This is a genomic window from Catellatospora methionotrophica (genome assembly GCF_011297335.1).
GTDB lineage: Bacteria > Actinomycetota > Actinomycetes > Mycobacteriales > Micromonosporaceae > Catellatospora > Catellatospora methionotrophica.
This window is the reverse complement of sequence record NZ_JAAOTJ010000008.1, coordinates 230,687-288,357: the sequence shown is the minus strand read 5'-3', so window position 1 is coordinate 288,357 and position 57,671 is coordinate 230,687. Positions and strand designations below refer to the sequence as shown.

The window sequence follows — 57,671 nt, the reverse complement described above, 5'->3', positions numbered from 1 at the left end:
CCCCGGTGCTCGACGTGTCCCGCGACGCCCGCTGGGGACGCACCGAGGAGACCATCGGCGAAGACCCGTACCTGGTCGCGACCGTCGGCACCGCGTACGTGCGGGGGCTGGAGTCGGCCGGGATCGTGGCCACGCTCAAGCACTTCGCGGGCTACTCCGCCTCGCGCGCCGGGCGCAACTTCGGCCCCGTCGCGATGGGACCCCGTGAACTGTCCGACGTCATGCTGCCGCCGTTCGAGATGGCGCTGCGCGACGGCGGGGCACGCTCGGTCATGCACTCGTACGCCGAGATCGACGGCGTGCCCGCCGCCGCCGACCACCGGCTGCTCACCGACCTGCTGCGCGACGCGTGGGGCTTCGACGGCACCGTGGTCGCCGACTACTTCGGCATCACGTTCCTGCACTCGCTGCACGGCGTCGCGGGCGACCTGGCCGGCGCCGCCCGGCTCGCGCTGGCCGCCGGCGTCGACGTCGAGCTGCCGATCGTGCGCTGCTACGGGCGGCCGCTGGCCGACGCCGTACAGGACGGCAGCGTCCCGGCGTCGCTCGTGGACCGGGCCGTACGCCGCGTGCTGCGGCAGAAGTGCGAACTGGGCCTGCTCGACCCCGGCTGGGCCCCGCCCCGCCCCGGCACCGTCGACCTCGACCCGCCCGCCGCCCGCGACCTGGCCCGGCAGCTCGCCGAGCAGTCCGTGACGCTACTGGCCAACGACGGCGTGCTGCCGCTGCCGCCGACCGCCTCGATCGCCCTGGTCGGCCCGCTGGCCGACGACGCCGACGGCATGCTCGGCTGCTACACCTTCCCGCGCCACGTCGGCCTGCACCACCCGGGCCTGCCGCTCGGCGTGACCATCCCCACCGTGCTCGACGCGCTGCGGACCGAACTGCCCAAGGCCGCACTGGAACACGCGGCGGGCTGCACGGTCGACGGCACGGACACCACGGACGTGGCGGCCGCCGCCGCGCTCGCCGCGCGGGCCGACGTCTGCGTCGTGGTGCTCGGCGACCGCGCCGGGCTGTTCGGCAAGGGCACCTCCGGCGAGGGCTGCGACGTCACCGAACTGCGGCTGCCCGGAGTCCAGGAACGGCTGCTCGACGCCCTGCTGGACACCGGCCGGCCGGTGGTGGCCGTGCTGCTGTCGGGGCGCCCGTACGCCCTGGGCCGGTGGGTGGACCGGCTCGCCGCGGTCGTGCAGGCGTTCTTCCCCGGCCAGGAGGGCGGGCAGGCGGTCGCCGGGGTGCTGGCCGGGCGGGTCAACCCGTCCGGGCGGCTGCCGATCGGTGTGCCCCGGCACCCGGGCGGGCAGCCCGCGAACTACCTCGCGCCGCCGCTCGGCCACGCCACCGAGGTCAGCACCGTCGACCCGACGCCGCTGTACCCGTTCGGCCACGGGCTGTCGTACACGAGCTTCAGCTGGGAGCCGCCCGCCGAGCAGGAGATCACCTGCTTGACCGACGGGGAGGTGCGGGTCGCGCTGACGGTGCGCAACGACGGCGCGCGGGCCGGGGTCGAGGTGGTGCAGCTCTACCTGCACGATCCGGTCGCGCAGGTCACCAGGCCGGTGCAGCGGCTGATCGGGTACGCCCGCGTGGCGCTGGAGCCCGGCGCGGCCTGCCGCGCGGAGTTCACGGTGCCCGCCGACCTGTCCGCGTACACCGGGCCCGACGGGCGGCGCATCGTCGAGCCGGGCGACCTGGAGCTGCGGTTCGGCGCGTCCAGTGGCGACATCCGGCACACCGTGCGGGTCCGCCTGCACGGCCCGGAACGCGCCGTCGGCCACGACCGCAAGCTGACCTCCACCGTATCGCTCACCGACGTGCCCTGAGCAGGCATTCAGCGCGCACTGACCCCGTACGACGGCAGAAGCGGCTGAACCGTTCGGGGCGAGTACCCCGGCGGGTTCAGCCGCTCCGTGTCTGGCGGCAGACGTCAGGCGTCGGACTTGGCGACGCCGATCGGGCAGCTCATGCCGTTGGGGCCGATGCCGCAGTACCCGTCGGGGTTCTTCGCCAGGTACTGCTGGTGGTAGTCCTCGGCGTAGAAGTAGTCGCCGAGCATCGCGATCTCGGTGGTGATCTGGCCGTAGCCTTCGGCGGTCACGACCGGCTGGAAGGCGTCACGGGAGGCTTCGGCCTCCTTGAGCTGTTCCGGCGTGGTCGCGTAGATCGCTGAGCGGTACTGGGTGCCGACGTCGTTGCCCTGGCGCATGCCCTGGGTCGGGTCGTGGTTCTCCCAGAACACCCGCAGGATCTCGGCGTACGAGATGATCTCCGGGTTGAAAACGATCTCCACGGCCTCGGTGTGCCCGGTGTAGCCGGAGCAGACCTCCTGGTAGGTGGGGTTGGGCGTGATGCCTCCGGCATACCCGACCGAGGTCGAGTAGACGCCGTCCAGCTTCCAGAACAGGCGCTCGGCGCCCCAGAAGCAGCCCATGGCCACGACGGCGACCTGCATGCCCTGGGGCCAGGGGCCGGTCAGCGGGGTGCCCAGCACGTAGTGCTCGGCCGGCGGCGTGATCGCGGTGTCCCGGCCGGGCAGGGCCTCGGCGGCGTTGACGACATCGAGCTTCTTGTGGCGAAGGAACATGTCTCCAGTCTGCTCCTCTACGCTGGTGGAATGTCTTACGGGTTTGAAACGCTCGCCATCCATGCGGGCCAGGAGCCGGACGAGCGCACGGGCGCAGTGATCCCGCCGATCTTCCAGACGTCCACCTACAAGCAGGACGCGGTCGGCTCGCCGCGGCTGGGCTACGAGTACTCCCGGTCCGGCAATCCGACCCGCGACTCCCTCCAGGAGTGCCTGGCGGCGCTGGAGGGCGGCTCGCGCGGGCTCACGTTCGCCAGCGGCCTGGCCGCCGAGGACACGCTCATCCGCACCGTGTGCAAGCCCGGCGACCACGTGATCATTCCCGACGACGCGTACGGCGGCACGTTCCGGCTGTTCGCGAAGGTGGCCGAGCGCTGGGGACTGACCTGGAGCGCGGCCCGGATCTCCGACGTCGACGACGTACGTGCCAAGATCACGCCGAACACGAAGATGATCTGGGTGGAGACGCCGACGAACCCGCTGCTCGGCATCGCCGACATCGCCGGGCTCGCCGCCGTGTCGCGCGACGCGCACGCGCTGCTCGTCGTCGACAACACGTTCGCCAGCCCGTACCTGCAGCAGCCGCTGGCGCTGGGCGCGGACGTGGTGGTCCACTCGACGACGAAGTACATCGGCGGGCACTCCGACGTCGTCGGCGGGGCGCTGGTGCTCAACGACCTGGCGCTGGCCGACTCGCTGCAGTTCCACCAGAACGCGATGGGCGCGGTCAACGGCCCGTTCGACGCCTGGCTGACCCTGCGCGGCGTGAAGACCCTGGCCGTACGCATGGAGCGGCACTGCGACAACGCCGAGAAGGTGGCCGAGTTCCTGGCCCGGCACTCGAAGGTCAAGCAGGTCATCTACCCGGGGCTGCCCGAGCACCCCGGCCACGAGCTGGCCACCAAGCAGATGCGCCGGTACGGCGGCATGATCAGCTTCCGGATGGGCGACCCGGCGGCCGCCGAGCGCGTGTGCAACACGACCAAGGTGTTCACCCTGGCCGAGTCCCTGGGCGGCATCGAGTCCCTGATCGAGCACCCCGGCAAGATGACCCACGCCAGCGTCGCCGGCTCCGAGCTCGAAGTCCCCGCCGACCTCATCCGCCTCTCCGTCGGCATCGAGACCATCGACGACCTCCTCGCCGACCTGGCCACCGCCCTCGGCTGACACCGCCCCGCGGGGCGCTGCCGCCGCCATCGCGCCGGGCGCTGCCGCCGCGCCGGACATGATCGCCGTTTCGGGTCACAACCTCGGGTCCAACCGCAGGTTTTGACCCGAAACGGCGATCTTCGCCTTCCACGCCTACCCCGGACGGCATCGTCCAATAACGAGGGCGCATCAGCCCAGTACCGCCAATGAATTCCGTCGCGGCAAGGCTCCTGTTGCTCACGTCGCGTCACCGCACTCCATACTGGAGCACCGGTTCTGGGCTACGACGTGGTGGAGGATTGAGATGGCGGACACCTGGGTCGGCGCCACCGCCAAGCAGATCGCGCGGGCCGTGCGACGCGGCGACACGTCGGCGACGCAGGTCGTGGCCGACCACCTCGACTACCTGACGCACGCCGACCCGGTGGTCGCGGCGTTCCGTACGGTGCGGGCCGCGGAGGCCGTCGCCGAGGCGGAGAAGGTCGACGACCAGACCGAGATGGCCAACCTGCCGCTGGCCGGGGTGCCGATCGCGGTCAAGGAGAACACCCCGGTCGCCGGGCTGCCGACGTGGCACGGCTCGGCGGGCGCGCGCCAGGCCGTGGCCGAGGGAGACCATGAGCTGGTACGCAGGCTGCGCGGCGCGGGCGCGGTGGTCATCGGCACGACCCGGATGCCCGAGCTCGGGCTGTGGGGCGTGACCGACGACGACAGCGCGGTGACCCGCAACCCGTGGGCGCTGGAACGTACGCCCGGCGGCTCCTCCGGCGGCTCCGCCGCCGCGGTCAGCGCGGGCCTGGTGCCGATCGCGCACGCCAACGACGGGCTGGGCTCGATCCGCATCCCGGCGGCCTGCTGCGGCCTGATCGGGCTCAAGCCGGGCCGGGGCGTGCTGCCGGTGAACCTGGGCGCGGACGACTGGTTCGGCCTGGTCGAGCACGGCATGCTGGCCACCACGGTCGCCGACGCGGCGCTGGGCTTCGCGGTGCTGGCCGGGCGCACGCCGCAGCCGCTGAGCCAGCCGGGGCGGCTGCGCATCGCGGTGTCACTGAAGTCGCCGGTGGCCGGGGCGGGTGCCGACGAGGCGAACCGGGCCGCGGTGAGCACCGCCACCCGGCTGCTCGGCGAGTGCGGCCACGACACGCTGACCGCCGACCCGGCGTACTCGACCTCGCTGGGCCTGCGCGGCATCGCGACCTGGTTCGCCGCTGCCTACCGCGACGTCGAGGCGGCCGGGATCGAGCGGTGGAAGCTGCAGAAGCGCACCCGGCGGCACGTCGCGATGGGCGGCTGGGCGTGGCGGCGCGGGTACGTGCGCGAGGAGGACCGGCAGCGGTTCCGGGACGCCTGCCTGGAGTTCTTCGTCGCCAACGGGGTGGACCTGCTGCTCACGCCGGTGCTGGCCGGGCCGCCGCTGAAGGCCGGGGCGTGGCATCGCCGCGGCTGGCTGACCAACGTGGTGGCCAACGTGCGCAACGCCCCGTTCGCCGCGCCGTGGAACATCACCGGCTTCCCCGCGATGACCCTGCCGGTGGGCGTACGCCCGGACGGCCTCCCGGCGGCGGTGCAGCTGGTCGGCCCGCCCGGCACGGAGCTGCTGCTGCTCGCGGTGGCCGGCCAGATCGAGCTGGCCGCACCCTGGCGCCGCCACGCCCCCGGCTTCCCCCGCCCGAACTGACCCGCCCCGGCCAGCCCCGGCTCTGTCCGGCCGGCCACGCCACGAAGATCACTGTTTCGGGTCGGGAAGTCGGGTTGAACCGCAGCTTTTGACCCGAAACAGTGATCTTCGCGTGGGGTCGTCGAGGCGTCCCCGTTTTCGCTGGGGCGGGGTGGGTGGGACGATCGGGCTGTGACACCTGAGCTGGTCAGTTTGGCCGACATCGAGGCGGCGCGCGAGCGCCTGCGGTCCGTCGTACGCACCACGCCGATCGAGCCGTGCCGGCCGCTGTCGGCGAAGCTCGGCGGGCCGACCTGGCTGAAGTGCGAGAACCTGCAGCGTGCGGGCTCCTACAAGGTGCGCGGGGCGTACGTGCGGATCTCCCGGCTCAGCGAGGAGGAGCGGGCCCGTGGCGTGGTCGCGGCCAGCGCGGGCAACCACGCGCAGGGCGTCGCGCTCGCGGCCGGGCTGTGCAAGACACGGGCCACCGTGTTCATGCCGATGGGCGCGCCACTGCCGAAGGTCGCGGCGACCAAGGGGTACGGCGCCCGCGTCGAGTTCGCCGGCAACACCGTCGACGAGGCGCTGGTCGCCGCGCAGGAGTTCGCCGAGCGCACCGGCGCGGTCTTCATCCACCCGTTCGACCACCCGGACGTGATCGCCGGACAGGGCACGGTCGGGCTGGAGATCCTCGAACAGCGTCCCGACGTGCAGACGATCATCACGGGTATCGGCGGCGGCGGCCTGATCTCGGGCCTGGCGGTGGCCGCGAAGGCGCTGCGCCCCGACATCACCGTTATCGGCGTACAGGCCGCCGGGGCGGCCGCGGTGCCGCCCGCGCTGCGGGCCGGGCGGCCGGTGCGCATCCCGAGCGTGGCCACGATCGCCGACGGCATCGCGGTCGGCCGCTGCGGCGACCTGACCTTCGCGCACATCAGCAAGCTCGTCGACGAGGTCGTCACGGTCACCGACGAGGAGATCTCCCGCGCCCTGCTCATGCTGCTGGAACGCGGCAAGATGGTCGCCGAACCGGCCGGTTCGGTCGGCGTGGCGGCCCTGCTCGCGGGCCACATCCAGGTGAAGACGCCGGTGGTGGCGGTGGTGTCCGGGGGCAACATCGACCCGCTGCTGATGCTGCGGGTGATCGAGCACGGTCTCAGCGCCGCGGGCCGCTACCTGCACGTCAACGTCCGCTGCGCGGACCGCCCCGGCCAGCTCGCCGCCCTGCTCTCGCTGATCGCCGAGAAGCGCGCCAACGTCCTCGACGTGGCCCACCAGCGCCACGACCCGCGGCTCCACCTCGGTGAGGTCGAGGTCGAGCTGTCTGTCGAGACCCGTGGCGCCGAACACTCCGACCAGCTCGTCAGCGCCCTGCGCGCCGCCGGGTACGAGGTCGACGTCGACACGACCTTCAGCTGACCTCGCCGGGTACGGCACAGAAAGGGACGGGCCTGCACCGCGTGAGCGGTGCCGGCCCGGATGTGCATGCTGGGCGGGTCAGCCGCCGAAGGCCTCGAAGGACACGACGGTCACCTTGATGTCCACGCCGCTGGGGGCGGTGTAGGTGACGGTCTGACCCTTGCGGGCGCCCATGATGGCCTGCCCGAGCGCCGACTCCGGCGAGTACACGGTCAGGTCCGTGGTCGCCGCGATCTCGCGCGAGCCGAGCAGGAAGGTCTCGGTGTCGGAGGTGTCGTCGTCGAAGTAGATGACGACGACGTTGCCGATGGAGACACCGTCACCGCGCGGGGCCTCGCCGACGTGGGCGACCCGCAGCAGCTCCTGGAGCTGGCGGATGCGTCCCTCAGCCTTGCCCTGCTCCTCGCGGGCGGCGTGGTAGCCGCCGTTCTCCTTGAGATCGCCCTCCTCGCGGCGGGCGTTGATCTCGGCGGCCATCGCGGGCCGAGCGGCGATGAGCTCGTTCAGCTCGGCCTGGAGCCTGTCGTACGCGTCCTGGGACAGCCAGGTGGCATCAGTCGTGGACACGGGCGTTCTCCTCAGGTCTTACGGGTTCTGGGTATCGGTGCGGCGGTGCGGACCGGCCATGCGCGGTGAGGTACCTGCCCCCTTGAGCGCGATGGGCGAAGTTACCAACCTACCAGCGACTCACGCCGGGTGGCAGCCCTTAACCTCGCCGGTCACCGGGCGTCCGGTCGTCACCAGGCGATGCGTCACCATGGTGCGCTCCGGGTCGGGACCCGGCCGCACGGTCACCTCTTCGAGGCCGACCTCGGTGCCGGTCTTGTCCCGGGCGCGGACGAGGCAGACCGCGGTGCCGTCGGCGGGCATCCGGATCATGAACGTCACCGCGACCTGCGTGTCGGTCACGTCGTCGAACGCCGTCACCGACGCTGTGTAGTCTCCGTCACCGTAGGCCCGGTAGAGGCGGGCGCCGATGAGCGTCATGGCCAGCACGGTCAGCACGCCCAGCACCGCTACCGTCGAGCGGGAGGCGCGGCGCTGCTCACGGCGGCGGCCGTAACGCCCGGCCGGCCACGGCGCGCGCTCGGCCACCGGGCCGGCGGCGGTGTCGGTGGAGGTCTCGGTCACCGGTGGGGGTCCTTCGTACGGCGCGTCAGACGCGTGAGGAACACTGTCAGGGTCGATTCTCGCACGTGGGGAGAGCACGGTGACGCAGCGGCTGCGACTGATGGCGGTGCACGCGCATCCGGACGACGAGTCGTCCAAGGGTGCCGCGACGATGGCGCGGTATGTCCGCGAGGGTGCGGAGGTGCTGGTCGTCACGTGTACCGGTGGTGAGCGGGGTGACGTGCTCAACCCGAAACTGGACCGCCCGGACGTCTGGGAGAACATCGGCGAGATCCGCCGCGCGGAGATGGCCGCGGCCCGCGACATCCTCGGCGTGGACCAGGCCTGGCTGGGGTTCGTCGACTCGGGCTGGGTCGAGGGCTACACCCACGACGACCCGTCCGGGCTGCCCGAGGGCTGCTTCGCCCGGGTGTCGGTGGAGGAGGCGGCCGCGCCGCTGGTGAAGCTGATCCGCGAGTTCCAGCCGCAGGTCCTGCTGACCTACGACGAGGACGGCGGCTACCCGCACCCCGACCACATCCAGACCCACCTGGTCAGCATGGCCGCGATCGAGGCCGCCGCCGACCCGGAGCGCTACCCGGACTTCGGCCCCGCCTTCGAGGTGCCGAAGGTCTACTACCACATCAGCTTCACCAAGCTGAAGTTCACCGCCCTGCACGAGGCCATGCTGGCCGCGGGGCTGGAGTCGCCGTACGGCGAGCGGCTCAACGACGACTGGGTGGGCGACAAGTCCCCCCGGATCACCACCCGGATCCCCTGCGGCGAGTACTTCGAACTGCGCGACGACGCGCTGCGCGCGCACGCGACCCAGATCGACCCGGACGGGCCCTGGTTCCGCGCGCCGCTGACCGTGCAGCGCGCCGCCTGGCCGACCGAGGACTACCAGCTGGTCAGGTCGACGGTGGCGACCGCTATTCCCGAGGACGACCTGTTCGCCGGCGTACGCGCGCCGGCGGTAGCGGATAGGTGAGGCACATGCTGGAGTTCCTGGCCGACAACAACTTCGGCGACACCCGGTCCGGCGACGGTCTCGCCGGGCCGATGGCGCTGCTGTTGATCCTGCTCCTGGCCGCCGCGACGGTTTTCCTGATTCGCAACATGAATCAGCGGCTGAAGCGGTTGCCCGAGGCGTTCGATTCGGCGAGCATGAGTGGCGGTGCGCGGACGGACTCGCCCGTCACGCCGGACCCTCGCTGAGGCGGACCGAGGGAATCGGACACGGCCTGTCGCGTCAGGCGGAGAGCACGTCGTCCCCAGACGGGGACGGGGTGCCTCCGCTTTAGGTGCGCTCGGACAGGGGGCACGGATGGGCAGGTGGCTCACGCGCGCGGCGGACGGACTCTATCGCTGGTCCGGTGCTGCCGCGTTGACGTCACGTGTCCGCATTGTCATAACCTGTCTCGTCGTCACCGCGGTCCTGGTCGCCGGCGTCGGCGCGATCTTCGGGGTACGCGACGGTGACCTCGGCCAGTTCGGACTGCTCATCTGCCTGATCACGCTGGCCCACCTGTTCGGCCTGCGGATGCGGGTCGGCTCCACGACCATCGACGTCGACTGGGGCGAGGCCGCGCTGATCGTCGGCTTCATCCTGGTGCCGGTGTCCTGGATCCCCGCCGCCGCCGGGATCGGCGTGCTGCTGGCCAAACCCGTGGTGTCGCTGATCTCCGGCAACCGCACCAGTCCGATGGAGACGGTGCGGGCCGCGGCGTCGCTGACCCTGTCCGCGGCGCTCGCCGCCCTGGTGGTGTGGGCCGGTGGCGTGGCGGTGGTGCCGATGTCGGCGCAGGCCGCCGCCGTGGTCGTGCTGGCCGCCCTGATCTACCTGCTCAGCAGTGCCGTGCTGCTCGCGGTGCACCTGGCGGTGCGCGACGGGCAGAACATGATCGGCGTCGTCTGGCAGGCCCTGCGCGGCACCCCCGTGATGATCGTCGGCAACGTCGCGCTCGGCCTGGTCGCCGTCCGGCTGTGGGGCAGCAGCTGGCTGTGGGTCCTGCCGCCGCTGCTGTGGCTGCTGCACCAGCTCTACGTGCACCGGGTCCACGAGGACGAGGAGCGCCGCACCTGGCGGGCGTTCGCGCTGGCCAGCCGCTCGCTGCACCGGCTGGACGAGCTGGCCGTGGCCCAGGAGGGCCTGCAGGCGGCCCGGTCCCTGTTCCCGGTGCGGGCGGTGGAGCTCACCGTGCTCGGCTCGCAGACCCGGTACCGCAGCGGACTGCGTACCGGGGAAGAGGTCCTGGTCGAGTCGGTGTCGGAGACGCCGCCCGCCGACGCCGGCCGCGCCGCCCCGGCGGTGACCCGGGTGCTGGAGGTGGCCGGTGGCCGGGTGGGCGTGCTCACCCTGCGGCTGCTGCGCCAGCGCGCCTGGGGCCCCAACGACCAGCACCGGCTCGCCGTGTTCGGCGACGCCCTGGCCGCCGCCCTGCACGACGCCGCCACCCACAGCGCCCTGCGCGAGCTGCGCGAACGCACCATGTACGAGTCCCATCACGACCCGCTGACCCGGCTGCTCAACCGTGACGCGCTGATGGACCGCGGCGACGCGGTGCTGCGCGGCCTCGACGCCCGCATCCCGGTCGCCCTGCTGCTGCTCGACATGGACCACTTCAAAGAGGTCAACGACACCCTGGGCCACCTCGCCGGGGACGAGCTGCTGCAGACGGCCGCGTCCCGGCTGTCGGCCGACGTCGGCCACGGCGAGCTGCTGGCCCGGCTCGGCGGCGACGAGTTCGCGCTGCTGGTCACCGACCTGCCCGGCCTGTCCGCCGAGCACGACGAGGCCGACCGGCTCAGTGCGGCGAACCTGGTCGCCCAGCGCCGGGCGCGGATGCTGACCGCGGCGCTGGCCAGCCCCACCGAGGTCGCCGGGGTGACGCTGTCGGCCGAGGTCTCGGTCGGGGTGGCTGTGGCGACCGCGGGCGAGTTCGACCTCACCGAGCTGCTGCGCCGCGCCGACGTGGCGCTCTACCAGGCGAAGGAGTCGGGGTCGCGGGTCGCCGCGTACGACCCGCACCGCGACCGGACCAGCACCGACCGCCTCGCGCTGGTCGCCGAGCTGCGTGCCGCGCTGGCCGCCGACGACCAGCTCCACCTGGTCATGCAGCCCGCGGTCGAGCTGGACACGGGCGCGCCGTCCGGGGTCGAGGCGCTGATCCGCTGGCACCACCCGCGCCGCGGCCTGCTGCTGCCCAAGCACTTCGTCCGCGCCGTCGAGGCCAGCGACCTGCTCGGCCGGTTCACCCGGCACGTGCTCGACCAGGCCCTGACGCTGGCCGCGCAGTGGCAGCGCGAGGGCCTGGACGTGCCCGTCGCGGTGAACCTGTCCCCGCGCAGCCTGCTCGACCCGCAACTGCCCAACGACGTCGACGAGCTGCTGCGCAGGCACGGCATACCGGCTGCCAAGCTGGTCCTGGAGATCACCGAGACGGTGGTGCTCAGCCCGCTGCCGATCACCGACCAGGTGCTGCGGGAACTGCGCGGCCTCGGCGTGCGGTTCGCCGTCGACGACTTCGGCACCGGCTTCTCGTCCCTGACCTTCCTCACCCGGATCGCGGTCGACGAGCTGAAGGTGGACCGCACCTTCGTCGGCCGGATGGCAGAGTCGCGGCAGGCGGCCGCGATCGTGCAGGCGGTCGTCGACCTGGGCCGCCAGCTCGGCCTGCGGGTGGTCGCCGAGGGCGTCGAAACCGCCGACCAGCGCATCGCCCTGCGCCGCCTCGGCTGCGACGCGGGCCAGGGCTTCTACTTCTCCCATCCGCTCCCCGCCGACGAGATCACCGAAGCCCTCCACACCCTCTCCCGCGCCGCCCGCCCCGTCCGCCCCCTCCGCGCCCGCCCCCACCCCGCCTGACCCCCGCCCCTCGGGCCCTCCGGCCTCGCCCCTGCCGGGCCGCCGTCTCCTCCGCCGCAACTCTTAAAGAGTCGCGCCATCCGCGCGCCCCTAGGCCGCGACTCTTTAAAAGTTGCGGCGGGGGATCGGGTGTGGTCGTGGGTCGTCGAGAGTGGGGGGCGATTGAGGGTGGGCTATTTGGGGGGATGGGGCAGGGTGTGGGCGATATCGTGATCACGTGTCGGTGCAGACCAGTGAGGTCGATCCTTTCTCGGTCCTGTGCTGCCTCGCGATCATCGTGCTGGGCGTGATCCTGGCGCTGACGGTGGCCAGGCGGCGCGGGAAGCGCGACCAGGGGCGGGCGCAGGCGACCGCGCAGCAGGCCGGTCCGGTCGACCCGTTCGCCGCGTACGACACCACCCAGCTGAACACGTACGCCAACGGGCAGCTGGTGGCCGTGGACAACGCGGTGCGCACCAGTGAGCAGGAACTCGGCTTCGCCACCGCCCAGTACGGTGCGCCGGCGGTGACCTCGTTCGCCGCCGCGGTGGCCGCCGCGAAGGAGGACCTGGGCGCGGCGTTCCGGATCCGGCACCAGCTCGACGACGAGATCCCGGAGGACGACGAGACCAAGCGGCGGCTGCTGCGTGAGATCGTCGACAGGTGCGCCGCCGTGGACCGCAGGCTGGACGCCGAGGCGGGCGCGTTCGAGAAACTGCGCGCGATGAGCGCCAACGCCGAGGAACTCGGCCAGTCCCTGCTGGCCCGCGCCCGCGAGCTGCGCGACCGGCTTCCCGGCGCGCAGGCCACGCTGACCCGGCTCACCGACCGGTACACCGACGGCGCGCTCATCCCGGTGGCGGGCAACGTCTCCGAGACCGTCGCGCGGCTCGACTTCGCCGACGAGCAGCTCCGGCAGTCCGCTGCCGACGTGGCCGCGGGCGACCGGGGCAAGGCGGCGCTCGCGCTGCGCGGGGCGGAGCAGGCCGTCGGCCAGGCGGGCAGTCTGCTGGACGCGCTCGCCAAGAACGCTGCCGACCTCGACACGGCCGGGCAGAACGTGACCGGCCTGCTGGACGAGATGCTGGGCGAGGTCGCCGCGGGTAAAGCCGCCATGCAGGCGTCGGGCGGCGCGGGCGGCGCCGACCAGATGAACCTCGCGGCCGCGGTCGCCCGCGCCGACCAGGTCGCCGGGGACGTACGCACCCAGCTCGCCAACCCCCGAACCGACCCCCTGGGCATGATGCGCCGTCTGGAGGCCGCGGCGTCCGGCCTGGCCGAAGCCATGGGTGGCGTACGCGACGCCGCCAACCGCACCGAACAGGCCCGCCGCCAGCTCGACCAGGCCCTGCACGCGGCCCGCGCCGCCGTGGACTCCGCGACCGGCTACATCACCACCCGGCGCGGCGCGGTCGGCTCGACCGCGCGGACCCGGCTCTCCGAGGCGCACACGCTGCTGGACCGCGCCGAGAGCGGCGGTGACCCGGTCGCCGCGCTCGCCGCCGCCGAACGCGCCCACGACCTCGCCGCGCAGGCCATGGACTCGGCCCGCGACGACATCGAGCGCTGGCAGTTCCCGTCCGGCTACGGCGGCCAGATGGGCGGCGGCCGCGTGATCATCGGCGGTCCGGGCGGCTTCGGCACGGCGGCCGCGGGCGGCATGGGCGGGGCCGTGCTCGGCGGCATCCTGCTCGACAGCATGCTCGGCGGAGGCGGCATGGGCGGCTTCCGCCTCGGCCTGACCAGCGACGCGAACCAGTCCGACGGCGGCGCGACCACCCCCGGCGCACCGCCCGTCCAGGGCCGTTTCGGCGGCCCCAGCACGTGGATGAGACCGGAGAAATCATGACAGGGGGAAATTGATCATGGCGGCACAGTCGATCCTCGGGCGGATCACCCAGATGGCCCGCGCCAACATCCACGCCATCCTCGACGACGTCGAGGACCCGCAGCAGATGCTCGACCAGATGGTGCGCGACTACACCGCGAACATCAGCGAGGCCGAGAACGCCGTGGCGCAGACCATCGGCAACCTGCGCCTGCTGGAGGCCGACTCGGCGGAGGCGACGAAGAACGCCGCCGAATGGCAGGTCAAGGCCCAGGCGGCCAGCGCGAAGGCCGACCAGGTGCGGGCGAGCAACCCCGCCGACGGCGACAAGTTCGACAACCTGGCCCGGATCGCGATCGGCAAACAGATCGCGTACGAGAACGACGTCAAGAGCTTCGGCCCGATGATCGCCGAGCAGACGCAGGTCACCGAGCAGCTCAAGCAGGGGGTCACCCAGATGCGCGGCAAGCTCGACGAGCTGCGCCGCAAGCGCGACGAGCTGGTCGGCCGCGCCAAGGTCACCGAGGCGCGGGGCCGGGTGCAGGCCTCGGCCCAGAGCATCGACGCGCTCGACCCGAGCAGCGAGATCAGCCGGTTCGAGGAGATGGTGCGCCGCGAGGAGGCCCGCCTCAAGGGCCACGATGAACTCCAGGCCTCCAGCGTGGACGCCCAGTTCGAGGAGCTCAACGCCTCCGCCCGCGACAAGGAGATCGAGTCCCGCCTGGCCGCCATGAAGTCCGGCCGCTGACCGTTCACCCGTCAGGTGGCTGCCGGGACGTCAGCGGCCGCTGAACGGTCTGCCGGTGTGGACGAGGGTGTGCCAGAGCTGTTTGACGTACTGGAGGAGGTCGTCGGGGGTGCCGTGCTGGGCCCAGGAGTGCGGGTTGTGGAGCATGTCGGCGGCGGCGCGGCCGATGAGTTCGGCGTCGAAGGTGCCGCGCGGGGCTGCGTACCGTCGGCAGAGGTCTGTGGCCAGGGGTGGGATCGCCGGGCCGCGGAAGTCGGGGCCGACCTCGGCGGCCGTCAGTTCGAAGCCCGCGTGCCACTCCAGGCCGATGCCGAGCCGGGCGGCCAGCTCCGCGAGCAGGTCGCCGTCGGGGGTGCCACGGAAGCTCGGGTCGAGCACCAGCGCCTCGGCGTCGGCGGCCAGGTCGACCGGGCCGTGGACCTGTACTTCGAGGTAGTCGTCCAGGGCGCGGCCGTGCTCGGCGGAGGCCGCCGAGGCGAGTCCGCGCAGCACCGCGAGCGGGTCGGCGCCGGGGCGGCCCAGCGTCACCCCGGTCTCGCGGGCGCGTTCGACCAGGCCCGCCAGCACCGTTTCGAAGGCGGCGAGCGTGCCGACGTCGGCGGGGCCGAGGTGGCTGTCGCCGACGGTGACCGTGCAGCGGGGGTTCACCGAGGGGCGCAGCCTGACGTGGCAGGAACCGAACCGGGGGCATGCGCCGTCGGGGTGGCCGAGCAGGTTCAGGCCGCCGTAGAGCGGGCGTTCGGTGAGCGGCGTGCCGGGGGACTGGTAGGCCCCGCCGAACAGCGACTCCTCCCAGCGGTCGCGGTCGCCGTGCAGGAAGGCGGTGCGGCTGCCGTTGGAGACGCCGGTCTCGAACTGGCTCCGGTAGCGGCCGTCGGCGGCCATCGACGCGGCGACGGTACGCCCGTCGGCCAGCAGCCGGTCCGGGTGGAAGTTCAGGGTGACCCGCCCGTGCGCGGCGGCGGCCGCCACGAGCGCGGCCAGATCCGGCACGTCGCCGAGCCGCTCCAGCGCCCGAGCCCGCTGCCGCGTCGCGACGGCGGTCACGTGCGCGAGCGCCGCCCGCTGTGCCGCCGTCAGATCAGTCCGCGTACCCGGCAGCCCTGTCATGCCCGCGACCTCATCACACGGCCCGCACCGCCGGCAACGTGGTTACGGATGGGTCGCGATGATCGCCGTTTCGGGTCAGAACCTGGGGTTGAACGCAAGGTTCTGACCTGAAACGACGATCATCGCCACGTAGGCGAGAAGGCCCGACAAATGGGGCAGCGGGGTAGGGGGCGGGGCGTTGTGAGAGGGTGGGACGTGTGAACCGACTCGGGGACGCGACCTCGCCGTATCTGCTGCAGCACGCTGACAACCCGGTGCACTGGTGGCCGTGGAGTGATGAGGCGTTCGCGGAGGCCAAGCGCCGTGACGTGCCGGTGCTGATCTCCGTCGGCTACGCCGCGTGCCACTGGTGTCATGTGATGGCGCACGAGTCGTTCGAGGACGCCGCCGTCGGTGACCTGGTCAACGAGCACTTCGTGGCTATCAAGGTGGATCGCGAGGAACGCCCGGACGTGGACGCGGTCTACATGTCGGCGACGCAGGCGATGACGGGGCAGGGCGGCTGGCCGATGACGGTGTTCGCCGCGCCCGACGGCAAGCCGTTCCTGTGCGGCACGTACTACCCGAAGGCGCAGTTCACGCGCCTGCTGGAGGCGGTCACCGAGGCCTGGCGCGACCAGCGTACGCAGGTGTTGGAGCAGGGCGAGGCGGTGGTCGAGGCGATCGCGCGCAACCCGATCGAGGGCGGCGGCGAGATCACCAAGGAGCTGCTGGACCACGCGGTGGAGCGGCTGCGGGCCGACTACGACAGCGTGCGCGGCGGTTTCGGTGGGGCGCCCAAGTTTCCGCCGCACATGCTGATGCTGTTCCTGCTGCGCCACCACCAGCGGGCCAAGGACGCCGACGCGCTGGAGCTGGTGCGGCACACCGGCGAGGCGATGGCCCGCGGCGGCATCTACGACCAGCTCGGCGGGGGCTTCCACCGGTACGCGGTGGACGCGACCTGGACGGTGCCGCACTTCGAGAAGATGCTGTACGACAACGCGCTGCTGCTGCGCGTCTACAACGAGATCTGGCGGCTGACCGCCGACCCGCTGGCCCAGCGGATCGCCACCGAGACGGCGATGTTCCTGGTCAACGACCTGCAGACGGCCGAGGGCGGGTTCGCTTCGGCGCTCGACGCCGACACCGAGGGCGTGGAGGGCACCACGTACTCGTGGACCCCGGCGCAGCTGGTCGAGGTGCTGGGGGAGGACGACGCGGGGTTCGCGGCGGACCTGTTCGGAGTGACCGAGGCGGGCACCTTCGAGCACGGCGCGTCGGTGCTGGTGCTCAAGCGCGACATCGACGACGTGGCCCCCGAGGTGCAGCAGCGCTGGGAGCGGGTGCGCGGGCTGATGATGGCCACGCGCCGGGAACGTCCGCAGCCGATGCGCGACGACAAGGTGGTCGCGGCCTGGAACGGGCTGGCGATCACCGCGCTGTGCGAGTTCTGGCGCAACTACACCGAGGTCGGCGATGTGGCCGACGTCGAGAACGTGGACTTCCGCGCGATCGCGGTCGAGGCGGGCGAGTTGCTGCTGAACTCGCATGTCGTGGACGGGCGGCTGCGCCGGGTGTCGCGGGACGGGATCGTCGGGCAGCCTGCGGGCGTGCTGGAGGACTACGGCTGCGTGGCCGAGGCGTTCTGTGCGCTGCACCAGGTCACCGGCGACGGGCGCTGGCTGGCGGCGGCCGGTGCGCTGGTCGACGCGGCGGCCGAGCGGTTCCGGGACGGGCAGGGCGGGTTCCACGACACCGCCGACGACGCGGAGCGGCTGGTGATCCGGCCCGCCGACCCGACCGACAACGCCACCCCTTCAGGGTTGTCGTCGCTGGTCAACGCGCTGCTGAGCTATTCGGCGCTGAGCGGGGAGCCGCGCTGGCACGAGATGGCCGAGCGGGCGCTGTCCACGATCGTGCCGCTGCTGGCGGGGCACCCCCGGTTCGCCGGGTATGCCGCGTCGGCGGCGGAGGCGCTGCTGTCGGGGCCGTACGAGATCGCGATCGCGACCACGGACCCGGAGACCGATCCGCTGCTGCTGACCGCGATCGAACACGCGCCACCCGGAGCGGTGATCGTGGCGGGTCACCCGGACGCGCCGGGCGTGCCGCTGCTGGCGGGCCGGACGATGGTCGGTGACCAGCCCACGGCGTACGTCTGCCGGGGGTTCGTCTGTGACCGTCCGGTGACGACGACTGTCGAACTGACGACAATTCTCACCTGATAGCACGATTTGAACGGCTAAACGGACAATCCTGGCTAGGCTGAGGTTTCCCCCGACGACCGTGGCGTGCTCGACGCTGCTCCGCAGCGCGACGCCACCGTCGCTCAGCCTTCCCTGAGGAGATGGTCGCGTGGCCGGTCTCGCCGCTCTGCTGAGCTTCGGCTCCGATCGCAAGTCCACCGACACGCTCACCGCCCTGTCCCGCGCGCTCGTCCCGCGAGGCTCGGAGGAGGCGCGTGGCATCTGCGGTTCGGCGAAACTCCTGATCAGGGCCGCGATGCCGATCGTGCACCGGCTGGACACCACCACGCTGATCGTCGACGGCATCGTCGAGCTGAGCACCCTGGCCCACCGGTACGCCGACCGTGGACCGCTGGGGCTCGTCAGCGGACCCGACCCGTACACCCTGATCATGGCCGACCCCGACGGCCTGGTGCTGGCCCGCAACGGCGACGGGCCGCCGCTCTACTACGCCCGCTGCCGGGGCGCGGTGCTGGTCGCCAGCGAGCCCGCCGCCCTGCTGGCCGCCGGGGTCCCCGCGCGGCCCGATCCGGAGACCGTCGCCCGGTTCCTGGCCGTCGGCAGCTGCGACGAGGGCGCGGCCACCTTCTTCGACGGCATCCGGCGGGTGCTGCCGAACCAGGTCGTGGAGATCTCCGCCGGGCACACCGACGGCTGGCTGGTCCGCGCGCACCCGCCGGTCCGGCACCGGGGCCACCCGGTCACCGGCCGGATGGCGCTGCTCGGCGCGGTCGGCGAGGGACGGCTCGGGGTGCTGCTCGGCCCCGGCCTGCCCGGCGCGGCGGTGCTCGGCGCGGCGCTGTCCGAACGCGCCGAGCCGCGCGGGCTGCCGGTGTACTCGGTGAACTTCCCCGGGCTGCCCGCGGACTCGTCGGCGTACGCGTCGGCGCTGCTCGGGCCGCTGCCCGACAACCACGTACGGCACAAGGCGCTGCCGTTCTTCGCCGACGAGATCGACGTCGACGGCTTCCTCACCGACGTCGGCGAGCCCATGCCCGACCTGTCCAGCTACCTGGCCTGGGCGGTGGCGCGGGCGACCGGCGGGGAGGTCGACGCGCTGCTCGGGGCGGGCGGCTGGAGCGGGCCGGTCGGGCACCTGCCCCGCCTGGCCGACCGGGTCGCCAGCCGGTACGGCGTCGCGCTGCGGTTCCCGTACCGGGACCTGGAGACCACCGACGAGGCGCTGCGCGCCGAGCTGCGCGGCCTGGCCGAGCGCACCCTGCCGCCGGTCTCGTTGCGGGCCGCCGCGACCGCCCCGGCCGCCGCGACGCTGGAGCCGCCACTGCGGGAGATCATGCTGCGGCTGCGTGCCGAGACGATCAGCGCCCTGCTGTATCCGCGCCACGGCGGCACCGACCACGAAGGCCTGGCCGTCATGCAGCACCTGCCGACGGCCGGCGAGGCCGAGGTGGCCCGCCTGTGGCGGCGCTACCTGCTGGAGCGCTGGCTGACCACGGTGCTCGCGCCCTACGAGCGCACCCCCGACGTGCCCGCGTCGCGCCCTGCCCCCGGCCCGGTCGTCATCACCGCCGCGGGGCAGGACTGGACCACACACGCCCTGGTCACCGAGCCCATCACCGCCGGGGACCGGTTCGCCGACAAGTTCGCCTGGTACGTCGCCGAGTTCGCCCACGGCGCGGACAAGGGCTCCCGGCAGGCGCTGCGGCGGCCCTGGCACCTGCTGGTCGCCGCGAAACCCGTCGCCGTGGCCCAGGGCCTGTCCCGCGCCATCTGGGAGATCGAACCCGGCTCGTACGCCCGCGCGCTGGTGCGGCTTGCCGGGCCCGCCGTCGGTCTCGCCGACCCGTGGAGCATGCAGGTGGCGCTCGACCACGGCGGCCGGTCCCGGCTCGGGCTGGCCGTTCTGTGCGCCCGGCTGGGCCGCCGGGTCTGGTCCGAGCGCATCGCCGGGCCGCTGGTCCGCTCGGTGTGCCCGCCCCGCGAGCAGGCCTGCCCGCCCGCGCACCTGGCCGTGGTGCCGCCGCCAGGCGACGCCGACCGGGTCGCCGAGCAGATCGTCGCGGCGCTGCGCAAGACCCTGCCCGACGACGTGTACGCCATGCTGGCCGGCTGCGCCGTCGTCGGCGCGGGCGACGGCGGTATGCGACTGCTGGGCTGGTCACAGCCCGGTGAGCCGCCCGCCGGGCTGCTGGAGCGGCTGTGCGAGCGCAACCCGTTCGGTCAGGGCGACGAGCGCACCCCGCTGGTGCTCGCGCTGTCCGCGCAGCGGCGCGTGGCGCAGTCCACTGGCCGCAAGGGCGCGAAAGCTTCCGCACGTCGGCGCTGATTAGACTCCATGCCGATGGACACACGCACCGGCCTCCCTGTCGTCGGCATGATCGGCGGCGGCCAGCTCGCCCGTATGACCCACCAGGCGGCGATAGCCCTCGGCCAGTCCCTGCGGGTGCTGGCCAACGACGTCGACGAGTCCGCGGCCCTGGTCGCGGCCGACGTCCAGCTGGGCAGCCACACCGACCTGGACGCGCTGCGCACCTTCGCCAAGTCGTGCGACGTGGTCACCTTCGACCACGAGCACGTGCCCGGCGAACACATCCGTGCCCTGGTCGCGGCGGGCCACAAGGTCTTCCCCGGGGCTGACGCGCTCCAGTACGCCCAGGACAAGCACCTGATGCGCCGCAGGCTGTCGGAGCTGGGTGCGCCGGTGCCTCGCTGGGCGCCGATCGCGACGGCCGAGGAGCTGGTCGCGTTCGGGCTGCCCGCGGTCGTGAAGACGGCCCGTGGCGGATACGACGGGCGCGGGGTGTTCGTCGTCAACGACGTCGAGGAGATCATCGACCTGCTGGCCAGCGGGGCCGAGCTGATCGTCGAGGAGAAGGTCGCGCTGCGCCGCGAGCTGGCTGTGCAGGTCGCCCGCTCACCGTACGGGCAGGTCGCGGTGTATCCGGTCGTCGAGACGGTGCAGCAGGACGGCATCTGCGTCGAGGTGCTCGCGCCCGCGCCCGGCCTGCCGGAGGACGTCGCGGTCGGGGCCCAGGAGCTGGCCATCCGGATCGCCAACGAGCTGGGTGTGGTCGGGCTGCTGGCCGTCGAGCTGTTCGAGGTCGCGCCGGATACGCCGGGCGAGGCGCCCCGGCTGGTGATCAACGAGCTGGCCATGCGGCCGCACAACTCCGGTCACTGGACCATCGAGGGTGCGCGCACGTCCCAGTTCGAGCAGCACCTGCGCGCGGTCCTGGACTACCCGATGGGGGACACGTCGTTGGCCGCGCCCGCCGTGGTGATGGCCAACGTGCTGGGCGGCCCCGACGGCGGCATGTCCATCGACGAGCGGCTGCACCACCTGATGGCCGCCGAACCCGGCGTCAAGGTGCACCTGTACGGCAAGCAGACCCGGCCCGGCCGCAAGATCGGGCACGTCACGGCGCTCGGCGACGACCTGGCCGACTGCCGCGCCCGCGCGGCCCGCGCCGGGCACTGGCTGACCTACGGAAAGGCTCTCGAATCATGAGCGAGCAGACTCCCGCTCCGCAGGTCGGGATCATCATGGGGTCCGACTCGGACTGGCCCGTGATGAAGCCCGCCGCGGAGGTGCTGGCCGAGTTCGGCGTGAGCTACGAGGTCCGGGTCGTGTCGGCGCACCGTACGCCGCAACTCATGATCGATTATGGGCAGACGGCGGCGGACCGGGGGATCAAGGTCATAATCGCCGGGGCGGGTGGCGCTGCCCACCTTCCCGGCATGGTCGCCAGCGTGACGCCGCTGCCGGTGGTGGGTGTGCCGGTGCCGCTGAAGTACCTCGACGGCATGGACTCGCTGATGTCCATCGTGCAGATGCCCGCGGGCATCCCCGTCGCCACGGTCTCCATCGCGGGCGGCCGCAACGCGGGCCTGCTCGCGGCCCGCATCCTCGGCGCCCACGACGCCACCCTGCGCGCCAGGCTCACCGACTACGCCCACAGCCTCACCGAACTCGTCGCCCAGAAGGACGCCGCCCTCCAGGCGACCCTCTGACCACCCCACCCCCCACCTGCCGCAACTCTTAAAGAGTCGCGGTCGACGAGCCAGCCGAAGGCGCAACTCTTTAAGAGTTGCGCCAAGGGCTGAGTCGGGCGGCGGGGTGGGCGGGGTGGGGTGGGGCGGGGGTCAGCGGAGTTGTTTGTAGCGGTCGGCGGCTTGGCGGCGGCGTTCGGAGTTGGCGCCGAGGACGATGAGGACGATGCCGCCGACGAGTACGCCTAGCCAGGTGGTGCCGACCAGGGTCAGGGCGTGCAGGGCCGCGATGACGGTGACCGCCGTGCCGATGGCGACCGGGGCCTGCTGGCCGTAGCGGGAGCCGACGACCAGGGTGAGGATGGCCGCGACCAGGAGGCCGACCTCGCGGATCGGGTTGGTGTCGGTGACCAGGACGACGACCACGGTCGGGCCGAAGCCCGCGATCAGCGCCGGTCCGTACGCGGCCCAACTGCCCAGCTGCGGTCGCTGGCGCAGTTCCAGCAGCCCGACGGCGAGCGCGAGCAGCGCGAACGGCAGCGTGTACGCCTCGGGCAGCGCGACGTCGGCGCTGCGCATGATGAGCCACCACGCGGCGATCTCGCTGGCCGCGGCGGCCCAGAACAGCACCCGACGCTGTGTCGGGGGCCGTCCGGCCCGGGTCGCGGCGATGCCGAGCACCGCGCCCCAGCCGACGAGCAGCGCGGCGGCCTGCGACGGGGCGCGTACGGCCAGGGCCAGCGCGATCACCCCGGCGGTGTACCCGGCCCACTCGACGGCGCTGGCCTCGCGCAGCGCCTCGGGGCGGGTGAACCGGGGGTGCAGCGCCGCGCCGACGATCAGGATCGCGCCGACGGCCAGCACGCCGAACGCCGCCCACTCGGGCTTCGCGCCGATGCGCAGGCTCACGGTCAGCACGAACAGCTGCGCGGCCAGCGCCGCGCCGAGCCAGCCGAGGATACGGGCGCGCTGGCTCTTGCCGCCGAGCGCGGCGACCGCCCCGACGGCGACCGCGCCGCCGAACGTGAAGATGGTCAGGCTCGGTGTGGCGAGGGCTCCGGCCAGGCCCGCGCCGCCCGCGATCAGGCCGAGCAGCAGCACCGCGACCCGAGCGGCCCGGACGGGGCGGTCGACGTCGTCGCCGGACGGCGGTTCGGTGAGCGCGACGCTGAGCATGCAGACCGTGAACACGCCGAGCCCGGCGAGCACGCTCGCGGGCCAGGCCAGCCCGAGCCCGGCGGGGGCGATCAGCAGCGTGACCGCCGCGCCGGGAACCACGACGGACACGGCCCGGGTGGGGCCGCCGCCGAAGCCGACCGCGGCGATGCCCGCGGCCATGGTGAGCAGTACGGCGGTCAGCACCGCGGCGACGTCGGTGGCGATCGCGGTGGCGGCGGGCGGGCCCTGCCAGATCGCGTTCATGCTGTCGTAGGGGCGGACCAGCGCGGTGTGCAGCGCGGGCGCGAGCGAGGCGAGGGCGATGAACGCGGGCGCGGCTGCCGCGGCGGCGGCCATCGCACCCGGGTACGACGGGAGGCGGCGGCTGCGCTCGATCAGCTCCTGGCGGGTGTCGAACCCGACGCGCCAGCGCTGCGGCCCCTCCCGTGGGATCCGGCGGGGCTTGGGCACGGCGACCCGTTCGGGGGTGAGGCCGAGCTGGTCGCGGGTTGTGGTGCGGAGCAGTTCGGCGAGCACCACGAGCAGCACGGCCGCGGCGGCGTACACCCCGGCGGGGTGGCCGTTGACGAGCGCGAGCAGGGCGATCAGCGTGCCGGAGATGGCCACGCCGACGGTGCCCCAGCCCAGGTACGGCGCGGCGGGCCGCCGGGCCGCGGCCAGCGCCGCGAGTCCGATGCTGACCCCGCCGAGCGCGGCGGTCAGCAGCACCTCGGGTTCCTTGCCGGCGGTCGCGGCGAAAGCGGCCAGCGCGGCGGGCCCGGCCAGCAGCACCGCGAGCATTCCCGCGCCGCCGAGCACGTCGAGATGCGCGGGCGGCTCCGCCTCGGCCTGGACGGCCTGCTGGGTCATCAGCGCCGACATGAGCACCAGCGCCGCCCCGACCAGGGCGATCATGCCGAGCGCGGCGGCGGTCGTCCACGGGCGCACCAGGCTCGCGCCGAGCGCGTGCAGCGCGACCGCGGTCGCCACGGCCAGCCGGGTGTATCCGGCCCGCGCGTCCTGCGCCACGGCCGCCGCCAGGGCATATCCGGTGGCGATGGTCAGGCCCAGCACGATCGGCGCCCACCAGGGCCAGCCGAGCGCGGCCGGTGCGCCGACGGTGGCCAGGATCGCGGCGATCGCGGCGGCCTGGTGGCTGCGCGGCGGCGGCAGCACCACGGCCGCGGCGATGGCCAGCACGACCAGCGCGGCGGGGGCCTGCCAGCCGAACTCGACGCCGCCGCCGACCGGGGCCAGGTCGGCCGCCCACAGCTCGCCGGGCAGCGCGAGCGCCTTGATGCCGCCCGCCAGGGCCGGGTAACCGGCGATGAGCACGAGGATGCCGCCCGCCACCGCGCTGCCCGCGACGGGGCCGCGGCGCAGGTCCTGCGGCAGCAGCCGGACGGCGACCCCGACCGCGAGCACCAGCAGCGCCGACAGCACCAGCCAGTACGCCGGGGCGACCAGGTGGGCGACGCGGGCGAGAGCGGCGATCAGCGCGGCGGTGACGGCCGCGGCGGCGAAGTCCGCACCGTCGAGGGCCCGGTCGGCCCGGCGTCCGGAGTCGATGGACGGGGCCAGGGCCAGCAGGATCGCCGAGATGAGCAGCAGCGCGCCCAGCCCCGCGTCGAGCACCCCGGCTCCGGCGGTGCCGAACGCGGCACCGGCCACGACCAGCGCGCCCAGGCCCGCGCCGAGCGAGAGCGGGGTGCCGATGCGGCGGTGCGCGACCAGCCGGGCCGCGACCAGCGCGAGGGTGGCGGCACAGGCGAGGAACGCGGCCGCGAGCGCGACCTGCTCCCCGGCCGCCGGGAACACGGTGAGCACGCCGGTGCCGACCGCGATCGGCGCGGCGAACGCGGCGGCTCCGGCGGCGGCGTCGCCGAGCAGCACGGTCGCCGGTGGCGCGGGCAGCACCCGTTGCGCGCCCGCGAGCAGCACACCCGCCAGGGTGTAAGCGACCATCAGTCCCGCCGTGGACCAGGTGTGCGCCAGCGCGACCCCGACCGCGGTGGCGCCGACCAGGAAAGCGGCGATCAGGTGGGCGCGGGCCGCGCGTGGGGTGGCCGCGGCCCAGGGCGCGCCGTCGGCGGAGCCGATGCCCGCGACGCCGATCCCGGCGGCCAGCAGCGCGATCGAGGCGACCGCCAGCAGCCACTGGGTGGCCACCCAGCCCAGGCCCAGCGAGGCCGGGGCGGCCAGCGCGGTGAGCGCCGCGCCCGCCACGACGGTCTCGTGCCGCCAGATCGCGGGCAGCGACAGCGCCGCGGCGATGGTGAGCAGGGCGATCGTGGCGACCAGGGGCCAGCCGGGGTGCCCGGCCCGCTGCGCGATCTCGTTCTCGAACCCGGTGACGTCGGCGCTGCCGAACGGCCAGGCCGCGGCGACCGGCGCGAGCGCCGCGCGCAGGGCGCTGCCTGCGGTGAACAGGCTGATCACGATCAGGGCGAGGGTGGACGCGAGCTGCGGGCCGCGCCGGGTCGCTTCCGGGATCGCGCGTACGCCCAGGCCCGTGATCGCCACGGCGGCGGCGATGACCAGCAGCGCCCGGTCCGGCAGGGCGACCACGGCGACGCGGGCCGCCGAGCCGATGACGGCCAGCACCATCGCCCCGGCGGCGAGTTCGTTGAGCGGCGCGCGGCGCAGCATCAGCGCGCCGACCAGCGCCACCCCGACCGCCAGCAGCAGGGTCGCCGAGGCGCGCAGCACCGACGGCACGGTCGCGGCGGTGAGCAGCGCCGCGACGGCGTACACGGTGGCGGCGGCGATGGCCAGCCCGTGCAGCACCCAGGCCAGTTCCCGCAGCCAGAACGCCGAGCGCCGGGTCGCCGTGACGGCCGTGTCGGGCCGCCGCATGAACGTGGCGAGGCCGTCCGGCAGCCCCGGGGTCCGGGAGGTGGCGGACCGGGCCACGGTCGGTGCGCCGCCGTCGGCCGTCGGGTACTGCCCCGCTGCCTCGGCGTCCTGCTCGGCATCGGCGATGCGTGGATCCGGTGCCGCGGTCGCCGGGGTCGCCAGGCGCGGCGGCGGGACGGGACGGGCGGGAGCGTTGGCGATCTCGACGGCGCGGGCGATGACGGCGTTCTGCGCGGCGACGACGGTCAGCACGACGGCCCAGCCCGCCGGGCCGTGGATCAGCTCGAACAGCAGCAGCGGCAGCACCGGCTGGATGGCGATCACCACCGCGTAGCGCGGGATGGTCAGGCCCGTGGCGCGATGGTAGAGGTAGGCGATGGCGGCGGTCGCGGCGAAGACCAGCCCGGCCACGATCATCAGCGACGTGTCGATCAGGCTCAACTGCGCCAGCAGGTATCCGTCGACCGGCAGCAGGGCGAGGCCGACGGCGGCCAGCGCCTCGGCGGTCGCCGACAGGCCGCCCCGGACCAGGCTCGGCGCGATGCCGAGCAGCAGCGCGGTGGCCAGCGCCAGCACGGTCAGCCGGATGCCGGGCGCGACGTTGCTCAGCGCGACCGCGGCGAACACCACGGCGGCGATGCCGAGCAGCAGCGAACCCAGCGCCAGCATGATGTTCTGCACCGACCGCGCGGAAGCCTCCGGCGGCGGCTCGGGCAGCGGCGCGACCCGCGACCCGCCGTCGCGCCGGGCGGACCCGTCAGGGAACCGCGCCCCGCCGTCTCGCCGCGCGGTGCCGTCCGGCCTTCGCGTGCCGGGCGGCCGGGTGGCGGCACGCGCCGCGTCGCCGGGCCGGGCCGCTCCGTCGCCGGGTGTCGTGGGCCCCTGCCGGGGCACCGTGGCGTCGTCGGGGGCGGCCGTGGTGCCTGAGGTGACCCCGTCCGGGTCCGGTCCGTCAGCGGGCGGCGTGGCGGCCTGCGCGGCGGGGTCCTTCGCACCGGGCGGGCGCGGGATCCAGCGGCGCTGCTTGGGCGCGGCCTTCTTCTGCCGCTGCGCCTCGGCGTGGGCGAGGATGTCGCGCTGGTACAGGGCCGCCTGCAGCTTGCCGCTGAGCTTCTTGCGCTCGCCGGACAGGCGCAGGTCCTCGGCGTTCATGTCGGCGATGGCCTTGTTGAGCCGGGTCACCTCGGCCGCGAGCTGCTCAGGGGTGTTGCCGCAGTGCGGGCAGCGCACCGAGGGATCACGTTCCCGGCCACACATCGAGCACGTGCTGGTGGCCGCGGCCATGGCTAACCTCCGACTCCCAGCACGTCACCAAACGACGACGCGGCGTATGGATCCAGTCAGCAGCAGCATGCCTAATAGGAGTGACCTTTGAAAAGCCCCATTTCAGTCAGCTAGTGGATCGCGGGGACACGCCGCACCGCGCGTGAACGAAAGAGCCCGCCCGCTGTACGCGGACGGGCTCTTATCGGCAGTGCGTCAGACCGTCGGGCGGCCCAGGGCGCGCAGCGTCCAGCCCGCGGATTTCCAGGCGGTCGCGTCGAGGCAGTTGCGGCCGTCGACGATCAGCTTGTTCGCGGCGACCTCGCCGAGGGCCACCGGGTCGGCGTTGCGGAACTCGGCCCACTCGGTGAGCACGCAGACCAGGTCGGCGTCGGCGACGGCGTCCACCATCGACTTGGCGTACTCGACCTCGGGCAGCGCCCGCTTCGCGTTCTCCATGCCCTGCGGGTCGTACACGTGCACGGCGGCACCGGCGCGGGCCAGCATGCCCGCCACGGCGAGCGCCGGCGCGTCGCGTACGTCGTCGGAGTTGGGCTTGAAGGTCGCGCCGAGCACGGCGATGCGCGCGCCGGACAGGTCCGGGCCGGCCGGGCCGAACTTGCGGCCGAGCAGCCCGGCGGCCAGGTTCAGCACCCGCTGGCGGCGGCGCAGGTTGATCAGGTCGACCTCGTGCAGGAAGCGCAGCGCCTCACCGGCGCCCAGCTCCTGGGCGCGGGCCTGGAACGCGCGGATGTCCTTGGGCAGGCAGCCGCCGCCGAAGCCGACGCCCGACTGCAGGAAGCGGTTGCCGATCCGCGGGTCGTAGCCCAGGGCGCGGGCGAGCTGGGTGATGTCGCCACCGGCGACCTCGCAGACCTCGGCCATCGCGTTGATGAACGAGATCTTGGTGGCGAGGAACGAGTTCGCGGCGACCTTGACCAGCTCGGCGGTGGCGAAGTCGGTGGAGACCACCGGCACCTCGCGGTCCTCGGTGGCGGCCAGGTCGAAGACGCCCTTGTGCGCGGCGTGCAGCAGCGAGTTGGACCACTCGGTCTTGGTGGCCACGACGATGCGGTTGGGCCGCATGACGTCGTCGACGGCGAAGCCCTCCTGCAGGAACTCGGGGCTCCAGGCGACCTCGACGGCCAGCTCCGGCCGGGCGTGCTTGGCGACCAGCTGCTCGACCCACTCGGCGGTGCCGACCGGGACGGTGGACTTGCCGACGATCAGGGCCTTGCGGCTCAGGTGCTGGGCCAGGTTGCTGACCGACGCCTCGACGTAGGTCAGGTCGGCGCCCAGGCCGCTGGCGCGCTGCGGCGTGCCCACGCAGATGAAGTGGACGTCGCCGAAGTCGGCCGTCTCCTGGTACGACGTGGTGAACCGCAGGCGGCCCGCGGCCAGGTTGCGGCGCAGCATCTCGTCGAGTCCGGGCTCGTGGAAGGGCACCTCGCCCTTGCTCAGCTTCTCGATCTTGTCTACGTCGACGTCGAAGCCGATGACCTCGTAGCCCAGTTCGGCGTAACAGATGGCGTAGGTGGCTCCCAGGTAACCGGTGCCGATGAAGGTCAGTCGGGGCCGCGCGGCGCCTGACGGCGGGGTGACCGGGGCAGGCTGGCTCGCGTACGGGAGCGTCACGCTTCGTCTCCTAGATCCGCAAGGGGTGGTTGGGTTTCGGGTTTGAGCAGGTGAAGAGCGTACGCCCTGGACCACCCCAAGGAAAGTTTACCGGCAGCCGCTGGACGGCCTTGGCTGATCGAGCGTTAAGCTACCGACCGGTACGCCCATGTGTCGGCAGGTTCAGAGGAGGTCTCGGGTGTTCGCGCTGTACCAGCTCTCCGAGGAGCACGTGGCGATCCGCGAGGCGGTGCGTGAGGTCTGCGACGCCAAGGTCGCCCCGAACGCCGCCCAGGCGGACGAAACGAGCGAGTTCCCGCAGGCCAGCTTCGATGCGCTGCGTGCCTCGGACTTCCACGCCCCGCACATCCCCGAGGAGTACGGCGGGGCCGGTGCGGACGCGCTCGCGACCGCGATCGTCATCGAGGAGGTCGCCCGCGCCTGCGCCTCGTCCTCGCTCATCCCGGCCGTGAACAAACTGGGCACCATGCCGCTGCTGCTGGCCGGATCCGCCCAGCTCAAGCAGCGTTACCTGCCCAAGGTCGCGTCCGGCGAGGGCATGTTCTCCTACTGCCTGTCCGAGCCCGAAGCGGGCAGCGACGCCGCTGCCATGACAACTCGGGCAGTACGTGACGAAGATCACTATATTCTCAACGGCGTGAAGCGCTGGATCACCAACGCCGGCGTCAGCGAGTACTACACCGTCTTCGCCGTCACCGAGCCCGGCATCGGCGCGAAGGGCATCTCCGCGTTCGTCGTCGAGAAGTCCGACCCCGGCGTCAGCTTCGGCGCGCCGGAGAAGAAGCTCGGCATCAAGGGCTCGCCCACCCGCGAGGTGTACCTCGACAACGTGCGCATCCCCGCCGACCGGATGATCGGCGAGCCTGGCACCGGCTTCGCCACCGCCATGCGCACCCTGGACCACACCCGGGTCACCATCGCCGCCCAGGCCATCGGCATCGCCCAGGGCGCGCTGGACGCGGCCCTGGACTACGTCAAGGAGCGCCGCCAGTTCGGCAAGCCGATCGCCGACTTCCAGGGCGTCCAGTTCATGCTCGCCGACATGGGCATGAAGCTGACCGCGGCCCGCGAGCTGACCTACTCCGCCGCCGCCCGCTCCGAGCGCGGCGACGCCGACCTCACCTACTTCGGCGCCGCCGCCAAGTGCTTCGCCTCCGACACCGCCATGGCCGTCACCACCGACGCCGTCCAGCTCCTCGGCGGCTACGGCTACACCAAGGACTTCCCCCTCGAACGCATGATGCGCGACGCCAAGATCACCCAGATCTACGAGGGCACCAACCAGGTCCAGCGCATCGTCATGGCCCGCCAACTCCTCAAGGGCGTCATCTGACGCCCCGCCCGCCCCGCCCGCCCCGCCCGCCCCGCCCTCCTGCGGCAACTCTTAAAAAGTCGCGCCTACCCAGGTCATGGGTAGGCGCGACTTTTTAAGAGTTGCGCAAGGGATGACTTGCCGGCCGTGGGTGTGCGCAGGGCCCGGCGGGTGTCCGCCGGGCCCTGCGAGGTGGTGCTTCAGGCGGTGCGGTACGCGTGGAGGATGGTCTGCGTGACCGTGTTGCCTGCCGTGTCCTTGGCCTTCAGGCGCAGCGAGACGAAGCCGGGCCGCTTCGGGTGGCTGACGAAGGCCGTACCCCAGAACACGGGCACCTTGATCCACGTCCGGCCGTCGTCGAACGAGGCCTCGGCGGCCAGTTCGCGGCATGACGTGGACGCGGTCGCGACGTGCCGGTCCAGCACCACCGGGACGGCCAGGGTGCGGCCCGCCCGTGCGGTGTTGGTGTCGTCGAGCAGTGGCGTCGGCCGGGCCGTGGTCAGCGGGAACCGCTCCGGCGCGGAGGTGTGCGCCGAGGTGAAGGTCCACACGACGGAGACCGAGGTGGACAGGGTGTCGGGCGCGCCGCGGGTGACGGTCGCCTCCAGCCGGTAGGCCGCCTTCGCGGCGGGGACCGTGAACTCCGCGTACGCGCCGTCGGCCGTGCCGATCTCCTTGCCGTTGCGCGACAGCCGCAGGTGGACCTGCAGGTCGTCACGGCCGACGGGGCGTCCGTCGGCGTCGGCGAACATGCCGGGCTGGACGGTGATGAGGTCGCCTTCCCGGCCCGCGTACCCCGTCGGCGACCACTCGGGCGCGCCGAGCACCGTCGGTGCGAACGGGCCCGCGTTCCAGGTCTGGTGGTACACCTTGCCCGGCTGGTAGGTCGACTCCTGCGTGGTGGAGTTCGCGCCCTCGACGAACGTCGTCGTCCAGATCAGGCCCCCGTCGGTGTTGTAGTACTCGGTGGCGCGCAACGGCAGGTCGACCGGTGTGCTGGAGCCGATCGGGCCGGGGCCGCCGACAGCCGCCGCGCGGTGGAAGCGCATCGCGGTCGCGTCGGCCGACTGGCTGCGGTAGACGGCCTTGACGGTGGCCAGGTTCGCAGGGGACAGCTTGCGGGTCAGGCCGGTGAACATGTCGCCCTTGCTCACATACGCGAGGTCGTACGTGTACGGGCTGTTACGGAACGTTCCGTCCTTGCCGGGGCGGCCGAGGCCGATGCCCAGCGTGACGGCGAACTCCGGCGCGGCCACGGCGGGACCGATCCGGCCGAAGAAGACGTCGCCGAACGAGACCCCGCTGAGCTGCACACCCGGGTAGCGCAGGCCGTCGTCCCAGTTGGCGCTGATGTTGACGGCCATCGGGGCGGCGTCGCGCTGCGGCACGGTCAACGCGACCGGCTTGGCCGTACGCGCGTCGAGCGTCTCCGTGACATGCCCGCGCACGTCCAGCAGCGGCTGCACGAGCAGCGTGGACACGGTGCCCTCATGGATGGTGCTGTAGAGCGCGTACCGGCCCTTGGGCAGCCGCATCGTGCCGCCGCCCGGCGTGCCGGTCAGGGTGGTGAACTCGCCGGTGGTCAGGTTCGCCGCGACGGTCTCGTAGTCCGTGGCGGGCTTGCCGTCGCGCCCGGAGTGGGGGAGCTTGACGTCGTAGCTCTCGATCTCCTTGTCGAGCGCGAAGACCGTGCGTACGAGCAGGTCACCGGCCCCGGTCGCGGTGATCGCGCCCTGGTAGACGCCGTCGGGGGTGTCGACGCGGGTGTCCACGGTGACCGTCGCCTCGGCGCGGCCACCGGCCGGCACGACCAGGGTGGCCGGGCTGACGGTCAGCATGCCCGCGGGGGCCGGGGCGACGCCCAGCGTCAGTGTGACGGGTGTGGTGCCCGCGTTGCGGTAGCCGATGACCTGCGTGAACGGGGTGTCGTCGGCGTGCGGCCAGCGCTGCACCGGGAAGTCGATCGAGCCGAGCTCGGCGAAGACCGGCTGGGCGACCGCGCGGCCGATGTCGACCCGGCCCGCGCCGACCTCGTAGAGGGTGTTCTCGCCGCCGGGCTTGGCCGCGTTCATCAGTGCGGCCTTGAGCTGCGGGCCGGTCCAGTCGGGGTGCTGCCCGGCGAGGATCGCGGCGGAGCCGACCACGTGCGGGGTCGCCATCGAGGTGCCCGCCATGGGCTGGTAGCCGCCGCCGGGGGCGGCCGCGACGATGTCGACGCCGGGCGCGCTGATGTCGGGCTTGATGTGGTTGTCGAACAGGCGCGGGCCCTTGCTGGAGAAGTACGCCCGCTGGTCGTCGGCGTCGACCGCGCCGACGGCGAGCGCCTCGTCCACGGTGGCCGGGGAGGAGACCGACTTCGGCTTGCCCTCGTTGCCCGCGGCGACGACGAACAGGGTGCCGTAGCGGCGGCTGAGGTCCTGGACGGCGGTCTCCAGCGGGTCGAGGCCCGGCCGGTCGGTGTCGCCGAGGCTCACGTTGACGACCTTGGCCTGCGCGGCGGCCCACTCCATGCCCGCGATGACGTCGGAGTCCTGGCACTCGGTGGTCGCGCAGACCTTGCCGACGACCAGTTTCGCGCCGGGCGCGACCCCGCGGTACGCGCCGCCGGAGGCGGCTCCGGTGCCCGCGATCGTCGACGCCACGTGGGTGCCGTGGCCGACGTCGTCGGACGGGTCGTTCCCGCCGGTGAAGTCCCGGACGGCGGCGAGCTGCCCGGCGAAGTCGGGGTGCGTGGCGTCGATGCCGGTGTCGAGCACACCGACCGTGACGCCCTTGCCGTCGAATCCGGCCTGCCAGGCCGCGGGCGCGCCGATCTGGGGCACGCTGTGGTCCAGGGAGATCCGGCGCTTGCCGTCCAGCCAGATGCGGGTGACCCCGGCGGTCAGCGTGCGCTGCGAGGCGGTGCCGCTGGTCAGCGACGACCAGAGGTCCGCCCGGTCGTTCACGTTCGCGCGTACGGCGAGCGCGTCGGCGGCGGGCAGGTCGGCCCGCACCCGCGCGTCGCCGCCGGTGACGGCCGTACGCGCCCGCGCGGAGCTGTCCGCCGGGTACGCGACCAGCAGCGGCAGCTCGGCGGCGCGGTCGTCGTAGCCGAAGCCGCCGAGCGCGGTCAGGTCGAACAGTCGCCGGTCGAGCCGTCCGGCGCGCAGCAGCGGCATCGCGTCGGTGGGGACGACGAACTGGTGGCCGTCCTCGCGGCTGCTCACGAACCGCATCGTGGCCCGGCCGGGGCCACGCTGGATGTCCAGGCCGCCGCTCGCGTCCACGATCACGCGGTCACCGGTGATCAGGGTGAAGGCTCCGGGCGTACCGGAGACGGGTGTTTCCGGCCCGGGCTTGCCCACCGGGCCCGACGCGGTCGCCGGTTGCGCCGCCAGGGCGGCCGCGACCAGGGCGGTCGCCACCGCTCCGGCCGTGAGTGCGTGTCGTTGCCGTCGTCGCACATCGTCCTCTCCGCCACCGGGTGTCTCCCGTGACGGCACGTTGACGTCCGGGCGCGTACACCGGTTGATCACGTGGGTGTGACGGCGGACACATTGCCGCCCCGCGCCGGTCGGCCGCTGCGGTGGGCGGGGTTGCATCGCCGGGTGACCACGCGACGAGGGGGCACGGGCAGGGCGGACGACGCCGAGGACTTCGACGCCTTCTACGCCGCCTGCGCGGGACGGGTCGTGGGGCACGTGTACGCGATGACCGGCAACCGCAGCGAGGCCGAGGACGCGGTCGCCGAGGCGTTCACCCGGGCCTGGCAGCGCTGGCCGCAGGTCCGCGACGCGGACAGCCCGGAGGCGTGGGTGCGCCGGGTCGCCACCCGCATCGCGGTGAGCACCTGGCGCAAGGCGTTCAACCGGGTACGTGCGCACCGTCGCGCCGCCGTAGACACCACCGTGCCCGGCCTCACCGAGGACCACGTCGCGCTGCTGCAGGCGCTGCAGCGGCTGAGCGCGTCCGAACGCCGCGCCGTCGTGTTGCACCACCTGAACGACATGAGCGTCGCCGACGTGGCGGCCGAGATGGGCAAGCCCGTCGGGACCGTCAAGTCGTACCTTGCCCGTGGCCGCAGAGCGATGGCCCCGATGCTCACCGAGGCGCACCCGGAGGAGGCCTCCCATGGCTGAGCTGCACGACGACCTCACGTCCATCGCCGCCGGGGTCCAGCGGGTCACCCAGCTCCCCGCCGCCCGTGAGCTGCGCGAACGCGGCGACCGCCGCCTGCGCCGCCGTGCCGCCGTCACCGGTGCCGGGCTGGTGGTGCTGGTCGCGGCCGTCGGCGCCGGGCTGCTGCAGCTACGTGACACCCCGGCCGGCCCGGCGGTCGGCGCGCCGTCGGCGGCGGCCTCCTCGGTGACGACCTCGGCGGGGCCTCAGGACGTGCTCGCCGGACGGCGGCAGGTCAGGATCGCGGTGCCGAGCATGCCCGGGGCCGTCCTGGCGATCGGCCCCGGCGACGACCGGGTACGGGCGACGGCGGAGCCCGTCGGCGATCCCCTCTGGGTGCTGCGCCCCGAGGGCGATCGGTTCCGGATCGAGCTGGCCGTGCCGCGCGAGGGTGGACGGCTGTGCATGACCGTCGTGCACGACGCCGCGCCCGGCAGCGTACGGGGCCGGGCCTGCGACCCCGCGTCCCAGGAGCAGCTGTTCACGATCGAGCCGGTCGCCGACGGGACCTGGTCCCTGTTCCAGGGCAGGCGCTACGTCCAGGTCGTCGACGGCCCCGACACCCTGGTCCCCGACCTGCCCGAGAACCTGACCACGACGTACACGTTCGAGGACCGCGGCCCGAGCTGACCGGCCTGACCCGTCACCGGGCGGCGGTGTCGGCGCGGACCTCGCGGGTGGCGGTCAGCAGGGCGTCGGCGGCGCGGCCGAAGTAGTCGAACAGCACTGCCAGCTCCTCCGGGCGATACCCCTGGAAGACCTCGCCGAGCCGCTGGCGGGCCGGTCCGACGATGGTGTCCACATCGAGTTGCGGCACCGGCTCGACCAGGACGCGCCGCCGGTCGGCGGGGTCGGCGACGCGGCGTACGTGCCCGGCGCGTTCCAGGCGGTCGATGAGCCGGGTCGTCGCGCCCGTGGTCAGGCCGGTGCGCTCGGCCAGCTCGCCCGAGGTCAGCCGCCCGGCGAGGTTCAGCGTGCTGAGCGCGGCCCAGTCGGTGGGGTGCATGCCCGCCGCGTCGGCCGCCGCCTGCGCGTGCGCGGTCATCGCGTCGAGGTAGCGCCGGAAGACCTGGTGCGCTCCCGGCGGCAGCCCGGTGGGCGGCGTGGCGTCGGCCATGGCGTGACGGCTCCCTCTGCGCTAATCTCTGCATGCGTGCAGAGTTTGCACTGACTCAGATACTGTGTACCCGGAGCCATGCTAGGCCCGGCCGACCAGGGAGGACCACGTGAACTACCCCGACCGCACCGCAGACCTGGCCGCGATCGAACAGCTCATGGCCGCGATCGCCCAGGCCTGGGACGTCGCCGACGCCGACGCGTTCGGCCGCGCCTTCACCGCCGACGCCAGCTATGTGACCTTCGTCGGCACTCTCTACCGGGGCCGCGCGGACATCACCGAGAGCCACCGCGCCCTGTTCCGGGCGTTCACCAAGGGCACCCGGCTGGCCGGCGAGACGATCACGACCACGTTCCTGGGCCCGGACACCGCGGTGGTCGTCGGGCGCGGTGCCACCTACAAGGGCAACCGGCGGCCCGCGCTGTCGAAGATCGTGACCTACACGCTGGTACGCGAACCCGACGGCTGGCGGGTCGCCGCCTTCCACAACACCGGCCGCCGCTCGCTGATGGAGGCGATGCAGTTCCGCTTCGCGCCGGGCACCCGGCCCGCCGTCCGCTGACGGCGAAACGACGGTTGACAGCCGCCACGGCGGGTACCCGGCCGAAAACGACAGTCGACGAGGAAGGCTCCCATGACACAGACCGAATGGGCCGCGGACAGCCGCGCCGCCGGGCAGGTCGTCGTCGCGACCTACGACACGTACGCCGAGGCGGAGCGGGCGGTCGACCACCTGTCCGACAACGGGTTCCCGGTCGAGCGCACCGCGATCGCGGGTCGGGGACTCAGCCTGGTCGAGCAGGTCACCGGCCGGTTGACGATGTGGCGTGCCGCCGCCCACGGCGCGGTGAGCGGAGCCCTGCTGGGCGCGCTGTTCGCCTGGCTGTTCGGCTTCTTCAACTGGGTCACCCCGCTGATCTCGCTGCTGCTGCTCATCGTCTACGGCGCGGGTTTCGGCGCGCTCGCGGGCGGCCTGTTCGGCATGGCCGGGCACGCGCTGACCGGTGGCCGCCGCGACTTCTCCTCGGTGTCGGCGATGCAGGCCGACCGTTACCAGATCATGGTCGACGCGGCCTCCGCCGACGAGGCGCTGCGCCTGCTCGACGAGGGCGGCATCGCCGGCCGGGCCTGACCGCTTCCGTACGTGCGGGGCGGCACGAGGTTCCCGCCGGTCGGGGGAGCCGCGAGCCGCCCCGCAGGTCGCGCAGGCGGTAGTCGTTTTCGCAAAGCGCCGCCGCCGGTGCTCGCCCGGCGGCGTCGCGGCCCGTCAGGACTCGACGAGCGGGGTGTCGACCAGGTGCTCGGCGAGGAACCAGGCCTGCAGCTCGCCGGTGCGGATCACATCGGAGACGAGCAGATCGTTGGTGCCGTCGTCGCCCATCTCGTCGGCCCGCTTGGCGGCGTCGTGCGCGGCGATCAGGATCGTCTCGTGCGCCTCCAGCAGGCGGGAGATCATCGCGGGGACCTCCTCGACGCCGTCCGGCGGCCGGGGGATGGTGGTGATCTCCGCGACGTGGCGCGGGTCGCCGACGGCCACCCCGCCCAGGGTCTGCACCCGCTCGGCGATGGTGTCGATGAGTTCCAGCTGCTCGCCCGCGTGCTTGTCCAGCAGCAGGTGCAGCTGGTAGAACGTCGGGCCGCGCATCAGCCAGTGGTGCTTCTTGTAAAGGTTGTACAGGATCTGCGAGTCGGCCAGGCACTGGTTGAGCCGCTCGCACGAGTACATCCGGGCGTCGTGCGACAGGCCCACCGGCAGTTGGCGTACGGTGCCGAACTCCTGGATCTGGACCCCCGACTGGTGCAGCATGGGCTGGCTGCCGCGGGTCGCGGCGGCCTTGGCGGGCGACTTGGTGGGCATGGAGCTTCCTCTCGTTCCGGCCGCGCCACGGGATCCCGGCGCAGGCTCACGACCAGCGGAAATGCCGCCCCGATGGGTACGCGGCACGCCGTGGCCAGTCTTTCAGGAGCGGCCCGTGCCAGGCTGCCGGTTGCCGAAGTCCGGTGCCACGGCGCTGCCCTGAGAGCGGAATTTCGGCGATGCGGAGCGCCTGCCGACGCGCGCGGCGTAAGGATGTCGGCATGGCGGCGAAGTATGAGCAGGGCACTCCGAGCTGGGTGGACCTGGGCAGCACCGACCTCGACGGCTCGGTGGCGTTCTACGGTGGGCTGTTCGGCTGGACCGACGAGGGCATGGGACCCGACGCGGGCGACTACCGGCTGTTCCGCAAGGACGGCAGGCAGGTCGCCGGTCTCGGCCCCGCCACCGACGTCGGCCGGGGCAGCTCGTGGACGACCTACTTCGCCACCCGCGACGCCGACGACACCATGGCGAAGGTCGCCGAGCACGGCGGCACCGTGCTCGTGCCGCCGATGGACGTGATGGGCCAGGGCCGGATGGCGGTGTTCACCGACCCCGAGGGCGCGTTCTTCTCCGCGTGGCAGCCGCTGGAGTTCGACGGCTTCGAACTGGCCGACGAGCCCGGCAGCGTGACCTGGACCGAGCTGATGACCTCCGACCTCGACGCGGCCAAGGTCTTCTACCGCGAGGTCTTCGGGGTGGGCATGCGCGACGTGTCCATGGCCGCGGGCGTGACCTACACGCTGCTGGAGGCCGAGGGCCGGGCGGTGGCGGGCGCGATGCCCATCGACGCCGCGTGGGGGCCGATGCCGTCGCACTGGTCGGTCTACTTCGCGGTGGACGACTGCGACGCCGCGTACGCCCAGGCCCTGGCACTGGGCGCGATCATGGTCATGCCGCCGGAAGACTCGCCCGCCGGACGGTTCGCGATCCTGAAGGACCCGCAGGGCGCCACCTTCTCGATCATCAAGAGCGATCCGGATTTCTCCCGCTGAGACCGTCCCGCGTGACCCGGGGCATCGAGCGCGATGGTGGTTATCGTTTCGTCATGGCCGTGCCGAGACTGTCCGTCGTCATCCCGATGTACAACGAGGAGGCGGTGCTGCCCCTGCTCGTGAGCAGGTTGCGCCCGGTGCTCGACGGGCTGGGCCGGACCTACGAGGTGGTCGCCGTCGATGACGGCAGCCGCGACGCGACCGCCGCCATGGTGACCCTGATGCGGGCGAAGTGGCCCGAGCTGCGGCTGGTCCGGCTGCGCCGCAACAGCGGGCACCAGGCGGCGCTGACCGCGGGCCTGCACCGCTCGCGCGGCGACCACGTCGTCACCATCGACGCCGACCTGCAGGACCCGCCCGAGGTCATCGCCGAGATGCTGGGCCTGGCCGAGGCCCAGCACCTGGACATCGTGTACGGCGTCCGCGGCGACCGGGCCAGCGACACCCTGTTCAAGCGGGCCACGGCCGACCTCTACTACCGGCTGATGCGCCGCATCGTCGGCAACCGGATGCCGCCCGGCGCCGGTGACTTCCGGCTGCTCAGCCGGGCCATGGTGGACGCGCTGCGGCAACTGCCCGAGCAGGCGCCCGTCTACCGGCTGCTGGTGCCGTGGCTGGGCTTCCCCAGCGGCCAGGTCGTCTACACGCGCGAGAAGCGGGCCGCGGGAGTCAGCAAGTACCCGCTGGCCAAAATGATCAACCTGACCGTCGACAGTGTCATCAGCTTCACCGCGGCCCCGCTGCGGCTGGGCATCTGGCTGGGCGCGATCGGAGCGCTGGCCTGCGCCATCGCCGCCGTGAAGGTGCTCGTGGCGTACTTCCAGGGCGCGGTCGTGCCCGGCTGGACCTCGCTGTCGCTGGTGGTGCTGTTCCTCGGCGCGAGCCAACTCATCTGCCTCGGCCTGCTCGGGGAGTACGTGGGTCGGATCTACCACGGCATCCAGGCCCGGCCGGGATACTTCGTCGGCGAGGACTCGCTGACCGAGGCCGGACCGGAGCCCGACTTCCCCGACGAGCCGGTGCGCCCCCGGCGGCCCGACGCGCGACTGCGCCGACCTGGCTGACGCGATGTCCACTCCCGATTCGCCTGGGACACTTGGCAAATCCAACTGTTAGGACTCTTGACTGAAGTGCCGCTCCCGCGTGAAGGTTCGCATGGACGAACGATGGGAGTGCATATGCTCAGAACACTGCTCCGCCCGGGTATCGCCGGGGCGGTCGCCCTGGCCCTGGGCGCCGGCTTCCTGGCAGCTCCGGCCACCGCGGCCGGCGGCGCCCCCAAGCCGGACGCGCCGAAGAAGGTGATCTCCGCCTACTTCACCAACTGGTCCGTCTACGGGCGGGGTTACTTCGTCAAGGACATCCCCGCCGACAAGCTGAACGTCATCCAGTACGCCTTCGGCGTGCCGACGTTCAACCAGGCCACCGGTGCCGTCGGCTGCGACGTGCTCGACCCGTGGGCCGACTACCAGCAGGTCTACTGGGGCCCGGAGAACACCGTGGACGGTGTCGCCGACACCTACCCCGGCCAGAACGTCTACGGAAACTTCAACCAGCTGCGCAAGCTCAAGGCGGCCAACCCGCACCTGAGGATCGAGATCTCGCTCGGCGGCTGGACGAAGTCGACCTGGTTCTCGAGCGTCGCCAAGACCGCCGAGCGCCGCCAGGCGTTCGTGTCGGCCTGCATCGACACCTTCATCAAGGGCAACCTGCCGACCGGCGGCTGGCCCGAGGACGCGGGCGGCATCGGCGTCGCGAAGGGCATCTTCGACGGCATCGACCTGGACTGGGAGTACCCGACGGCCAAGGCCGACAGCAACGTCGACTACGGCCCGGAGGACCGGCACAACGCGACGCTGCTGGCCCAGGAGTTCCGCCGCCAGCTCGACGTGCAGGGCCGCGCCGACGGCAAGCACTACCTGCTGACCGCGGCACTGCCCGCGGCCAAGAGCTCCACCAAGTACTACGAGCTGCGCGAGTTCACGAAGTCGATGGACTGGGTCAACATCATGACCTACGACTACAACGTGTCCGGCGGTTCCGTGGCGGGTCCGAGCACCCTGTTCACCCGCGACCCGCGCGACCCCGAGGCCGACGACTGGACCTGGAACACCGTCGGCACGGTGGGCTACTACCTCGCCCAGGGGGTGCCCGCCAGCAAGATCGTCGTGGGCGTGCCCTTCTACGGCGTGCAGTACATCCGCAACGCCGACGGGCTCTACAAGGCGTTCGACAACACCGGCATGAACCCCGACTCGCTGGTCTGGGACTCCAAGCCGCAGCCGTCGTACCACGACCTGGTGGACGTGTCGGGCGTGCTGACCCCGGCAGGCGCCACCACCGGCGGCTGGACCCGCAAGTGGAACGTGTTCGCCGGTGAGCCGTACCTGTGGAACCCGGCGGCCGAGCACGTGCTCACCACCGGCACCGTCACCGCCCCGACCACGATCGTCTACACCGATCCGAAGTCGCTCGCCGAGCGCACCGCGCTGATCAAGCTGCTCGGCCTGCGCGGCGCGATGGCCTGGGAGCTCAGCCAGGACTCCGACGACAACGCGCTCATCAACGCGCTGAACCCGGTGCTGCGCTAGATCACCGCGAGGTCGGCGTGGCCGTACTGTCGGCCGCGCCGACCTCGTCGCCTCCGCGCGAGCGGGGGTGCTGGCGCTGGTCGCCGGGCCGTAATCAGGCGGGAACCGGGCGGCGGGCGAAAACCGCTGGTCGGCAGGGGAGGTCGGCGGCATATCCTGGGGCCCGTCATGACATCGCAGTCCGAGTCCGCGCCGCTCCGCAACAGGCCGCCCCGCAACCCCAGCCAGCTCACCGAGCTGCGTAAACGCGTCGACGAGCTGACGGCGCAGGATCGCCGCAGGCTCGGCAGGCGCCTCGACGGCGTACGCCGGACCAAGCCCGGAGCGGCGCTGGACGCCGCTGTGGCGCAGATCACCGCGGCCGTCGTTACCGCCGAGGAGAAGCTCGCCCTGCGGGCTGCCGGGGTGCCGACCGTCACCTACCCGGCCGAGCTGCCGGTCAGCCAGAAGCGCGACGACATCGCCGACGCGATCCGCGACCACCAGGTCGTGATCGTCGCGGGCGAGACGGGCTCCGGCAAGACCACCCAGATCCCCAAGATCTGCCTCGAACTCGGCCGCGGGCTGCGGGGGCTGATCGGCCACACCCAGCCGCGCCGGCTGGCCGCCCGGACCGTCGCCGAGCGCATCGCCGAGGAGCTGGACACCCCGCTCGGCGGCGTCGTGGGGTGGAAGGTCCGGTTCACCGACCACGTCGGCGACCAGACGATGATCAAGCTGATGACCGACGGCATCCTGCTGGCCGAGATCCAGCACGACCGGACACTCTCGATGTACGACACGCTGATCATCGACGAGGCGCACGAGCGCAGCCTCAACATCGACTTCATCCTCGGCTACCTCAAGCAGCTCCTGCCCAGGCGGCCCGACCTCAAGGTGATCATCACCTCGGCGACCATCGACCCGGAGCGCTTCGCGGCGCACTTCGCCACGGCCGTCGTCGGCGGCGAGGCGAAACCCGCCCCGATCGTCGAGGTCTCCGGCCGGACGTACCCGGTCGAGGTCCGCTACCGGCCGCTCGTCGTCGAGGGCGACGAGGAGGACGGCGACTCCGAGCGCGACCAGATCCAGGCCATCTCCGACGCCGTGGACGAGCTGGCCGGCGAGGCTCCGGGCGACGTGCTGGTGTTCCTCAGCGGCGAGCGGGAGATCCGCGACACCGCCGACATGCTGCGCAAACGCAACCTGCGGCACACCGAGATCCTGCCGCTGTACGCCCGGCTGTCCACCGCCGAGCAGCACAAGGTCTTCCAGCAGCACACCGGGCGGCGCATCGTGCTCGCCACCAACGTCGCCGAGACGTCGCTGACCGTGCCGGGCATCAAGTACGTGGTCGACCCGGGCACGGCCCGCATCTCCCGCTACAGCAACCGGCTCAAGGTGCAGCGGCTGCCCATCGAGGCGGTGTCGCAGGCGTCGGCCAACCAGCGCAAGGGCCGCTGCGGACGGCTCTCGGACGGCATCGCGATCCGGTTGTACGAGGAGGCGGACTTCCTCGGCAGGCCGGAGTTCACCGAGCCGGAGATCCTGCGTACCAACCTGGCCTCGGTCATCCTGCAGATGATCTCGCTGGGACTCGGCGACATCGCCGCGTTCCCGTTCATCGACCCGCCGGACCGCCGCAACATCGCCGACGGCCTGGACCTGCTGCACGAGCTGGGCGCGCTGGAGGCCCCGGTGCGCGGCGAGCCGGGCAAGCTCACCCCGCTCGGCCGCAAGCTGGCCCAGCTGCCCGTCGACCCGCGGCTGGGCCGGATGGTCCTGGAGGCCGACCGCAACGGCTGCCTGCGCGAGGTGCTGATCATCACGGCGGCGCTGTCCATCCAGGACCCGCGCGAGCGCCCCGCCGACAAGCAGCAGGCGGCGGGGGAGAAGCACGCCCGGTTCGCGGACAAGGACTCCGACTTCACCGCGTTCCTCAACCTCTGGAACTGGATCAAGGAGCAGCAGCAGGAGCTGTCCTCGAACCAGTTCCGGCGCACCTGCAAGACCGACTTCCTGCACTACCTGCGTATCCGCGAGTGGCAGGACCTGGAGTCGCAGCTGCGCCAGGTCGTCAAGGGCATGGGCTTCACGCTCAACACCGTGCCCGCCGACGCGCAGCGTTTGCACCAGTCCCTGCTGGCGGGCCTGCTGTCGCACATCGGCATGCACGACCCGGAGAAGCGCGACTTCATCGGCGCCCGCAACGCGCGGTTCTCGCTGTTCCCCGGCTCGTCGCTGTTCAAGAAGTCGCCGAAGTGGGTCATGGCGGCCGAGCTGGTCGAGACGTCCCGGCTGTGGGGCCGCATCGCCGCGAAGATCGAGCCCGAGTGGGCCGAGTCGCTGGCCGAGCACCTGGTCAAGCGGCAGTACAGCGAGCCGCACTGGGAGAAGAAGCAGGCCGCCGTCCTGGCGTACGAGAAGGTGACGCTCTACGGCATCCCCATCGTGGCCAAGCGCAAAGTCAACTTCGGCCGCATCGACCCGGCGCTGTCCCGCGAGCTGTTCATCCGGCACGCCCTGGTCGACGGCGACTGGGAGACCCACCACGAGTTCTTCCACGCCAACCGCGACCTGCTGGCCGAGGTCGAAGAGCTGGAGCATCGGGTACGCCGCCGCGACATCCTCGTCGACGACGGCACCCTGTTCGACTTCTACGATGAGCGGCTGCCCGCCGACATCGTCTCCGGCCGCCACTTCGACAGCTGGTGGAAGAAAGCCCGGCACGAGACCCCCGACCTGCTGAGCTTCGAGAAGTCGATGCTGGTCAACGAGGCGGCGGGCGGCGTCGACGAGGACGACTACCCCGACGTGTGGCAGCAGGGCGAGTTCGAGCTGCCGCTGACCTACCAGTTCGAGCCGGGCACCAACGCCGACGGCGTCACGGTGCACATCCCGCTGCCGCTGCTCAACCAGATCACCCCGGCCGGATTCGACTGGCAGATCCCCGGTGTACGCGAAGAGCTGGCCGTGGCGCTCGTACGCTCGCTGCCCAAGGCGGTCCGCCGCAACTTCGTGCCCGTGCCCGACTACGTCAAGGAAGCCCTCGCCGGGCAGAAGCCGGACGGGCAGCCGCTGCTGGCGCTGCTGGAGCGGCAGCTGCGTGCGATGACCGGCGTGGTGGTGGCCCGCGAGGCCTGGGAGCCGGACAAGGTGCCCGACCACCTGCGGATGACCTTCCGGGTCGAGGACGAGCAGGGCAAGACCCTCGCCGAGGGCAAGGACCTGGCCGAACTCAAACGCCGGCTACGGGACAAGGCGCAGGCCGCGGTCGCCGCGGCGGCCGACGACATGGAGCAGCACGGGCTGCGGACGTGGACCATCGGCCCGCTCGCGAAGGTCGTCGAACGCCAGCGCGGCACGTTCGGGGGTGGCTCAGTCGCCGTCAAGGGCTATCCGGCGCTCGTCGACGAGGGCGACAGCGTCGGGGTCGGCGTCTTCGACAGCCCCGGCGAGCAGTGGAACGCGATGTGGCGCGGCACCCGGCGGCTGGTGCTGCTCGGCGCGCCGCCGCCGCTCAAGTCGCTCCAGGGGCGGCTGTCCAACCAGGCGAAACTGGCGCTGAGCCGCAACCCGCACGGCAGCGTCGGCAAGCTGCTGGAGGACGTCGTCACCTCCGCCGTCGACAAGGCCATCATCGAGGCGGGCGGCCCGGCCTGGGACGCCGACGCGTTCGCGGCCCTGGTGGCCAAGGCGCGGGCCGACATGCCCGACACGATGTACGAGATCCTGCAGCAGCTCGACCCGATCCTGTCGCTGGCGTACGACATCGACCGGCAGCTCAAGTCGATCACCAACGTGCTGCTGGTGCGGTCGGTGGCCGACATCCGGGCCCAGCTCACCGGGCTGGTCTACCCCGGCTTCGTGGCCGCGACCGGACTGCGCAAGCTGCCCGACCTGGTGCGCTACCTGCGGGCGGTCGAGCAGCGGCTGGCCAAACTGCCCGAGTCGCCGCAGCGCGACCGGGAACGGCTGCTGCTGATCGAGGACGTACAGCAGGAGTACACCGACGCCCGCGCCGCGATCCGGCCCGGCGCACCCGGCTGGGACACCCTGACCGAGGTCCGCTGGATGATCGAGGAGCTGCGCGTCAGCTACTTCGCCCAGTCACTGGGCACCCCGTATCCGGTTTCCGACAAGCGCATCTACCGGGCGCTGGCGACCCTGCCCGCCTGAGGCACCCGACGGCGACGGCCCCACACCCTCAGGGTGTGGGGCCGTCGCCGTCGTGAGGTCAGTCCCGCTCCAGCTTGAAGGTCTGCTGGTCGGCGGGCGCGGTGAGCATCACCGTCGACTCCTCGGGCAGCGGCGGCGGCACCGGGCTCTGCGGGGCGCTCGGGGCCTGCGGCGTGGCAGCCTGCGGCGGGGCCGAACGCTGCGGCGGGACCGGGGGCTGGGCCGCCGCCGGGGCGGTCCGCGCCGGGGCAGGCGGCTGTGGTGCGGCCTGCGCGGGCACCGTGGCCTGCGTGGACGCTGCGGACGGCGACGGCACCGTGGGCTGGGCGGCGGGCTGGGCCGCCGCGGCCGCGACAGCCGACTCGGCCGCCGGGGTGCGGCGCGGCAGCGGGGGCGCTTCGCCGGGCGGGGTCGCGGCCACGGGTGCAGCCTTCTTCCGGGCCGCCTTCGGCGGTGCGGCCTGCGGCGGCGCGACCGGGGCGGGCGGCACGTTCACCGTCGGGATGCCCTGCGGCGTGGCGCGCGGGTAGTGCAGCGACGGCGCAGGAACGTCCGGCAGGCCGGTGTAGCCCTGCTCGCCCGGCACGCTGGTGAACGCGCGGGTCTGGTCCGCGGGCATCGGCGGGCGGCCCTGCTGGAGCGGGTACGCCGCCAGCGCGACGGTCTCGTCGGCCAGCCGCTCGTGCTTGCGCCAGCGGCGCGGGCTGACCACGGTGGCCAGCAGCGGCACCGCCAGCACCAGGCCCAGGCCGGACTGGCCGACCGCGCCGCCCATGTGCACGTCGAGCATGGCGAACGTGTGCGCATAGGACTGCGACCAGCCCGCCGCCCACACGCTCGTGCCGAGCAGGCCCAACCCGGCCAGGAACGGGCCGATCGGGGACAGCCGCACCATGGTGAGGACCGCGTAGAGCGCGCTTGCCAGCAGCAGCGCACCCGCTGCGACGGCGGCGTCGAGCGCCGCGGACGGCGCTCCGCCGGACGCCCACATCGTCTGGAAGGCGCTGAGCCCGCTGCCTGTCAGCAGAAAGATCGCCGGGGCGAAGACGAGCGCGAGCAGAAACGATCCAATGTGGCGCATCCATGCCTCCGGGGTCAGACCTTGGTTGGCGCGCTCCAGGATGGCGTATCGACGCCGCTCGCGTCTGCCGGGGTCCGCAAGTCCGCGAATCCGCTGAACGAGTCGCGGTCTGCCAGCGTGTTCTCGTACGGGTCGGCCGGCGGGGCCAGCATCTCCGGCCAGCTCGGCTCGGCTGCCGGGCGCGGCCAGCTCCGCCAGCGCTGCGGGCTCGCCACGGCGATCACCATCATCGCGCCGATCAGCCCCAGCACCCCGGTCGACACCGGGCTCAGCGGCACGACGAGGGTGCCGCCGACCTGCACCAGGTCAGGCAGCAGCTGCCTGGCGGTCTCGGGTCGGGCGATCAGCAGCCCGGTCGCGCCCAGGTAGCTCAGTGCCATGAACAGCGGCCCCGCGGGCGAGACTCGCAGGGTGCCGATCAGGCCGAGCACCAGGCCGACGGCGGCGAACAGCGCCAGGCCCAGCCAGAGCGGATGATGCCCGCCGACCTGCCCGGCGTCGAACAGGACCGCCTGTCCGTAGGCGACGACGATCCAGGCCACGGGCGTGAGCGCAATTCCGGCGAGAAGGCTCCATACATGACGCATGTGGCGCTACCTTACTGAAAACCTGCCGTGCGTCAACCGTTCGGCGGAGGGGCGTACGGTGAACGGCGTGATCGACACTCCGCCGCCCGGCCATCCGACCGCGTTCTCGCGGGTCACGTTGAGCCGCATCATGACGAACCAGGACGTCAACCTGTACGGCACCGTGCACGGTGGCGTGATCATGAAGTTCGTGGACGACGCGGCGGGCGCGGCCGCGGCCCGGCACTGCGGTTTCAACGCCGTCACCGTCGCCATCGACGAGATCACGCTCATGGTGCCGGTGAAGGTCGGCGACCTGGTGCACGCCAAGGCGCAGGTCAACTGGACCGGCAAGACCTCGGTGGAGATCGGCGTGACGGTGTTCGCCGAGCGGTGGAACGAGGCCGACCGCGAGCCCGTGAACGTCGCCACCGCGTACCTCGTGTTCGTCGGGGTCGACGCCGAGGGCAACCCGCGCGCGGTGCCGCCGGTCGTGCCGGAGAGCCCGCAGGACGTACGCCGCTTCCACGAGGCGGAGATCCGCCGCGAGCACCGCCTCGCCCGCCGCCAGGCCATCGACCGGCACCGCGCCGACGGGGCCTGACGCCGCCCGGCGCTGACGCGTCGCGGTGATGGCGGTCCGGCCCATGGGCGGGCCGCTGCCGGTGTGCCCGGACCCAGCGCGGGGACGCCGGGCCAGGTCGGAGAATGATCCGTCGCGCCATGCGGCAGGATGCGAACAGCAAACGCTGGCGAGCACGTGGCACCCGGTCGCGATCCTGGCGACCATCAAGCACGCTGCCAGCGGAAACGACGGTGTTTCGCGGGAGAGGATCATGATGACCGAAGCGCTGTGGACCCCACCGGCCGACATCAGGCAGCACTCCCGCATCGGCGACTACCTGGGCTGGCTGGAGCGCGAGCGCGGGCTCACCTTCGACGACTACGCCGGGCTGTGGCGCTGGAGCACCACCGACCTGCCCGGATTCTGGTCCTCCATCTGGGACTACTTCGAGGTCATCGCACATGACCAGCCCACCGGGGTGTTGCCCGACGCCACCATGCCGGGCGCGGACTGGTTCCCCGGCGCGACGCTCAACTACGCCGAGCACGTGCTGCGGATGCCGGGCGTCGGCGACGACGAGCCGATGGTGCTGGGCTACTCGCAGACCCGCGAACCGGTCATCCTCACCGCCGCGCAGCTGCGCGAGCAGGTCCGCCGGGCACGGGCCGGGCTGCGCCGGCTCGGCGTCGGCGAGGGCGACCGGGTCGCGGCATACCTGCCGAACATCCCGGAGACCGTGGTGCTGATGCTGGCCACGGCGAGCCTCGGGGCGATCTTCTCGTCCTGCGCGCCCGAGTTCGGCACCCGCAGCGTCACCGACCGCTGGCAGCAGATCTCCCCGAAGGTGCTGGTCGCCGTCGACGGCTACCGCTACGGCGAGAAGCTCATCGACCGGCAGGGCGAGGTCGCGGCCATCCAGGCGGCGCTGCCGTCGCTGGCCCACACCGTGCTGCTGCCGTACACCCAGGGCGTCGTCGGCCTCGGTGAGCTGGCCGCCGATACCGACGAGCCGCTGGAGTTCACCCCGGTCCCGTTCGCCCAGCCGCTGTACGTCCTCTACTCCTCCGGCACCACCGGCCTGCCCAAGCCGATCGTGCACGGCCACGGCGGCATCCTGCTGGAGCACCTGAAGATGCTCGCCCTGCACCACGACCTGGGGCCCGGCGACCGCTACTTCTGGTTCTCCACCACCGGCTGGATGATGTGGAACTACCTGGTCTCCGGCCCGGCCGTCGGCGCGGCGATCGTGCTGTTCGACGGCAACCCGGCCGCCCCCGACCTGGGCGCGCTGTGGCGGCTGGCCGAGCAGGCGGGCATGACCTACTTCGGCACCTCCGCGCCGTACCTGCTGGCCTGCCGCAAGGAGGGCGTCGTGCCGCGCGAGATCGCCGACCTGTCCCAGCTGCGCGGCCTGGGCTCGACGGGAGCGCCGCTGCCGCCCGAGGGCTACGTCTGGGTGTACGCGAACGTCAAGCCCGACCTGCTGCTCATCTCGCTGTCCGGCGGCACCGACGTGTGCACCGGCTTCGTCGGCGGCACCCCGCTCAACCCGGTCTACCCCGGTGAGATCTCGGCCCGCGCGCTCGGCGCGAAGGTCGAGGCGTACGACCCGACCGGCCACCCGCTCGACAACGCCCTCGGCGAGCTGGTCATCAGCGCGCCGATGCCGAGCATGCCGGTCGCCTTCTGGGGCGACACCGACGGCTCGCGCTACCGCGAGGCGTACTTCGACGTCTTCCCCGGCGTCTGGCGGCACGGCGACTGGATCACCGTCACCGACCGGGGGACCTGCGTCATCACCGGCCGCTCCGACGCGACCCTGAACCGCGGCGGCGTACGCCTGGGCACGGCCGAGTTCTACTCGGTCGTCGAGGGCATGGCCGAGGTCGCCGACTCGGTCGTCGTGCACCTGGAGGACGACGAGGGCGGCGCGGGCGAGCTGCTGCTGTTCGTGGTGCTCCAGCCCGGTCTCGACCTCGACGACGCGCTCAAGTCGAAGATCGCCCGCGAGCTGCGCACCGCGCTGTCCCCACGCCACATCCCCGACGTGATCCACCAGGTCGCAGCCGTCCCGCGCACCCTGTCCGGCAAGAAGCTGGAGGTCCCCGTCAAGCGCATCCTCACCGGCACTCCGGTCGAGTCCGCCGCCGCCAAGGGCGCCCTGGCCAACCCCGAATCCCTGCTGGCCTTCGAACACCTCGCCAAGTCCCGCTGACCCCCGCCCGCCGGCGCCAACGCCGCCGCGCCGGCGCTCGCCACCCCGCTTTGCATAGACGCTGGCCTATCACATCGAAGATGATCGCCGATTTTTCGATGTGATAGGCCAGCGTCTATCGAAAACGGGTGGTGCGGTCACGGGATGAGGCGGGCGCGTTCGGTGGCGGCGCGGGTTTCGAGGATGCCGGGGGCGGTGCGGTGGGAGAGAACCAGGGAAGCGCCGGCGGCGATGGGGGCGGTGAGCCAGTCCAGGGGGCGCGGGTGGGCACCGAGGTCGATGAGGACGCGGTCGCCCTTGGCGATCTCCAGTTCCTTGGCGCGGGCCAGTGAGCGCTCCGCCAGCTCGGCGTGTGTGATCGAACCACCGCCGCCGGGCAGCCCGACCAGTGACGGCGCGCCGGGGTCGGCCGCCGGGCCGCCGTAGAAGTCGCCGTGGGCGCGGGCGGAGCTGACCCAGTCCGACACGCCCGGCGGCAGGTCGCGCAGCGGTAGCGCGAACGGGTGAAGGCTCACGGCGTACGTGTCGGGGGCGGACGCGGCGGCCTCCGGCTCGACGAAGGCGACGTCGGCGGGCACGTCCGCGCTGTGCGACACGGCCAGACCTGCCGTCCAACAGGCCAGCATGATCGAGGCGGTCTGCCAGTGCGGGGGCAGCGAGATCGAGGCGACGCCGCCGGGGCCCAGCCCGCACCCGTCGACGAGCAGGTTCGCCGTCTTGGACACCCAGTTGGCCAGCGTCGCGCCGGAGAGCTCGGTGCGCTCACCCGTCGCGTCGTCGTACCAGGTGAGAAGGGGTTTTGCCGGATCGGTGGCGACCGTCGCGGCGAAGAGCTGACCGATAGTGGACACGTGGTCAGGCTACCGACACTGCCGCGTCGTGGACCTTGCCATGGGGCATGTCGGGCGTAGTCTGAAGCGTGACTGCTGTGAAACAGCGCACAGTCTCACAACCGCAGAGCGGCGGTCGGCTGGGCTGCGCTGCACACCCCCACAAGGAGTGTTCACCGTGACGATCGCTCGCTCTCCCCGGGTGCTTGTCGACGCCACCAGCGTCCCCGCTGACCGCGGTGGCGTCGGTAGGTATCTCGACGGCCTGCTCGGCGCCCTCGCCGACCATTCCGACATCGACCTGGTAGTGGTCTCCCAGCGCACCGACCAGGAGCGATACGCCCGCACCCTGCCGCACGCGCAGGTCGTCGCCGCCCCCGCCGCGGTGGCCCACCGCCCGGCCCGGCTCGCCTGGGAGCAGACCGGCCTGCCGCTGCTCGCCCAGCAGGTCGGCGCGCAGGTGCTGCACTCGCCGTTCTACACCTGCCCGCTGCGGGCCGGCTGCCCGGTGACGGTGACCGTGCACGACGCGACGTTCTTCACCGAGCCCGAGCATTACGAGAAGTCCCGCGGCACCTTCTTCCGCTCCGCGATCAAGACCTCGCTGCGCCGGGCCGAGCGGGTCATCGTGCCCAGCAAGGCGACCCGCGACGAGCTGATCCGGCTGCTCGACGCCGACCCGACCCGCATCGACGTGGCCTACCACGGCGTCGACCACACCGCCTTCCACGTGCCCGGCGAGGAGGAGAAGGCCCGCGTGCGGTCCCGGCTGGGGCTCGGCGACCAGACCTACATCGCGTTCCTGGGCGCGAAGGAGCCCCGCAAGAACGTCCCGAACCTGATCCGCGGCTGGATGGCGGCGGTCCGTGACCGGGTCGACCCGCCCGCGCTGGTGCTCGCCGGTGGCCAGGGCCACGACGACGAGATCGACCGGGTGGCCGCGGAAGTACCCGCCCACCTGCGGTTGCTGCGCCCCGGCTATCTGCGGTACGCGGACCTGCCCGGATTCCTCGGCGGCGCCGTCCTGTGCGCGTACCCGAGCCATGGCGAAGGCTTCGGCCTGCCGATCCTTGAGGCCATGGCCTGCGGCGCGCCGGTGCTGACCACGCCCCGGCTGTCGCTGCCCGAGGTCGGCGGCGACGCGGTCGCCTACACCGGCCAGGACGCCGACCACATCGCCAAGGACCTCGCGATCCTGCTCGACGACGAGCCGCGCCGCTGCGCGCTGGCCGCCGCCGGGCTGTCCCGGGCGAAGGAGTTCAGCTGGAGTTCCAGCGCCGACGCGCACGTCAGCGCCTGGCAGCGCTCGATCCGCCACCAGCGCTGACCAGGCCGCACCCCGCTCACTAGCAGGCGAATGCGGCTGGCGTCACGGGCGGGGTGCGTCGAATGGTCGCATCTGTCAGGCAGAATGGGCGGATGCTGCACGCCGTCATTCCCGCAGGTGGAAGTGGAACCCGTCTCTGGCCGCTGTCGCGCGCCACGAACCCGAAGTTCCTGCACCCCCTGACCGGCACCGCTGAGACCCTCATCCAGGCGACCGTGGCCCGGCTCGCCTCCGTGGCGGCGCTCGGCGACACGTACGTGGTGACGGGAGTCGCCCACGCGCCAGGGATCGCGCGGCAGCTGCCCGACCTGCCCGAGTCCAACATCCTCATCGAGCCCAGCCCGCGCGACTCCTGCGCCGCCATCGGCCTGGCCGCCGCGGTCATCGCCCAGCGCGACCCCGAGGCCGTGATGGGCTCGTTCGCCGCCGACCACCTGGTCCGCGACGGCGCCCGCTTCGTCGAAGTGCTGCGCGACGCCGAGGCCGGCGCCCGCCGCGGCCTGCTCATGACCGTCGGCATCACCCCGACCCACCCCGAGACCGGCTACGGCTACCTGCAGTGCGGCAAGACCGTCGACGGCCCGATCCGCACCGTCGACGAGTTCAAGGAGAAGCCCTCCCTGGACGTCGCGACCGAGTACGTGCGGTCCGGCCGCTACCTGTGGAACGCCAGCATGTTCGTCTGGCGCGTCGACGTCTTCCTCAAGGAACTGCACCGCCAGCAGCCCGAGCTGCACGACGGCCTGCTCCGCATCGCCGCCGCCTGGGACACCGACGACCGCGACCGGGTGCTCGGCGAGATCTGGCCGACCCTGCCCAAGATCTCCGTCGACTACGCGGTCATGGAAGGCGCGGCCGCGGCCGGGCTCGTCGCGACCGTGCCCGGCGACTTCGGCTGGAACGACGTCGGCGACTTCCACACCCTCGGCGACGTGCTGCCCGCCGACGACAACGGCAACGTCATCGTCGGCGACAGCGCCACCCTCGACGGCGGCAAGCCCGAGGTGCTGCTGCACGACTCCACCGGCACCGTCGTCGTGCCGCAGTCCGGCCGCCTCGTCGCCGCGCTCGGCATGCACGACGTGATCGTCGTCGACACCCCCGACGCGGTGCTGGTCTGCCCCCGCGACCGGGCCCAGGACGTCAAGAAGCTCGTCGACGAGCTCAAGGAGCGCGGCGACAGCCGCATCTGACGGCGCTCGCCTCGACTGCCTACGCTGATCTTCATGCGACTGGTGGAGCTGTCCGCGGCAGGCAACGAGGCGAGCGACCTGCTGCCCGTACACGATGAAGATCTGCTGGCCGAGCTGGGCGCACGCCGGGCCTACTGGACCGTCCTCGACGAGGGCCCGGTCGAGCAGTGCCTGGCACTGCTCGTCGAACAGCCCGACGGCGGCTGGCGGGCCGAGCACGTCAAGGCGACCGCGGGCGACCACGAGGGCCGCACCGAGGACGCCGAGGCGCTGGCCCGGCTCGACGGCTGGGTCTACGTGCTCGGCTCGCACTTCGGTTCCAAAGCCGGCCCGCTGCAGCCCAAACGCGCCTTCGTGGCCCGCTTCCGCGAGTCGGCCACGCCCCGGTTGCAGATCATCAGGCACCGGTTCGCGCTGCACCGCGCCGTCAACGACGCCCTGGCCGCGCTCGCCGCCATCGGGCACCCCGCCGCCCCCGAACCCGTCCGCGACGTCGTGCACGCCGGGTTCGTCGGCGAGGCCGTACGCCGCGGCACCGCCAAAGGCAAACGCTGGATCAGCCAGCTCGCCGCCGGCGACCACCCCGTCAACATCGAAGGCGCTGCCTTCACCGCCCGCGGCACGCTGCTCGCCGGACTCCGCTGGCCCGTCACCGCGCTCGGCGAGCCGATCCTCGTCGAACTCACCGGCGTGCCCGGCCTGTTCAGCGGCGCGGAAACCCTCGGCGTCGCCGGGGTGTACGCCCTCACCGGCATCGGCCCCGGCCCGCTCGGCGTACGCGCCCTCGCGGCCCGTGCGGACGGCGCCTACGACGTCGTGGTCGGCTCGATCGACGCCCTCGACAAGGGATCCATCCTGCTGGAGCAGCACCCCGACGCCCGCGACGCGACCTGCCGCCACCTGCGCTTCGAGCTGCCCGGCGGCACCGGCCCCGCGCTGGTCGCCCCGGCCCTGATCGCCGACCTGGCACCACTGCACCACGTCGAAGGCGTCTCCGAACGCGACGGCGCACCCGTATATGTAGCCGACGAGGATCACCGCATCGCGCTGTGGCTTCAAGCTGGGGTTCCGTAGCCTCCGCCCGCGTACGGAGCGGCCGGTCGACCTGCCTCCGGCAGACCGACCAGCCGCTACCGCATCGCCCCGTACGCCCCCGTACGGCCGAGTTCGCCCCTCCGAAGAGGCGCCGCCTCGGTTCCCCAGGCTGCGCCAAGGATCATCCACCGAATGGCGAAGGGTCTACGTCTTTCGGCTGTGACTTAAAGACCCAGGTCACCTCGGCCGGTAGAGTCAGCGCGGACCCCTAGCCCGGAGAGCTCATGCTGCGTATCCACTTCACCAGTGCCGACCTGGTCCGTACCCGGATCTCGTCGACACCGGACCCGATGTGGGAACTCGCGCTCAGCATCCACCTGCTGCGATACCGCGGCACCGATCCACTGCTGGGCGGCTGGAAGAACCGCATGATCAGCGACCTGAAGCCCGGCGGCGCGCTGCGCGACCAGGTCGGGCTGCTGCTCGCGCTCAACCCGCCGGTCGGTTACTTCCCCGACTTCCTCACCCCGCCCGAGGCTGCCGCAGGCATCGCCCCCGGGCTCGAAGCCGTGCTGTCCACGCCCAAGGACCGGCTCCGCAAGGAGATCAACGCCCTCGGCGATGCGCAGGGTTCCCTGGCGGGCAACGTCGACGACGTCGGTGGCGGGGCGACGCGTGCCCTGGGAGAACTCGGCACCGCCATCAGCCGGTACCACGAGACGGCCATCGCGCCCATGTGGGACCGGGTGCGCACCGCCGTCGACGCCGACCGTGGGCTGCGCGCCCGCACCATGCTCGACGCCGGGACCGAAGGGCTGCTCAACACCATTCACCCGACGGTACGGTTCGACGGCAGCGTGCTGGAGATCTCCGAATACCCGTCGAACCGGGACGTGCACCTCGAAGGGCGTGGCCTGCAGCTGGTTCCGTCGTACTTCAAGACGCCGAGCAAGCCGGTGTGCCTGTTCGACCCGGAACTGCCGCCGGTGCTGGTGTACTCGGTCCACCACGAGGCAAGAGCCGCCGTCGTACGCAGCCCGGAGGCGTTGGCGGCGTTGCTGGGGCGTACGCGGGCGGCGGTCGTCGAACTGCTGGCCGACGGGAGCACGACGACAGGGCTCGCCCGGCGGCTCGACGTGTCGGCGGCGGCCGCGAGTCAGCACGTGGCGGTGCTTCGCGAAGCGGGCTTGGTGCACAGCCTCCGCGACCGCAACACCGTCCTGCACACCCTCACACCACTCGGCAACGCGATGCTCGCAGGCCGCTCACCCACGCCTCCGTGATCTGACGACGATAAGTGCCAGAGCGCCGATCACGAGGACCGCACCGAGTGCCCACAGCAAGGGGCTGGAGCCGTCAGGCGATGGATCGGCAGGTGGGCTAACAGTCGCAGAAGCAGATACGAGTGGCGGCACGTCCGCCGTCAGTGCGCCAACGAGATCGACTACGCCAAAGCCGTACTGCACATCATGGCCAACTGGTCCCTTGTCAACGGCAGTCGCGGTCAAACGGTGCCTTACCTCGGAGCCGGATATTCCAGGAAAGGCTGCTTGCACCAGAGCTACTGCACCAGCCACTATTGCTGTGGCGCTTGAGGTTCCAGTACCTATGGACCAGGCATGGTTCGTGTTGGCGCTGGTTACTCCTACACATGGTGCAACAATGTCAATTCGGGAACTTTTTACTGATATCGCAGCGTGATCGCCATTTTTATCGATACATCCCACAGCGAGGACGTCAGGGTAGGCGGCTGGATACTCGACTGCCTTCGCTACTGGCGTGTTGCCTGCGGAAGCAACGACTATGATGCCTTCGTCAGTAGCCTCCCGCACCGCCTTTCGCATTTCGGGATCGTCACGCGCCATGCCGATGGAGATCGAGATGACATCGGCCTTCTGCGCTGTGGCCCAGCGAATCGCCTTGACTAATTGGGTTGACTCACCCGGCTCGAACTCTGTAAAGCGCACGGGAAGAATTTTGGCGTCCGGTGCGATACCTGCAACCCGACCATGCGCCACGATTAGGCCAGCCATGGCAGTGCCATGCCCGGCGGCATCAACTCGCCCGTCACCATCGGCCTTGACAAAATCCTTGCCGGGGAGCACGGAGCCACTCAGGTCTGGGTGCGTCGCGTCTACACCTGAGTCCAGAACGGCGACAGTCACGCCCGCTCCGCGTGAGGTCGCCTGTGCCTCCTTGGAATGCAAGAATGCATGAAACCATTGACCATCTTCAATTTGATCTACCCCGTATGCAGCGACGGGGTTTCCGGTCGCAACCGTGATCAGGAGAAGAGTTGTAATTGCTCGGCGAATGCCAAGGGTCATCCTCATGGTGCTGGGTTCCCTCGGCGGATTCTGACGATGGGTGCCGGCTCGCTTGACGTCGGCTCGGTCCTCCAGGGCATCGCGGTTTGCGTAAACCATTGTCTAAAGCCGTCCTCGACCTGCTCCGGCGATGATCCTGTGGGTAGAGCCTCATCGGCCGGTTTAATGATCGGCGGGACGCCGTTAGCCACCTCCCAGCGCGTATCTCCGTTGCGTCGACTTGCCGAACCAGCACCTCCGCGACCAGGCTGTGCGCCAAGTCCGCCCATGGGTAGGGGCATCAGCCCAGGGCTGCTCAAGTTCGTTCCGCGAACAGGCGTCGTGATCGTTGCTGCATTGCCCGAGCCGGGTTTCGGAAGCGCAACAACGTAGCCGCTTGTTCCCACGCCTGGCCCTGGTAGGACGTACGCGCCGCCATACGGGGCGTACGGGTTGCCCGGCGCGATAGGAAGCATCGATACTGGCTGCCCAGGCGACGCTGGAACTGGAGGCAAAGATCCTTGCAGGTCCGGAGAGGGGGCACCCGATGGGTCCGTTATCAACGGAGGGTATCCCGGCAATGTCGGTGGAACGACCGGGGTGCCTATACCGCCAGCGGCGACACGGGCGGGTCGCGGACCACCGCCACTCGGAGGTTGTGGACTGTCCCCAGGGCCCGGTCCTCCAAGCATGGTCATCGGCTCGCGGAACAGCAGCGTTGCTGGCATTACGATCGTGGCCCGATGGTCGCGAATGGCGCGTTCGGTTGCGTTCATCGTCTGCTCGGTGACGTAGCTGAGCCGCGCGGCTTCACGATCCCACCATTCAGGGCCGCCGTCTTCCGTGGTCAGTTCCCAGTCCTCAACTACCGCGTGCACCTCACGTTTAGCCTTCGCCGTCGCAGCCATAATTCCGTCGATAGCCAGTGCATTTTGGATGGCTACCTCACTGTCCTGACGCATCCAAGCGATGAGGCTGTCAATCTGTCTGAGAGCCACGGAAGCTGCAGGACTGTGGTCCGCAGGCCACATCTGAGCCAGTGCTTCGCGCTGCTTGGACAACTTTTCGGCTTGCGCCATCAATAAACTAGCCATTGCCCTGAGTGCTTTGACCTGCTCCCATCCACGCGCATCGTCCTCATTGCGGAGCATGTCCCACGCTCGGGGAGGGTCGACGGATACCCAATTTGTCTGTCCTTGTGTGGGCCACTGTTCGAGCGCGTCCTGCGGTCTCGCGACGTAGCCGCCTTCATCTCGAAGCACGCCGATCGGTCTGGCGCTCACGACAGCATCCCATGCGCTTGAGAGGATGGGTTTTTCTGAGCCGTTGCGGCCTTCTCGAGCTGTGTAATTGCCCTTGTGAGCTCGGTCTCAACCTCGTTGATCCGAGCAGCCGCACGATTATCTGCATTTGCGTAGTTCTCTACGATGCGCTCAAGCGCAAGCACCAAGCCTTCGGCGATCCGTAATTGATACTCACTGTTTTGGCGGTGCTGTACAAGGACGTCGTTGACAGATACCCGCGCAGCCAGCCCTTCTGCAGACTGCAGGGCGAGACAGAAGCGTGCTCCCCAAGCCAGCCGATGTTGTGCTGCGATCAGCCCCGGCCGCAGGCCTGCTTCCGTATCGTGGCTCAGGTCGGCGCGGACTTCGCGTAGGCCGGCCAGGTCAACGGTCAGCCGTTCCTGTGTGCGTTTTTCAGGCATGCTTCCCTCCCCAAAGAAGCGCGCTGTGGAGACGTTTCCGGCACCAACGATCCACACCCGCCGGGTTCACGTCTGCGGGCAGGGTAACGGATTGATGACGCTCAGCACAGCCC

Annotated in this window: 42 protein-coding genes (1 of these 42 cut by a window edge); 28 read left to right on the top strand and 14 right to left on the bottom strand. The window is 72.0% G+C overall.

The genetic code is table 11. From position 1 onward, the window contains the following. Window positions 1-1,826 carry the 3' portion of a beta-xylosidase/alpha-l-arabinosidase gene (locus HAV40_RS20525; RefSeq protein ID WP_166383636.1) on the top strand. It extends 529 nt beyond the left edge of the window, so the window shows 1,826 of its 2,355 coding nt (coding positions 530-2,355); its start codon lies beyond the left edge, outside the window; the stop codon is at window positions 1,824-1,826. Window positions 1,827-1,930: 104 nt separating this feature from the next. On the opposite strand, the gene msrA is transcribed toward HAV40_RS20525, so the two are convergent. Then, entirely contained in the window at window positions 1,931-2,587 is a 657-nt protein-coding gene (gene msrA / locus HAV40_RS20520; RefSeq protein ID WP_166383634.1) for a peptide-methionine (S)-S-oxide reductase MsrA, read from the bottom strand. 30 nt (window positions 2,588-2,617) lie between these two features. On the opposite strand from msrA, the gene HAV40_RS20515 reads away from it, so the two are divergent. The 3 genes from HAV40_RS20515 (at window position 2,618) to ilvA (ending at window position 6,812) form a co-directional block, all read left to right on the top strand. Continuing rightward, window positions 2,618-3,754 carry a cystathionine gamma-synthase gene (locus HAV40_RS20515; RefSeq protein ID WP_166383632.1) on the top strand — a complete coding sequence of 379 codons (1,137 nt, stop codon included), beginning with the start codon at window positions 2,618-2,620 and terminating at the stop codon, window positions 3,752-3,754. A 286-nt stretch (window positions 3,755-4,040) separates the two neighbouring features. Next, on the top strand, window positions 4,041-5,414 hold the full coding sequence (locus tag HAV40_RS20510; RefSeq protein ID WP_166383630.1) for an amidase: 1,374 nt from the start codon (window positions 4,041-4,043) through the stop codon (window positions 5,412-5,414). Window positions 5,415-5,585: 171 nt separating this feature from the next. After that, window positions 5,586-6,812, top strand: coding sequence for a threonine ammonia-lyase (gene ilvA / locus HAV40_RS20505; RefSeq protein ID WP_166383628.1), 1,227 nt, complete (start codon window positions 5,586-5,588; stop codon window positions 6,810-6,812). Between the two features lie 78 nt (window positions 6,813-6,890). Here ilvA and greA read toward each other — a convergent pair whose 3' ends face one another. Continuing rightward, window positions 6,891-7,379 (bottom strand): transcription elongation factor GreA, encoded by a 489-nt coding sequence (gene greA, locus HAV40_RS20500; RefSeq protein ID WP_166383626.1) that lies wholly within the window; start codon window positions 7,377-7,379, stop codon window positions 6,891-6,893. Between the two features lie 120 nt (window positions 7,380-7,499). Next, window positions 7,500-7,943, bottom strand: coding sequence for a DUF4307 domain-containing protein (locus HAV40_RS20495; protein WP_239085957.1), 444 nt, complete (start codon window positions 7,941-7,943; stop codon window positions 7,500-7,502). 79 nt (window positions 7,944-8,022) lie between these two features. Here HAV40_RS20495 and mca point away from each other — a divergent pair, with 79 nt between their 5' ends. From mca to HAV40_RS20470, 5 genes are all read left to right on the top strand, one after another. Further along, window positions 8,023-8,913 carry a mycothiol conjugate amidase Mca gene (gene mca / locus HAV40_RS20490; RefSeq protein WP_166383624.1) on the top strand — a complete coding sequence of 297 codons (891 nt, stop codon included), beginning with the start codon at window positions 8,023-8,025 and terminating at the stop codon, window positions 8,911-8,913. 5 nt (window positions 8,914-8,918) lie between these two features. Further along, window positions 8,919-9,140 (top strand): hypothetical protein, encoded by a 222-nt coding sequence (locus HAV40_RS20485; RefSeq protein ID WP_166383622.1) that lies wholly within the window; start codon window positions 8,919-8,921, stop codon window positions 9,138-9,140. A gap of 169 nt (window positions 9,141-9,309) precedes the next feature. Further along, window positions 9,310-11,790, top strand: a complete 2,481-nt coding sequence (locus tag HAV40_RS20480; RefSeq protein ID WP_239085958.1) for a putative bifunctional diguanylate cyclase/phosphodiesterase — start codon at window positions 9,310-9,312, stop codon at window positions 11,788-11,790. Window positions 11,791-12,007: 217 nt separating this feature from the next. Further along, the gene (locus HAV40_RS20475; protein ID WP_166383618.1) at window positions 12,008-13,618 is read left to right on the top strand and encodes a TPM domain-containing protein; all 1,611 of its coding nucleotides are present in this window, start codon (window positions 12,008-12,010) and stop codon (window positions 13,616-13,618) included. A gap of 16 nt (window positions 13,619-13,634) precedes the next feature. After that, window positions 13,635-14,345 (top strand): PspA/IM30 family protein, encoded by a 711-nt coding sequence (locus HAV40_RS20470; protein WP_166383616.1) that lies wholly within the window; start codon window positions 13,635-13,637, stop codon window positions 14,343-14,345. Between the two features lie 30 nt (window positions 14,346-14,375). Here HAV40_RS20470 and HAV40_RS20465 read toward each other — a convergent pair whose 3' ends face one another. Next, on the bottom strand, window positions 14,376-15,455 hold the full coding sequence (locus HAV40_RS20465; protein WP_166383614.1) for a DUF3626 domain-containing protein: 1,080 nt from the start codon (window positions 15,453-15,455) through the stop codon (window positions 14,376-14,378). A gap of 197 nt (window positions 15,456-15,652) precedes the next feature. Here HAV40_RS20465 and HAV40_RS20460 point away from each other — a divergent pair, with 197 nt between their 5' ends. The 4 genes from HAV40_RS20460 (at window position 15,653) to purE (ending at window position 21,655) form a co-directional block, all read left to right on the top strand. Then, a complete protein-coding gene (locus tag HAV40_RS20460; protein WP_166383612.1) occupies window positions 15,653-17,662 on the top strand; it encodes a thioredoxin domain-containing protein in 2,010 nt (669 codons plus the stop codon). Between the two features lie 130 nt (window positions 17,663-17,792). Further along, complete coding sequence (locus HAV40_RS20455; protein WP_166383610.1) at window positions 17,793-19,970, top strand: asparagine synthase-related protein; 2,178 nt, start codon at window positions 17,793-17,795, stop codon at window positions 19,968-19,970. A gap of 15 nt (window positions 19,971-19,985) precedes the next feature. After that, entirely contained in the window at window positions 19,986-21,152 is a 1,167-nt protein-coding gene (locus HAV40_RS20450) for a 5-(carboxyamino)imidazole ribonucleotide synthase (RefSeq protein ID WP_166383608.1), read from the top strand. Continuing rightward, window positions 21,149-21,655 (top strand): 5-(carboxyamino)imidazole ribonucleotide mutase, encoded by a 507-nt coding sequence (gene purE, locus HAV40_RS20445; RefSeq protein ID WP_166383606.1) that lies wholly within the window; start codon window positions 21,149-21,151, stop codon window positions 21,653-21,655. The genes HAV40_RS20450 and purE overlap by 4 nt, the downstream gene beginning before the upstream one ends. 132 nt (window positions 21,656-21,787) lie before the next feature. Here the strand turns inward: purE and HAV40_RS20440 are convergent, their stop codons facing one another. Both HAV40_RS20440 and HAV40_RS20435 read right to left on the bottom strand, forming a co-directional pair. Continuing rightward, complete coding sequence (locus HAV40_RS20440) at window positions 21,788-26,932, bottom strand: SCO7613 C-terminal domain-containing membrane protein (RefSeq protein WP_166383604.1); 5,145 nt, start codon at window positions 26,930-26,932, stop codon at window positions 21,788-21,790. 195 nt (window positions 26,933-27,127) lie between these two features. Beyond that, the gene (locus HAV40_RS20435; RefSeq protein ID WP_409364941.1) at window positions 27,128-28,480 is read right to left on the bottom strand and encodes a UDP-glucose dehydrogenase family protein; all 1,353 of its coding nucleotides are present in this window, start codon (window positions 28,478-28,480) and stop codon (window positions 27,128-27,130) included. A 244-nt stretch (window positions 28,481-28,724) separates the two neighbouring features. Here HAV40_RS20435 and HAV40_RS20430 point away from each other — a divergent pair, with 244 nt between their 5' ends. Further along, on the top strand, window positions 28,725-29,879 hold the full coding sequence (locus HAV40_RS20430) for an acyl-CoA dehydrogenase family protein (RefSeq protein ID WP_420837236.1): 1,155 nt from the start codon (window positions 28,725-28,727) through the stop codon (window positions 29,877-29,879). A gap of 179 nt (window positions 29,880-30,058) precedes the next feature. Here the strand turns inward: HAV40_RS20430 and HAV40_RS20425 are convergent, their stop codons facing one another. After that, on the bottom strand, window positions 30,059-33,262 hold the full coding sequence (locus HAV40_RS20425) for a S8 family peptidase (RefSeq protein WP_166383598.1): 3,204 nt from the start codon (window positions 33,260-33,262) through the stop codon (window positions 30,059-30,061). A 183-nt stretch (window positions 33,263-33,445) separates the two neighbouring features. On the opposite strand from HAV40_RS20425, the gene HAV40_RS20420 reads away from it, so the two are divergent. Further along, window positions 33,446-33,976: an RNA polymerase sigma factor gene (locus tag HAV40_RS20420; RefSeq protein ID WP_166383596.1), complete on the top strand. Its 531-nt coding sequence runs from the start codon at window positions 33,446-33,448 to the stop codon at window positions 33,974-33,976. Beyond that, a complete protein-coding gene (locus tag HAV40_RS20415; RefSeq protein WP_166383594.1) occupies window positions 33,969-34,646 on the top strand; it encodes a hypothetical protein in 678 nt (225 codons plus the stop codon). The genes HAV40_RS20420 and HAV40_RS20415 overlap by 8 nt, the downstream gene beginning before the upstream one ends. Before the next feature lie 13 nt (window positions 34,647-34,659). Here HAV40_RS20415 and HAV40_RS20410 read toward each other — a convergent pair whose 3' ends face one another. Further along, window positions 34,660-35,133, bottom strand: coding sequence for a MarR family winged helix-turn-helix transcriptional regulator (locus HAV40_RS20410; protein ID WP_166383592.1), 474 nt, complete (start codon window positions 35,131-35,133; stop codon window positions 34,660-34,662). A gap of 109 nt (window positions 35,134-35,242) precedes the next feature. Here HAV40_RS20410 and HAV40_RS20405 point away from each other — a divergent pair, with 109 nt between their 5' ends. Together HAV40_RS20405 and HAV40_RS20400 are read left to right on the top strand one after the other, a co-directional pair. After that, window positions 35,243-35,695, top strand: a complete 453-nt coding sequence (locus tag HAV40_RS20405) for an SgcJ/EcaC family oxidoreductase (protein ID WP_166383590.1) — start codon at window positions 35,243-35,245, stop codon at window positions 35,693-35,695. A gap of 72 nt (window positions 35,696-35,767) precedes the next feature. Next, window positions 35,768-36,265, top strand: coding sequence for a YflT domain-containing protein (locus HAV40_RS20400; protein ID WP_166383588.1), 498 nt, complete (start codon window positions 35,768-35,770; stop codon window positions 36,263-36,265). 135 nt (window positions 36,266-36,400) lie between these two features. Here the strand turns inward: HAV40_RS20400 and HAV40_RS20395 are convergent, their stop codons facing one another. Further along, on the bottom strand, window positions 36,401-36,991 hold the full coding sequence (locus HAV40_RS20395; RefSeq protein ID WP_166383586.1) for a Dps family protein: 591 nt from the start codon (window positions 36,989-36,991) through the stop codon (window positions 36,401-36,403). Window positions 36,992-37,212: 221 nt separating this feature from the next. Between HAV40_RS20395 and HAV40_RS20390 the strand changes: the two genes are divergently transcribed. The 4 genes from HAV40_RS20390 (at window position 37,213) to hrpA (ending at window position 44,735) form a co-directional block, all read left to right on the top strand. Continuing rightward, a complete protein-coding gene (locus HAV40_RS20390) occupies window positions 37,213-37,986 on the top strand; it encodes a VOC family protein (protein ID WP_166383584.1) in 774 nt (257 codons plus the stop codon). A gap of 53 nt (window positions 37,987-38,039) precedes the next feature. Further along, the gene (locus HAV40_RS20385) at window positions 38,040-39,050 is read left to right on the top strand and encodes a glycosyltransferase family 2 protein (RefSeq protein WP_166383582.1); all 1,011 of its coding nucleotides are present in this window, start codon (window positions 38,040-38,042) and stop codon (window positions 39,048-39,050) included. A gap of 114 nt (window positions 39,051-39,164) precedes the next feature. Beyond that, window positions 39,165-40,577: a glycoside hydrolase family 18 protein gene (locus HAV40_RS20380; RefSeq protein WP_166383580.1), complete on the top strand. Its 1,413-nt coding sequence runs from the start codon at window positions 39,165-39,167 to the stop codon at window positions 40,575-40,577. Between the two features lie 168 nt (window positions 40,578-40,745). Beyond that, a complete protein-coding gene (gene hrpA, locus HAV40_RS20375; RefSeq protein WP_166383578.1) occupies window positions 40,746-44,735 on the top strand; it encodes an ATP-dependent RNA helicase HrpA in 3,990 nt (1,329 codons plus the stop codon). Window positions 44,736-44,793: 58 nt separating this feature from the next. On the opposite strand, the gene HAV40_RS20370 is transcribed toward hrpA, so the two are convergent. Next, window positions 44,794-45,816, bottom strand: a complete 1,023-nt coding sequence (locus HAV40_RS20370; protein WP_166383576.1) for a hypothetical protein — start codon at window positions 45,814-45,816, stop codon at window positions 44,794-44,796. Between the two features lie 14 nt (window positions 45,817-45,830). Beyond that, entirely contained in the window at window positions 45,831-46,358 is a 528-nt protein-coding gene (locus tag HAV40_RS20365; protein WP_166383574.1) for a hypothetical protein, read from the bottom strand. A gap of 175 nt (window positions 46,359-46,533) precedes the next feature. On the opposite strand from HAV40_RS20365, the gene HAV40_RS20360 reads away from it, so the two are divergent. Next, window positions 46,534-46,986, top strand: coding sequence for an acyl-CoA thioesterase (locus tag HAV40_RS20360; RefSeq protein WP_239086006.1), 453 nt, complete (start codon window positions 46,534-46,536; stop codon window positions 46,984-46,986). Window positions 46,987-47,221: 235 nt separating this feature from the next. Beyond that, on the top strand, window positions 47,222-49,162 hold the full coding sequence (locus tag HAV40_RS20355) for an acetoacetate--CoA ligase (protein ID WP_166383707.1): 1,941 nt from the start codon (window positions 47,222-47,224) through the stop codon (window positions 49,160-49,162). A gap of 137 nt (window positions 49,163-49,299) precedes the next feature. On the opposite strand, the gene HAV40_RS20350 is transcribed toward HAV40_RS20355, so the two are convergent. After that, on the bottom strand, window positions 49,300-50,013 hold the full coding sequence (locus tag HAV40_RS20350) for a TIGR03089 family protein (RefSeq protein WP_166383570.1): 714 nt from the start codon (window positions 50,011-50,013) through the stop codon (window positions 49,300-49,302). A 157-nt stretch (window positions 50,014-50,170) separates the two neighbouring features. On the opposite strand from HAV40_RS20350, the gene HAV40_RS20345 reads away from it, so the two are divergent. The 4 genes from HAV40_RS20345 to HAV40_RS20330 all read left to right on the top strand — a co-directional run bounded on the left by HAV40_RS20345 (window position 50,171) and on the right by HAV40_RS20330 (window position 54,830). Beyond that, complete coding sequence (locus tag HAV40_RS20345; protein ID WP_166383568.1) at window positions 50,171-51,319, top strand: glycosyltransferase family 4 protein; 1,149 nt, start codon at window positions 50,171-50,173, stop codon at window positions 51,317-51,319. Between the two features lie 92 nt (window positions 51,320-51,411). Beyond that, window positions 51,412-52,512, top strand: a complete 1,101-nt coding sequence (locus HAV40_RS20340; RefSeq protein WP_166383566.1) for a mannose-1-phosphate guanylyltransferase — start codon at window positions 51,412-51,414, stop codon at window positions 52,510-52,512. Window positions 52,513-52,539: 27 nt separating this feature from the next. Beyond that, window positions 52,540-53,586: a hypothetical protein gene (locus HAV40_RS20335; RefSeq protein ID WP_166383705.1), complete on the top strand. Its 1,047-nt coding sequence runs from the start codon at window positions 52,540-52,542 to the stop codon at window positions 53,584-53,586. Between the two features lie 245 nt (window positions 53,587-53,831). After that, window positions 53,832-54,830, top strand: a complete 999-nt coding sequence (locus tag HAV40_RS20330; protein ID WP_166383564.1) for an ArsR/SmtB family transcription factor — start codon at window positions 53,832-53,834, stop codon at window positions 54,828-54,830. On the opposite strand, the gene HAV40_RS20325 is transcribed toward HAV40_RS20330, so the two are convergent. After that, on the bottom strand, window positions 54,813-55,880 hold the full coding sequence (locus HAV40_RS20325) for a S8 family serine peptidase (protein ID WP_166383562.1): 1,068 nt from the start codon (window positions 55,878-55,880) through the stop codon (window positions 54,813-54,815). The two genes, HAV40_RS20330 and HAV40_RS20325, sit on opposite strands and share 18 nt — an antisense overlap. Before the next feature lie 1,252 nt (window positions 55,881-57,132). Then, window positions 57,133-57,558, bottom strand: a complete 426-nt coding sequence (locus HAV40_RS20320) for a hypothetical protein (protein ID WP_166383560.1) — start codon at window positions 57,556-57,558, stop codon at window positions 57,133-57,135. Between the last annotated feature and the right edge of the window lie 113 nt (window positions 57,559-57,671).

Coding starts and splice junctions, on each gene's coding strand:
- msrA (WP_166383634.1), bottom strand. CDS start 2,587: ATGTTCCTTCGCCACAAGAAGCTCGATGTCGTCAACGCCGCCGAGGCC.
- HAV40_RS20515 (WP_166383632.1), top strand. CDS start 2,618: ATGTCTTACGGGTTTGAAACGCTCGCCATCCATGCGGGCCAGGAGCCG.
- HAV40_RS20510 (WP_166383630.1), top strand. CDS start 4,041: ATGGCGGACACCTGGGTCGGCGCCACCGCCAAGCAGATCGCGCGGGCC.
- HAV40_RS20485 (WP_166383622.1), top strand. CDS start 8,919: ATGCTGGAGTTCCTGGCCGACAACAACTTCGGCGACACCCGGTCCGGC.
- HAV40_RS20470 (WP_166383616.1), top strand. CDS start 13,635: ATGGCGGCACAGTCGATCCTCGGGCGGATCACCCAGATGGCCCGCGCC.
- HAV40_RS20465 (WP_166383614.1), bottom strand. CDS start 15,455: ATGACAGGGCTGCCGGGTACGCGGACTGATCTGACGGCGGCACAGCGG.
- HAV40_RS20450 (WP_166383608.1), top strand. CDS start 19,986: ATGGACACACGCACCGGCCTCCCTGTCGTCGGCATGATCGGCGGCGGC.
- purE (WP_166383606.1), top strand. CDS start 21,149: ATGAGCGAGCAGACTCCCGCTCCGCAGGTCGGGATCATCATGGGGTCC.
- HAV40_RS20440 (WP_166383604.1), bottom strand. CDS start 26,932: ATGGCCGCGGCCACCAGCACGTGCTCGATGTGTGGCCGGGAACGTGAT.
- HAV40_RS20415 (WP_166383594.1), top strand. CDS start 33,969: ATGGCTGAGCTGCACGACGACCTCACGTCCATCGCCGCCGGGGTCCAG.
- HAV40_RS20410 (WP_166383592.1), bottom strand. CDS start 35,133: ATGGCCGACGCCACGCCGCCCACCGGGCTGCCGCCGGGAGCGCACCAG.
- HAV40_RS20400 (WP_166383588.1), top strand. CDS start 35,768: ATGACACAGACCGAATGGGCCGCGGACAGCCGCGCCGCCGGGCAGGTC.
- HAV40_RS20395 (WP_166383586.1), bottom strand. CDS start 36,991: ATGCCCACCAAGTCGCCCGCCAAGGCCGCCGCGACCCGCGGCAGCCAG.
- HAV40_RS20390 (WP_166383584.1), top strand. CDS start 37,213: ATGGCGGCGAAGTATGAGCAGGGCACTCCGAGCTGGGTGGACCTGGGC.
- HAV40_RS20385 (WP_166383582.1), top strand. CDS start 38,040: ATGGCCGTGCCGAGACTGTCCGTCGTCATCCCGATGTACAACGAGGAG.
- HAV40_RS20380 (WP_166383580.1), top strand. CDS start 39,165: ATGCTCAGAACACTGCTCCGCCCGGGTATCGCCGGGGCGGTCGCCCTG.
- hrpA (WP_166383578.1), top strand. CDS start 40,746: ATGACATCGCAGTCCGAGTCCGCGCCGCTCCGCAACAGGCCGCCCCGC.
- HAV40_RS20370 (WP_166383576.1), bottom strand. CDS start 45,816: ATGCGCCACATTGGATCGTTTCTGCTCGCGCTCGTCTTCGCCCCGGCG.
- HAV40_RS20360 (WP_239086006.1), top strand. CDS start 46,534: ATGACGAACCAGGACGTCAACCTGTACGGCACCGTGCACGGTGGCGTG.
- HAV40_RS20355 (WP_166383707.1), top strand. CDS start 47,222: ATGACCGAAGCGCTGTGGACCCCACCGGCCGACATCAGGCAGCACTCC.
- HAV40_RS20340 (WP_166383566.1), top strand. CDS start 51,412: ATGCTGCACGCCGTCATTCCCGCAGGTGGAAGTGGAACCCGTCTCTGG.
- HAV40_RS20330 (WP_166383564.1), top strand. CDS start 53,832: ATGCTGCGTATCCACTTCACCAGTGCCGACCTGGTCCGTACCCGGATC.
- HAV40_RS20325 (WP_166383562.1), bottom strand. CDS start 55,880: ATGAGGATGACCCTTGGCATTCGCCGAGCAATTACAACTCTTCTCCTG.
- HAV40_RS20320 (WP_166383560.1), bottom strand. CDS start 57,558: ATGCCTGAAAAACGCACACAGGAACGGCTGACCGTTGACCTGGCCGGC.